The organism is Azoarcus sp. L1K30, from assembly GCF_018122735.1.
GTDB lineage: Bacteria > Pseudomonadota > Gammaproteobacteria > Burkholderiales > Rhodocyclaceae > Parazoarcus.
Map to the genome: position 1 here is coordinate 1,489,290 of NZ_JAGRRD010000001.1, position 56,539 is coordinate 1,545,828.

The following is a 56,539-nucleotide window of genomic DNA, read 5'->3' on the forward strand; positions in this document are numbered from 1 at the left end:
GTCGTCCCAGTCTTCGGCCCATCGCGCTGCCGCAGTATCATCGGCATCGCGCGCGTCGACCCAGCGGGCACCTTGCGGCGTCTCCTCCCGCTTCCAGAAAGGTGCGCGTGTCTTGAGGTAATCCATGATGAACTCGCACGCCGCAAACGCCTCGCCGCGGTGTGCGCCGGCAACGCCGACGAACACGATCTGATCGCCCGGCGCCAATGTGCCGAAGCGATGGATGATGCGCACCGCATCGAGCATCCAGCGTCCCCGCGCTTCGTCCTCGATCTCTTCGAGCGCCTGTTCGGTCATGCCCGGGTAATGTTCCAGCGCCATCGCCGATACGCTGAGCCCATCGTTCACATCGCGCACGAGCCCCACGAAGCTCGCCACTGCGCCGACGGTCGGGCGCCCCGCCGACAAGGCAGCAATCTCGGCGCCGGTATCGAAATCCGCTTCTTGCACGCTCACGCTCATGATTCAACCTCCGGTCACGGGCGGAAAGAACGCGACCTCGTCTCCAGCCGCCAATACCGCCTCCGGGTCGGCCATGCGCTGATTGAGCGCGGCACGAACGTTGCGCCCCGCACCAAGCGCCTGCCACGACTCGCCACGCGAAGCCAGAAAGGCGCGCAGGGCGCCCAGCGTGGTCACCTCGGCCGACAGCTCGAGCTCTTCACGGCTGCAACCGAGTGCTTCGCGCAGGCTGGCAAAATACAGGATCTTCACTTTCATCGCCTTCACCATAGCAAATCGCCGTAGGGCAGGAAACGCACCCGCTCACCGCGCGCAACCTTCGTGTCCGCGGGAATATCGACCAGACCGTTGGCCCACACCGTCGAATTGAGGGCTGCGGCCCCCTGATTGGCAAACAACTCGACCGTTCCCTCCGTGGTCATGCGTGCGCGCAGGAATTCGCGCCTGCGGTCCGGACGTGTCCAGTCGAAAGCGGCTGTCAGGGTGACGGCTTGCGGCTGCGCTTGATGTACTCCCTGGGTGGCGAGAATGAAAGGGCGCACCATCAGCAGGAAGGTGACGAAACTCGATACCGGATTGCCCGGCAGGCCAATAAAGGCCGCGCCGTGTACCCGGCCATAGGCAAGCGGCTTGCCCGGCTTCATCGCTATCTTCCACATGTCCAGGCTGCCTTCGGCCTCGACCGCCGGCTTGACATGATCTTCCTCACCCACCGACACCCCGCCGCTGGTCAGGATCAGATCGTTACCCTGCGCCGCCTCGCGCAGCACGCGTCGCGTCGCCTCGAGATTATCCGGCACGATCCCCAGGTCGGTGACTTCGCAGCCCAGCTGGCCGAGCAGCGCGCGCAACATGAAGCGATTGGAGTTGTAGATGCCACCCGGCGGCAAGGGCTGGCCCGGCATCACCAACTCACTGCCGGTCGAAAACACCGCCACCTTCATCCGCCGCACCACCGGCAGACGGGCCAGACCGACCGATGCGGCAAGGGCCAGCTCCTGCGGGCGCAAACGCGTGCCGGCGGCAAGCACGTCGGTGCCAGAAGCGATGTCCTCACCTGCGCGACGCACCGCTTCGCCTTCGCGCGGCACATGATTGATGATCACCGCGTCGCCATCATGTTCACAAAGCTCCTGCATGACCACTGCATCCGCCCCTGTCGGCAACGGTGCCCCGGTGAAGATGCGGGCTGCGGTGCCGTGCGTGAGCGCGTGACCGACCGAGCCGGCAGGCACGCGCTGGCTCACCGGCAGACGCGTGCCGGGCACCGGCACGTCCACCGTCCTGACGGCATAGCCGTCCATGGCCGAGTTGTCCATCGGCGGTTGATCGATCGGCGAATGCTGGGCCACGGCGAGCACCCGCCCGGCCGCCATCATGGTGTCGATTTCGTCGATCTCACGTAGCGGGCGTGCAAAGCTCAGCATGCGGCTGAGCGCTTCGTCAAAGGTAAGCATGTTCGTGTTCATCGGGCTTCCGGATAGTCGAGTATGAATTGAACCACTGCTGCCGGATCGTTGAGCGCCAGCAGCGGTACCGGGCAATCAATATCCACGTCGCTCGCGACCGCGACCACATGCGGATTCTCCGGCCACAGCGGTGGTTTGCCAATTGCAGGGCGGTGGATCTCGATCTTGGGCACCGCAGCCGCCTTGTAGCCTTCGATCAGCACGACGTCGCAAGGCGCCAGAATACGCAACTGCTCTTCGAGCGTGGGTTCGGCGCGTCCGCGCAACTCGTGCATCAACACCCAGCGCTCGTTCGACAACATCAGCACCTGAGTGGCTCCCGCTTCACGGTGACGAAAGGAGTCCTTTCCCGGACGATCGAGATCGAAACCATGGTGGGCATGTTTGATGACCGATACGCGCAATCCACGTCCGGTGAGTTCGGGGATCAATTTTTCGACCAGTGTGGTCTTTCCCGAGCCGGACCAGCCGGCGATACCGAATACTTTCATCGCTCTGCGTCAGCGCGACGCCACAGTTGGGGACAAAGAGCATACAACAAGGCGGACCATACCGGACTTGATCGCCGACAGCCTGCCGTTGAAGACGCGGATCATGCGTTGCCGCGGGGCGGCGGCAGGGTGTCGAGGAAGGCCACCGCCTCGGCCTCGACCCGGGTGCGGCGCATCGGTGGCAGGCTGCGCCACACCACCTTACCGTAGGACTTTTCGATCATCCGTGGATCGCAGATGCACAGCACACCGCGGTCACGCTCGGTCCGGATCAGACGTCCCGCACCCTGCTTCATGCTGATCACGGCGCGCGGCAGCTGATGGTGAATGAAGGGGCTCAGGCCCTGGCGCTGCATGTGTTCGACCCGTGCGGCGAGCACCGGATCGTCGGGCGGCGCAAACGGCAGCTTGTCGATCACGACCAGCGACAGCGCATCGCCAGGCACATCCACCCCCTCCCAGAAGCTCTGGCTGGCGACCAGGATGGCATTGCCGAGTTTGCGGAATCGGTCGAGCAGCTCGCTTCGCGACCCCTCGCCCTGCAGCAGCAGCGGCAAGGGATCATTGGCCCGTTGCAGGCCGTCCGCGATCAGCTCGTGAACACGCCGCATCGCCCGCAGCGAGGTACACAGCACGAAGGCGCGTCCCCGCGCCGCCCTGATCAAGGGCAACGCAGTGCGCGCGACGGCCTCGACATAATCGGGCGCATTGGGGTCGGGCATGCCTTGGGGCGCATACAGCAATGCCTGCGCGTCATAGTCGAAGGGACTGCCCCACACCGCCGTCATTGGCGCAGGCTCCATCCACGCCAACCCGAGTTCGCGATTGTAATGACCGAAGTCCTTGCCCACCGCCAGCGTGGCCGAGGTAAATACCCAGGCCCGTGGTTGCGCCTCTAGCTGACGCTTGAAGACGTCCGACACATGCAAGGGGGTCGCGTTGAGGGCCAGTGACTGCGCAAAGACCTCGACCCAGCGGATCAGATCCTTTTCGTCCGGACTGCGCCAGCGCGTCAGGCGCTCGCCCATCTCCTGCGCACGACGCAGACAGTTCGCAAGCCCCTCGCTGCGTTCGGCCTGGGTCTCGAGCACTGCCTCCATCTTGCCCAGCGCCGCGGCCAGCGCATCCGCCTGCTCCGCAAAACCCTGTTGTTCGGCTGCCTGCGCCGCCGACAGGCGCGCGCTCTCAGTGCCGAACACCAGCCGCAAGTCGCGCGCGGCCTTCTCCAGCGCACGTGTTTCATCAATCAGCGCGATGCAGTCACGCGCGCCGGAAACCGTTTCCGACCGCGTATCGCGCGCCAGCTCGAGCACCTGCGCAGTAGACACTGTCTCGCCGAAGAACAGGCTGGCGGTCTCGGGCAGCTGATGGGCCTCGTCGAAGATGACCGTATTGCAGGCCGGCAGCAGTTCGCCCATGCCCTCATCGCGCAACATCACGTCGGCGAAGAAGAGATGGTGGTTCACCACCACCACGTCCGCCTCCATCGCGGTGCGCCGCGCCTGCATGACGAAGCACTCCTTGACCTGCGGACAGTCCTGCCCGAGACAATTGTCGCGGGTCGAGGTCGCCGCGATCCAGGCGGCGGAATCCTCGCGCACGTCGGTGCACTCCGCTTTGTCGCCGCTTTGCGTCAGCCGCGCAAAGCGCGAGATCGCCCGCAGGTCCGCCGCATCCTGCGGGGTATGAAAACGCCCATCCCGTTCGTTGCGCTCGAGGTGGTAGTGGCAGACGTAATTCGCCCGCCCCTTGAGCAAAGCGATCGACACCGGCACCTTCAGCGCCGCCCTCACCGTCGGCAGGTCGCGGTTGAAGAGCTGATCCTGCAGGGTCTTGGTACCGGTTGAAACGATGACCTTGCCCCCGGACATCAACGCCGGCACTAGATACGCGAAAGTCTTGCCGGTTCCGGTGCCGGCCTCGGCCACCAGGATCCGGTTGCCGCGAATGGCCTGCCCGATCTGCTGCGCCATTTCGACCTGCTGCGGGCGCGGCACGTAGCCCGGAATCGCCTGCACCAGCGGCCCTTCGGCGGAAAAGAGGTGGGCGAAATCGGTCATGAAAAAATCGGGCAAAGCGGCATTCTAAGCCAATACGCCTGCCCGGCAGCGGAATCGCGCCGAGCGGGCGTCTGGGAACGCGGCCAATGCCTGTCTCTGCCACGCGCCATGTCACACGCCCTGGGCCGTATTCATCGTGCTGCAACATGAATTGGCAACAATTGAAATCTTTCGTCGCCCGCCCCGGCATTTCGCCCGGCCGGCCCCGTCAGCAGCCCTCTGGTCGTGCAGCACTATGATGATTTCGATCCCGGTTCGCCGCCTCAACGCCGGGCTTACCCTGCTCGCCTGGTCCGTCGCGATCGGCTTCGCCGCCTGGACCCTTGCATCGATCTTCTGGCAAGTCGCCACGCCGGCCAGTGTGGCGTCGCTTCCTCGCCATCAGACCGATCCTGGTCTCGCCGCCCGCGACATCCTGCGCATGCTTGGCGATGAGCGCCATGCCACGCCAGCCGACGTTGCCGTAGACAGCGCCGGCTATCGACTGGTCGGTCTCGCAACAGGGTTCGGCTCGCTGCCCGGGTTCGCGTTGCTGCAGAAGGACGGAGAGCGCGCCCGCGCAGTGGTCATGAATGAGACCCTCCCCGACGGCATGCGCCTGACCCGAATCCTGCCCGACCGCGTCGAACTCGCCGGCATGGGGCGCAGCATCGAGCTGCGCATGATCGCCTCCTCATCTGACGCGGCCTCCCGCGCAGCATCCACTACTGCCGACTGATCGGATACCGACACACACCATGCTGCTTGCTCCTCGCCTGCGTCGCCTCGCCTGCCTTGCCGCGCTCCTCCCGCTCCCGCTGATGGCAGCCAGCGACCCGGTGTCCCTCAACTTCCAGAATGCCGACATCGACACCGTGATCCAGGCAATTGGCAAGCTGTCGGGCAACAATTTTCTCGTCGACCCGCGGGTCAAGGGCAAACTCAACATCGTCACCAACACCCCGGTCGCCCCCGATCTCGCCTACCAGATCCTGCTCTCCGCGCTTCGCCTCCAAGGTTATACCGCGGTGGAAGACAAGGGCATCACCAAGATCCTGCCCGAAGCAGACGCCAAGTTGCATGCTGTACCGGTAAACAGCAATGCGGTCGCCGCCGGCGGCGGCGACCGGCTGGTGACCCAGGTTTTCGCCTTGCACCACGAATCGGCCACGCAGATGGTGCCCGTCGTGCGCCCCCTGGTCGCTCCCAATAACTCGGTCACGGCCTTTCCTTCGAACAATGTGCTGGTGGTAACCGACTACGCAAGCAACATTGCGCGCATCGCCTCCGTCATAGAATCCCTTGACGTTGCCCAGGGCGATCTCAGCGTCATCGCCTTGAATCACGCCGCCGCCGGCGACCTTGCCCCCTTGCTGTCACGCCTGCTCGCAGAACGTGCGGGGAGCAACTCAAGCGGCGGGGTGCAGATTCTGGCCGAACCGCACAGCAACAGCCTGCTGGTGCGCGCGGACACACCCAGCAGGATCATCGCCGTACGCCAGCTCGTCGCCAATCTCGACCGGCCGGGCGCTGGCGGCAACATTCATGTGGTGTACCTGAAGAACGCCGATGCGCGTCAGGTCGCGGAAACCCTCAACGCCACGCTGGGCACCAGCACGGGCAGCACCACGCCCGCTTCGAGCCAGTCCGCCAGCGGATTGAGCGGCTTGACCGACGGCAGTGGCGTTGGCGGCACGACGACGACCGCCACGGGCGTAGCCAACTCCCCGGCAGGCAGCGGCGCGAACGCAGCCGGTCGCAGCGGCACGATCCAGGCCGACCCGATGAACAACGCCCTCATCATCAATGCGCCTGAAGCCATCTATCGCAACCTGCGCGTGGTCATCGACCAACTCGATCGCCGCCGGGCCCAAGTCTATATCGAAGCCCTGATCGCGGAAATCTCGACCGAGCGCGCAGCCGAGTTCGGCATCCAGTGGGCGGCGGCAGGCAGCAATGGCAGTACCAGCGTCATCGGCACGAGCGCGTTCGCCAGCGGCAGCAATAACCTTCTGCAACTGGCCACCGGCGCGGCCTCGGGCACGGTGACCGTGCCTGGTAACGGACTGACACTTGCGGTCGGAGGCGGCAAGGTCAATATCCCCGGGGTTGGCGATGTACTCAGCCTGGGCCTGCTTGCGCGTTTCCTTGAAAACGAGGTCAGCGCCAACATCCTGTCGACGCCAAACATCGTCACCCTGGACAACGAGGAGGCCAAGATCGTCGTTGGCCGCAACGTGCCCTTCGTGACCGGTCAGTACACCAATACCGGTTCGGGCAGCACCGTCAGCAATCCCTTCCAGACCATCGAGCGCAAGGACGTCGGCCTGACGCTCAAGGTTCGTCCGCAGATCTCCGAAGGCGGCGCGATTCGTCTGGCGATCTATCAGGAGGCCTCTGCCGTGGTCGGCAGCACCGATACCGGCAACGGCCCCACCACCACGAAGCGTTCGATCGAATCGATGGTGATGGTCGACGACGGTGCCATCATCGCCCTCGGCGGCCTGGTCGAAGACAGCTACAGCGGCGGCGAGGAGAAGGTCCCCATGCTCGGCGACCTGCCGGTAGCCGGGGCGCTATTCCGCTACGACAATCGCAAGCGCAGCAAGACCAATCTGGTCGTGTTCCTGCGACCGGTGATCCTGCGCGAGCGCGAGGACTACGCTGGTATCACGCGCTCGCGCTATGACTATGTGATCGGCGAACAGCGCGCATCGGCACGCCCTCGCGATCTGCTTCGCGGTGAGTCCGGCCCGGCGGAATTGCCGGCCTTCGGCAGCGCAGCGCCCACGGTACCCTACGCGCCACCGGCGCCGGTCGAGGACGCAACGATCCGGCCCATCCACCAATGAGCACCCAGACGCTGCCTTATGCCTTTGCCCGCCGGCACGGCGTGCTCGTCACCGCGATCGGGAGCGAGCACGCCGACGTGCTGCTGCGCGAAGGTGCCAGCCTCGCCGCGATTGCCGAAGTCCGGCGCCATGTCGGCCTGCCCCTCACGCTCACGCAGGCGTCACCGGCCGCATTCGAGGCACAGCTTGCCGAGCGCTACAGTGCTGCCGACGGCAGTGCGGCCGACATCGTGGCCGACGTCGGTCAAGATGTCGATCTGCAGCAGTTGATGACCGATCTGCCGGCGGTCGAGGACCTGCTCGAATCGCAGGACGACGCGCCCATCATCCGCATGATCAACGCGCTGCTGACCCAAGCGGTGCGCGAAGGCGCTTCCGACGTGCATATCGAGCCCTACGAAAGCGGGTCGGTGGTGCGCCTGCGCCGCGACGGCATGCTGCGCGACATCGCCCGACCTCATCGTGGTCTGCATGCCGCCATGGCGTCGCGGATCAAGATCATGGCGAATCTGGATATTGCCGAGAAGCGCTTGCCGCAGGACGGACGCATCACCCTGAGACTGGCCGGGCGCCCGGTCGACGTGCGTGTTTCTACGCTGCCGACGACGCATGGCGAGCGCCTTGTCCTGCGCCTGCTCGACAAGGGTGGCGCGCGAATCGGGCTCGAAAGCCTGGGCATGGCAGACGACACCCGCGACGGTTTCCTGCGACTGCTTGCGCAGCCGCACGGCATCCTGCTGGTCACGGGCCCGACCGGTTCGGGCAAAAGCACCACACTCTATGCCGCACTGCAGACCATGGACAGCGGCAGGCAGAACATCGTCACGGTTGAGGATCCGGTCGAGTACGACCTGCCCGGCGTGGCCCAGATCCAGGTCAATCCGCGTATCGATCTCGACTTCGCCCGCGCCCTGCGCGCCATCCTGCGGCAGGACCCCGATGTCATCCTGATCGGTGAAATCCGCGACCTCGAAACCGCCCGCATCGCGGTGCAAGCCAGTCTGACCGGCCATCTCGTACTCGCCACCCTGCACACGAACGACGCCGCCTCGGCCATCACCCGGCTGGTCGACATGGGCATCGAACCCTTCCTGCTCGCGTCGACGGTTCGTGGCGTGGTGGCACAACGCCTGGTACGCCGCCTGTGCCCGTCGTGCAGCAGCAGCTATCAAGCGGGTGAGACGGAACTCGGCCTGCTCGGGCCCGACTGTCCGCGCACGCTGTGGCGGGCCGCGGGTTGTGACGCCTGCAGCCATACCGGCTATACCGGACGCAGTGGCATCTATGAACTGCTTGCAATCGATGCCGGCGCAGCGCGTCTGGTGCATGATGATGCCGGCGAAGCGGCGCTACGCGAACATGCACGCGCAGGTGGCGCCCGCGGCCTGCGCGACGACGGACTGCGCCTGCTGGCGCAAGGCGCTACCTCCGCCGAGGAACTGCTGCGTGCCACACGCGACTGAGCAACCTGCACCATGACTGCCTTCCACTACCGCGCGCTCGACGCCAGCGGGCAGTCCTGCCAGGGCGTGCTTGAAGCCGAGAGCATGCGCTCGGCCCGCGTTCTGTTGCGCGAACGTGGTCTTTTTCCGCTTGATGTCAGCCATGTCACCGGCGCCCGCCAGAGAGGACGCCGGTCGCGCCGGCTCAAGGCCGCGGCACTGGCACTCCTCACCCGGCAGTGGGCAACGCTCCTTGCTGCCGGCCTGACGCTCGAGCAGGCGCTCGCGGCATTGATCGAACAGGCCGAGGAGGATGGCATACGCCAGTTGCTGGCCGGCCTGCGGTCGGAAATCCTCGCCGGCTACAGCCTGCGCGCGGCCCTCGACCGCTATCCGGCCGCCTTTCCGGCGATCTACCGCGCCTCGATTGCCGCGGGAGAAAAGTCCGGGGAACTGGCCACGGTGATGAACCAGCTTGCCGACTACCTCGAACAGCATGGGCTGATGCAGCAAAAGACCACCCAGGCGCTGGTCTATCCGGTCATTGTCGCGGTGGTGGCGCTATTGGTCGTCATCGGCCTGATGACCCACGTCGTCCCGCAGGTGATCGGCGTATTCGCCCAGACCAAACAGGCGCTGCCGCCGCTGACCCGCGGATTGATCGCGGTATCGAACTTCCTGCGCGACTGGGGCTGGCTGTTGCTGCTCGTCGTCGCGGCCTGCGGTCTGACCGCGCATGCCGCGTTGCGCAACCAGGAGATTCGCCGCCGCTGGGAATCGCGCTTGCTTGCATTTCCGGTGATTGGCAGGCACCTGCGCACGATGGATGCCTCGCGCTTTGCCAGCACCCTGTCCATCCTGACCGGCAGCGGCGTCCCCCTGCTCGCTGCGCTCGAAGCCGGGGGCCGGGTCATCCACCGCCTGCCCCTGCGCGATGCGGTCGATGCGGCCACGGCCCGCGTGCGCGAAGGCCAGAGCCTCGCCCGCGCGCTCGGCGCCACCCGCGCATTTCCGCCACTGCTGGTGCACATGATCGCCAGTGGCGAAGCGACCGGCCGTCTCGACGAACTGTTGTCGCGCGCGGCCCGGCTGCAGCAGCAGGAACTGGAAACCCGTGGCGCGGTGCTGGCCAGTCTGCTCGAGCCCGCTTTGCTGGTTGCCATGGGCGGCATCGTGCTGGTGATCGTCATCGCGGTGATGCAACCCATCATCGAAATCAACACCCTGATGAAGTGAATGTCATGACCTTTTGCTCCCCCCCCCAGTACTTCGAAACGCCTGGAAACAGACTCGAACGCGGTTTTACGCTGATCGAAGTCATGATCGTGATCGTCATTCTCGGCGTCCTCGCCGCGCTCATCGTCCCGCGTGTCATGAGCCGTCCGGACGAAGCGCGGGTGGTCGCCGCACGCCAGGACATCGCCTCGATCATGCAGGCGCTCAAACTGTACCGACTCGACAACCGGCGCTACCCCACAACGGAACAGGGCTTGTCCGCCCTGGTCAGGAAGCCGGACACCGCACCGGTACCGGACAACTGGAAATCCTATCTGGAGCGTTTGCCTGCCGACCCGTGGGGCGGCGAATATCAGTACCTCAACCCGGGCATCAATGCCGACGTCGATGTCATGAGCTTCGGCGCCGACGGCACGCGCGGCGGTGAGGGGTTCGATGCCGACATCGGCTCCTGGCAACCTTGATCCGCGCCCGTCCGCCGCGCCATGCGCACGGCTTCTCGCTGATTGAACTGATGGTGGTGCTGGCCATCATCGGCATCGTCAGCGGCGGCGCGAGCCTTGCGATCGACGGATTTCGCGCCAACGATGTCGACATGGCCAGCGAACGCCTGCGACGCACCCTGGAGGCCTGCGCCGACCGCGCGGCGGTGCGTGGCCACCCCATCGCGATCGAATTTTCCGACGATGCTTACCGCTTCACCCGCCTGGATCCCGACGGACGCTGGCGCGCGCTGGAGGAGCCCCCGCTCTTCATGCCCCGTGTGCTGCCCGATCAAATGCAGATCGTCAACCTGCGGCGCCATCTCCGGGGATCGCAGCAGCATGCGCAGCGCGACCTGCGAATCGAGTTCGGCACCCGCGCCCCTTCCTTCGAACTGACGATGCGCACTCGCAAGGACACCATACGCTTGCGCGGCGACCCCAACGGCCGTGTCAGCCGCATCGATGGCGGAGCTACGCCGCCATGACATCGTACCGCGAACCCACCCGCTTCGATGGACGCAAGACGCGCGGCTTCACCTTGCTCGAAACTCTGGTGGCGCTGGCCATTGTCGCCATTGCCCTGATCTCGGCCCTGCGCGCGATGGGTGCGAGCACGCTGGCCGCTTCCGAACTGCGCGACCGCGTGCTGGCCGACTGGGTGGCGCGCAACCGGCTCGCCACCTATCGGGCCAGCGCAGAATTTCCCGCCACCGGCCGGTTTGAAGGCCGCGTCACCCAGGGACATTCCACATTCCGCTGGCGCGAACGCGTCGGTCCCACGCCCAATGCCCTGTTCCGCCGCATCGATGTGGATGTCCTCGATGGCGACGGCCATCATGTGCTCGCGCATGCCACCGGATACGTCACGAGAGCGCCGCGATGAGTGCCATTGACCACCAGCGCGCGCGCGGCCTGACCCTGATCGAACTCGTCATCGCACTGGCACTGTTCGCCATCCTTGGTACCCTCACCTGGCGCGCAACCGCGCAGGTGATCGACACCCGCGCCCGCGTCAGTCGCGAGATCGGCCGCTGGCAGGACATTGCCAGTGCCATGCAGCGCATCGAGATGGAACTGCAGCAGATCGCAGCCCCCGCGCTGCCACCTGCTGGTACGGCTGCGAGTCCTGCCCTGGAGCTGCTGCGCATCAGCGATGATGGTCACAGCGAACTTCGCCTGCTGGCACTGGGCGCCAGTGGCGAGGGTGCACGCCGGATCGGACTGCGCTTCACCGGCACCCGTCTCGACTGGCTGATCTGGCCGGATCGCAATGCCCGCACCGGTGCCGACACATACCTTCTGCTCGACGGGGTGCGCGCGATACGCTGGCACTTCATCGGCAAAGGCGAACGGCACGACCGGTGGCCCGTCGCCGGCCGTGCCGGCGACACCCTGCCCGCCGCCATCGAACTCGAACTGGAAACGACCGATGACGGTACGTTCACCCGCCTTGTCGCCCTGCGCTGAGCGCGCTCGGCAGCGCGGCGCGGCGGTCGTGCTTGCGCTGCTGACGGTGACCCTCGCGGCCGTGCTGGCCGCATCGGTGCTGGCCGACGTCGGCTACGCGATCGAAGCCGTGTCCGGGCGCCGTGACCAGGCCCAGTCGCAGCGGCTGGCACGCGCCGCGGTAGATTGGGCGCGTCAGGTGCTGGCCCAGGACGGACGCGAAAGCAATGTGGATCACGGCCAGGAGAACTGGACGGTCCGGATTCCTGCCACCCCCCTGGGCGACGATGCGCAGGATGGCACGGTGGCCGGCGAAATCGTCGAGCTTTCCGGCCGCTTCAATATCAACGAGCTCGCGCCTGAAGGCGTGGCGAATGTCGCCGCGGGCGAACGCCTGCAACGTCTGCTCACACGCATCGGCGAACCGCCCGAAACCGCCCGCGCGCTCACGCAGACGCTGACCCGGTGGATCGCAGCCGGGCCCGCGGCCGATGGCGACCCCGCCCCCCACGCGCCGCTGGTGGCAGTCGACGAGGTGGCTGCCGTCGTCGGCATCGACCCCTCCTTGTGGCATCGACTGCAACCATTCATCACAGCAGTACCGACGCCGAGCCCGATCAATGTCAATACGGCGCCGGCCGAGGTGCTCTCGGCACTGGTGCCCGGTCTCGACCTGAACGCGGCGCGGGTGCTGGTCGCCGAACGCGACCATGCCTGGTTCCGCGATCTCGCCGACTTTGGCGCGCGCCTGCCGGCAGGGGCCAGCCCCCCATCGGGGCAGTTGGCCAGCGTCAGCAGCCATCACTTCCTCGTCACCATCCACGCCAGTTACGGCGTCGCCGTCAGCCGCCTCGAAGCGCTGCTGGAACGGCGAAGGATCTGGCCCGAAATCCTCTGGTACCGCATCCCATGACCACACGACTACTGCTCCGGATCGACGAACACTGGCCGCGCGAACCCGCAGCGGACTGGGTCTTGCTCGACGCATCCAACCGCGTGCTGCAGCAAGGCTGCAGTGGTGCAGCGCACTGGCCTGCGGCCGACAGCTGCGAGGCAATCCTCGCCGGCGCTCAGTGCCTGTGGCTCGAGGTCATGCTGCCTCCGGCGCCAAAGCGCGAACGTGCGCGTCTGCTCGCCTACGCGCTCGAAGAACATCTGGTCGACGATCCTGATACACAACATCTGACCGTCACACACAGTGCGCTTGAAGACCATTCGCGCCGCACCGGCGTGATCGTGGTCGGCCGTGCCCGGATGGTGCAACTGGTCGCCCAGTTCGATGCCATCGGACGACCGCTGTCGCATCTGCGCAGCCTGCTCGAGACCGTTCCCCCTGCGCCGCCGCGATGGACGCTTGCGATCGATGCGCACATGGCGCTCCTGCGCCCGGGGTCGTCGCCGACCGTATGCCTCGAGGCATCATCAGCCCAGGCCCTTGCCGACGCGCTGTCGCTGTCCCTGGCCCAGGCGGCCCGTCGCGCCGGCGCCGAAACGCCGCGTGCCATAGAACTTCGCATCGCCGACGATGGTGCCCTCCCCCCACTTCCCCTGGCGCAGGACCAGACCCCGGCGTTCGAGCCCGGACCGCCCTGGCAGTGGTGGGCGTATGTCGACCATTGCACCGAACTCCTGCATGGAGAGTTCGCCCCCCGTCATATGCGCAGCAAACGCTGGCACGCGCTTCGAGCGCCGCTCTTGCTGATGGCGGCGACCGTGCTCGCGTTGATCACGGCAAATCTCGTCCAGATTCTCGACCAACGCCAGTCCCTCGCCGACCTCGACGCCCGCTCGCTGCGACTGTTCGCCCGCGCCCTGCCAGGGACGCCAGCAGTCGCGCCGGAGGCACAATTGGCGCGTGCGCTCGCCGACGAACGCAGACGTACCGGACGTCTCGCCGAGGGCGACTTCATCGCCTTGCTGCGCGCCCACCTCGAGGCAGCCGGCGCCACCCCGCTCGACATTGACTACGAGAAGGGCAAGCTCGACATCGGCCTGTCGCCCGGCACGGACATCGCCGCACTGAAGACCCGTCTCGCCCTGCAAGGCATCGACGTCCGCGGGCGCGATGGCGGGCTCGTCCTCAGCGCACGGCCGCGCCCCTGATCCATTCCGCTCAGCCCCTTCCCTGCCCAACCGTCAAGGACTTGTAACCGAGCATGCCAAGCGCCAACGACTCAAGAACTGACCTGGCCCTCGTGATCGCCCCCCTGCGCCGATGGCTCTCTGCGCGGGCGCCGCGCGAGCGCCAAATGATGTTGATTGCAGTGATGGCGGTGGCGCTTGCGGCCGCCCTGACCGCCACCGACTGGATCCTCGCGGAGCGTGAACGCCTGCAGAAGCGTCTGCCCCTGGCCCGGGCAGTGTTTGAGCGCATGCAGGCGGACACGGACGAACTGACCCGCCTGCGTGCCTTGCCAGCGTCGCCCGCACCTGAGCCAGCAACGCTCGTGGCCGCAGTGCGCAGCGCGGCACTGGCCCGCGGTCTGCAGTTGGAGATCCGCGCCACCCCCGACGGTCTGTCGGCAAGCGGACATGCCGCCCTGCCGGACTTGATAGACTGGCTCGCGGCGATGCAGGGCGATTTGCATCTATACCCGGTGCGCCTGCGCACCGGCAGCGCACCGGGCCGCCCCGTCGAAGTGCTGCTGGCGCGCGTCGGCGGCGCCCCGGCCGGCAACGGCCGATGAGACCCTTCCTGCTGCTATTGCTGGTCGCCGCGGGGCTGGTGGTCGCGCACGCGCCATCCAGCCTGCTCGACACCGTGCTTGCACAGGCCAGCGATGGCCACCTCCGCCTGGCGTCGCCACGGGGAAGCCTGTGGCGCGGCAGCGCCGAACTGGCCAGCGCCGGCGAAGCGCGCATGCTCGAACCGTGGGCCAAGGCCGCCTGGCGCCTCGACCTCCCTGCATTGTTGCATGGGCAGGCATCGTGGACGCTCGAAGTGGATGACCGGCCAGCTGGTCGGCTCAGCGTCGGCATCCACCGCTGGAAGGTGGAGCAAGCCGCCATCTCACTGCCATTGCCTCCACTGCTGCAGGCGCTGCCCCACCCGGCGTTCCATTTCGGCTGGCGTGGCCGTGCCGACGTCCATGGGCCGGGCATTGAATGCGACTGGCAGGCGCGCTGTAGTGGCCGCCTTGTGCTGGCGTGGCGCGATGCTGGTACCGACATCCTGCCGATGCAGACGCTGGGCGGCTTCGATTTCGAGTTCGACGCGGGACCGCACCCGAACCAAGGTCAGGCTGCGACCGCCCTCAGCCTGACCGTCAGCAGTCAGGCGAACAACCGCCTTGTGATCAACGGCCGGATCGGACTGGCGCCCGACGATCCGCCGCGCGTCGACCTGAGCCTGGGCGGCGAAGCGGGCCTCATCGACCGCATCGCGCCCTTGCTGGAGCAGATTGCACGCCGCGACGGTGATCGCCTGCTCATCCGTCAGCCCTGACCACGTGACCGACAACATGGTTGCGCAAGCCTGATCGGACGCTCGAAAACCGGGAGGTCGAATACCCGGGCCGTCCGCCCTGCGCCATTGGTGCGTACAAATAAATTAAAGTATTTAACTATATGCCGTTATAACATTCAGATAGCCAACCCACTCGGGGGCGGACATGGTTCGCACGCCCCGACCGACAGCGACCCATCATGAAAAACGCGCTCACCGTCAAGAAACAGCTGGCACTGCTCACGCTCGTCACCTGCAGCCTGTTCATTGCGGCCATTGCCTTCACCGTGTGGCAAATGCATGCCACGCAGGAACGCATGCTTGGTTTCATCGATGCCGAACTGACGATGGAACGCGATGTCACCGCTGCCTATGCCCAGGGTTTGCAGATGGGGCAGGCCCTGCGCAACATTCTCCTCGATCCGAAAAACCCCACCGCATACGACAACTTCAAGCGAGCAGAATCCGAATTCTCGACCCTGATCGACCGTGTCAGGCAAGGGCCGTCATTGCTAGAGGGCGGCACCCGGACAACCGACGACATCGCCAGGATTCACGACGCCTGGCAGCCCTTGCGCGCAGCGGTAATCGATTCCGTACGAGCCGGCGCGCAGGACGATGCGATGCGCGTGCTGGTCAAGGAAGAAACACCGATGTGGAGGAAGATGCGCGACATCCTGCTGACCCAGATCCGCTTCCTCGGCGGCGCCACCAGCGACACACGCGAGGCTCTGGTGCGCGACTTCGATCGCACCATCGGCACGACGATAGCGATTGCCACGCTTGCCCTGCTGCTGTGTGTCGTGCTCGCCGTGCTGATGGGACGGCACCTGCTGCGCCAGCTCGGTGGCGAGCCGGCCTATGCGGTGGAAGTAACCAGGGACATCGCCGCTGGCACGTTGAACAGGCCGCTGCAAGCCCGCCACGCAGCGCCCGACAGTCTGCTCGGCGCCATGGGTACGATGCAATCCGAACTCGCAAGCACGGTCAGGCAGATTCGCGAGCACGCCGACGATGTCACTGTTGCCGCGGTGTTGATGCGTGAAAACGGGAGCCAGATCGAACGCGACTCGATGAAGCAGAGCGAGGCCGCGAACGCGATTGCGGCCGCTGTGGAGGAACTGAGCGTCAGCATCACCCAGCTCGCCGACTATGCGCACGACGCCGACCGTCTATCGGCCGACTCAACCCAGCAGGTCGAGGGAAGCATCGCCGTCATCCGCAGCACGAGCCAGGCGATGGAGCAGATCTCGACACGCATGAGCGCCTCGGCCGAGGTCATGGCCGAACTCGGCAGCAGTGCAGAGAGCATCTCTTCGATCGTGCGTGTCATCGAGGACATTGCCGGGCAGACCAATCTGCTCGCCCTGAATGCCGCGATCGAAGCAGCACGCGCAGGCGAACAGGGTCGCGGCTTTGCGGTGGTGGCCGACGAGGTACGCAAGCTTGCAGAGCGCACCGCGCAGTCGACGCACGAGATCTCGGCGATGATCAAACGCGTCCAGGGGCACGCGTCGGACGCCGTCGACAGCATGAGTGCGGGCCGCAAGCTCGCGGCGCAGGGTAGCGAACAAGCGGAACAGGCCAGCACCGCCGTCGGCGCGTTGGTGCAGAGCGTCACCAGCGTACGCACTGTCATTGCCTCGATCAACGCCGCGCTTCACGAGCAACGCTCGGCAAGCACGGAGATTGCCCAAAGCGTGGAGCAGATCGCCCACATGAGCGAGCAGAATCACGGGGCCACGACATCCCTGCTGACGCGTGCCACCGAACTGGAAAGCCTGTCGGCCTCGCTCGAAGAATCCGTCGGCCATTTCGAGGTCTAGCGCACCCGCCGCATCCGCTGCGTCGAGAGACCTTCGGCCTCCGCGACTAATCGACCCGGTGCGGTTCGGCCAGATAGTCGCGCGTACGCATCTCCATCAGCCGACTGACGGTACGGACGAACTCGTGCGCATTATGGCCCTCGGTATAGAGGTCGTGGGCCTCAGCGCCAGCGCTCATGATCAGCTTGACCCGATGGTCGTAGAGCACATCGATGAGCCAGGTCAGCCGGCGTGCCTCTGAGGCTTCGCCCGAACCCATGCGCGGCACGCCGGAGAGCAGCAGCGTATGGTGTTCGCGCGCGATTTCCAGGTAGTCATTCTGCGAGCGGTTGCCACGGCACAGCGTCGCAAAATCGAACCAGATCACCCCGCCGGCACATCCCAGCACGGGAAGGCTGCGGCCAAGGACCTCGATCTCCCCGGGTGTGACGTCGCTGGCGGCAAGACGGCGGAAATCGTCGCGCATCTTGAGCTCGGCCGCCTCGTCGGCGGGGACCAGATAGATCTCGATCTTCTCCAGGGTACGCAGGCGATAGTCTGTACCGTGATCCACCTCGAAAACATCGAAACGACGCTTCATCATGTCGATGGTCGGGAGGAAGTTCACCCGCATCAGCCCATTCGGATAAAGTCCTTCGGGCGGATAGTTCGAGGTCATGACGAAGATCACGCCGCGAGCGAACAGGGCATCGAGCAGGCGCCCGAGGATCATCGCATCGGCGATGTCGGACACGTGGAACTCGTCGAAACACAGCAGTCGGGTCTGTCGCGCGATGCGATCGGCCACCTTCTGCAGCGGATCTGCCTCCTGATTGTGGTCCTTGAGGTCATTCTGCACTTCCTGCATGAAGGCATGAAAGTGCACCCGGCGCTTGCGCTGGTAGGGCACCGAATCGAAGAAGCAATCCATCAGGAAGCTCTTTCCGCGCCCTACCCCACCCCAGAAGTACACGCTGCGCGGCATGCGAGGGCGGGCAAAGACCTTACGCAGGGCGGTGCGGCGGGCAGCCTTGAAGGTGACGAGCTCGGTGTACAGCTGCTGCAAACGTTGAACGGCTGCGCGTTGCGCCGGGTCGGACTTGTAGCCGCGCAGCTTGAGTTGCGCCTCATAGGCGTCGAGCATGCCCCGTTCGGGAACATTGAGTGTACGGTGAGGCATCACGATGACCGGAAAAGATGGTTCTACAAAAGCATGCGGCACTCAGGGCTCAGGGCGCACGCATGCCGACAAACGCAGAGAGGGTGAAAAACAGGGAACGACCCCTGCTTCCCACCCCCTCAATGCTTCACGCGCGGCTTAGAAGTGCAGCGGACGCTTGTCGCATGCCAGCGCCGCCTCGTGCACCACTTCCGACATGGTCGGGTGAGCATGACAGATCCGCGCCAGATCTTCCGAACAAGCAGCGAACTCCATCGCCACCACGGCTTCAGAGACCAGCTCGGAGGCACTGGCACCGATGATATGCACGCCGAGGATGCGGTCGGTCTTGGCGTCGGCCAGCATCTTGACGAAACCGCTCGGTTCGCCCATTCCGAGCGCACGGCCGTTGGCGAGGAAGGGAATCTTGCCGACCTTGTAAGCCACGCCATCCGCCTTCAACTGTTGCTCGGTCTTACCGACCCAGGCGATTTCCGGGCTGGTGTAGATCACCCAGGGCACGGTGTCGAAATTGCAGTGGCCGGCCTGGCCCGCCATCAATTCGGCCACCATCACCGCTTCTTCCATCGCCTTGTGCGCCAGCATCGGGCCGCGGACCACGTCGCCCACCGCCCACACGCCGGGCAGGTTGGTGCGGCAATGGTCGTCGACCTCGATCATGCCACGCTCGGTGATCTTCAGTTCGACCGCTTCCGCATTCAGGCCATCGGTGTTCGGGACGCGCCCGACGGACACGATCAGGCGATCGGCCTCGAGCTTGTGATCGGCGCCATCCTTGTCCTTGTACGCTACGACCACACCCTTCTTGCTGGTCTTGACCTCGCCGATCTGCACGCCGAGATTGATCTTCAGCCCCTGCTTGGTAAACAGCTTGAGCGCTTCCTTCGCCACGTCCTGATCGGCGGCCGCAAGGAAGTCAGGCATGGCCTCGAGAATGGTCACGTCCGCACCCACCCGACGCCACACCGACCCCATCTCCAGCCCGATCACACCGGCGCCGATGACGGCGAGCTTCTTCGGCACCGCGTCAATGTCGAGCGCACCAACGTTGTCGCACACGATCTTGTTGTCGACGGGGATACCGGGAAGATGGCGCGGCGACGAGCCGGTCGCGATGATGACCTGCTTGGCCACGACCATCTCCTCACCGACCTTGACCTGCCAGCCGGCGTCCGACTTGCCGACAAAAGCGCCATGACCGTTGATCATCGTGACCTTGTTCTTCTTGAACAGGCCCTTGATGCCACCAGTGAGCTGATCGACGATGGTGCTCTTGCGCGCGATCATCTTCGAAACGTCAATCTTGGGGGTACCCACGTTGATACCCTGTGCGGCGAAGCTGTGTCCCGCCTCCTCGAAGAGGTGCGAGGTGTGCAGCAGTGCCTTCGACGGAATGCAACCGACGTTCAGGCAGGTACCGCCAAGACGCGGCTCGCCCTTCGGGTCGGCATAGGGGTTGGACTCGCAGCAGGCGGTCTTGAAGCCCAGCTGAGCAGCACGGATGGCCGCAACGTAACCACCGGGCCCACCGCCGATGACGAGTACATCGTATTCATGCGCCATGAAAATCTCCCTTGCAGAATCTGAGCGGGGCACACCCGCGCACGGCAAATGCGACCGGTTCGAACATGCCCCTGCAGCGTGTTGTCGTTATACGTCGAGGATCAGGCGGGCCGGATCTTCCATCGCTTCCTTCATCGCCACCAGGCCGAGCACCGCCTCGCGACCGTCGATGATACGGTGGTCGTAGGACATGGCGAGGTAGTTGATCGGACGCACGACAACCTGGCCGTTTTCGACCACGGCACGATCCTTGGTGGCATGGATGCCGAGGATTGCCGACTGCGGCGGGTTGATGATCGGCGTCGACATCATCGAGCCGAACACACCGCCGTTGGAGATCGAGAACGTGCCGCCGGTCAGCTCTTCGAGCGAAAGCTTGCCGTCCTTGGCCTTCTGACCGAACTCGGCAATCTTCTTCTCGATGTCGGCGATCGACATCGATTCGGCGTTGCGCAGGATGGGTACGACCAGGCCGCGCGGCGAACCGACGGCAATGCCGATGTCGATGTAGCCGTGGTAGACGATGTCGTTGCCATCGACCGATGCGTTCAGGATCGGGTACTTCTTCAGCGCAGCCACGGCGGCCTTGACGAAGAAACCCATGAAGCCCAGACGCACGCCATGAGCCTTCTCGAACTTGTCGCCGTACTGCTTGCGCAAGGCCATGACCGGCGCCATGTTCACTTCGTTGAACGTGGTCAGGATGGCGTTTTCGTTCTTCGACTGGATCAGGCGCTCGGCGATGCGGGCACGCAGACGGGTCATCGGCACGCGCTCTTCGGCACGGTCGCCGGCAGTGACCACTGCAGGCGCCGCCGCTGCCGCAGCGGACGCAGCCTTGGGCTGGGCAGCAACGGCATCTTCCTTGGTGATACGACCGCCACGGCCGGTACCGGAAACGTCGCTGGCGGCGACGCCCTTTTCGTCAAGAATCTTGCGTGCGGCCGGGCTCGCAGCGCCTGCAGCGCTCGAAGTACTCGCGGCAGCGGGCTGTGACGCCGCCTGCGCCGGCGCTGCCGGGGCAGCACTGGCACCGGCAGCCGCCTTGGCCTCGGTATCGATCTGGGCGATCAGCTCGCCCGAAGCAACGGTGTCGCCGTCGCCCTTGATGATCTTGACCAGCACGCCTTCGGCCGGTGCCGGCGTTTCGAGAACGACCTTGTCGGTCTCGATATCGATCAGGTTCTCATCACGCGAAACCGCATCGCCTTCCTTCTTGTGCCAGGTCACCAGAGTGGCCTCGGAAACGGACTCGGACAGTTGCGGTACTTTGACTTCGATCAGCATGTGGTTTTCTCCCCTTTGTGCTTATACGTTGGGTGATTGAGGCGTGGCGTCCTGGATCGGACCAAAGGCGTTCTCGATCACTTCCTTCTGTTGCTGGTTGTGCTTGGCGTAGTAACCCACGGCCGGCGACGCGGCGGCCGGACGGCTGACCAGCAGCAGCTTGCGCTTGGTGCCGAGTACGTTGACCAGATGCTGACGCGATGCAAGCCAGTACCAGGCGCCCTGGTTGCGCGGCTCTTCCTGCGCCCACACCACTTCCTTGGCATTCGGGAACTGGCTGATCGCCTTGCCGAACTCGTCGGCCGGGAAGGGATACAGCTGCTCCAGACGCACCAGCGCAGTATCTGTGATCTTGTTGTCGCGACGGTAGGCCAGCAGCTCGTAGTAGATCTTGCCCTGGCAGATCACCACCCGCTTGACCTTCTTCGGATCGAGGGCGTCGACTTCGGGGATCACGGTCTGGAAACGGCCGCTGGCCAGATCATCCATCGACGAAATGGCTTCCTTGTGACGCAGCAGCGACTTCGGCGTGATGATGATCAGCGGCTTGCGCAGCTTGCGGATCATCTGACGGCGCAGCAGGTGGAAGATCTGCGCCGGCGTGGTCGGCACGCACACCTGCCAGTTGTTCTCGGCGGCCATGTTCATGAAACGCTCCGGACGCGCCGACGAGTGCTCCGGCCCTTGGCCTTCATAGCCGTGCGGCAGCATCATCACCAGACCGCTCAGACGACCCCATTTGGCCTCACCCGAGCTGATGAACTGGTCGATGACGACTTGCGCACCGTTGACGAAGTCGCCGAACTGGGCCTCCCACACCACCAGTTCGTTGGGCTCGGCGGTCGAATAACCGTATTCGAAGGCCAGCACGGCCTCTTCCGACAGCACGGAATCGAAACACTGGAAACCGGCCTGACCGTCCTGGATATGGGCGAGCGGCACGTAGGTGCCCTCATCCCAGCGCTCGCGCTGCTGGTCATGCAGCACCGCGTGACGATGGAAGAAGGTGCTTCGGCCGACGTCCTCACCGGAAATACGGACCGCGAAGCCCTGCGCGAGCAGGCTGGCGTAGGCGAGGTTCTCGCCCATGCCCCAGTCGAGCGGGAGTTCGCCACGACCCATTGCCGCACGATCCTGGATGATCTTCTTGACCCGCGGTTGCAGGGTGAAGGTATCCGGAATCGCCGTCAGGCGCTCGGACAGACGCTTGATCTCCTGCAGCGGAATGGCAGTACCGGCCTCATCGGTATAGGCCTGCTTCAGGTAGGGGCTCCAATCAACCGAGAACTGCCGGTTGTGGCCGGACAGCACCGGGTTGTAGAGCAGCTCGCCCTTGTCCAGATGTTCGCGGTACTCGGCGATCATCTTCTCCGGCTCTTCGGCGCTGAGCGTGCCTTCGGCCACCAGGCGGTCGGCGTAGAGCTTGCGGGTGCCCGGATGCTGCTGGATCTTGCGATACATCAGCGGCTGGGTCACCATCGGCTCGTCCTGCTCGTTGTGGCCGAGTTTGCGGTAGCAGACGATGTCGATGACGACATCCTTTTTGAACTCCTGACGGAATTCCAGCGCGAGCGCGGTCACGAAGGACACTGCTTCCGGATCGTCGCCATTGACGTGGAAGATCGGTGCCTCGACCATCTTGAAGATGTCGGTGCAGTACAGCGAGGAACGATAATCGCGCGGATCGGAGGTGGTGAAGCCGATCTGGTTGTTGACCACGAGATGAACCGTGCCGCCCGTGCCGTAGCCACGGGTCTGGGAGAAGTTCAGCATCTCCTGGTTGACGCCCTGTCCCGCCACTGCCGCGTCACCATGGACCAGCACCGCCAGCACCTGGCTCTTGGACTTGTCCTTGCGACGGACTTGGCGCGCATAGACCGAGCCGGCGACCACCGGGTTGATGATCTCGAGGTGCGACGGGTTGAAGGCCAGCGTCAGGTGCATCGGGCCGCCCGGCGTCATCACGTCGCTGGAGAAGCCCATGTGGTATTTCACGTCGCCCGCGGTCAGGTCGGAGGCGGCCTTGCCCTCGAACTCCGAGAACAGCATCGACGGCGACTTGCCCAGGGTGTTGACCAGCACGTTCAGACGGCCACGGTGGGCCATGCCGATCACGGTTTCGGCAACACCGAGGCTGCCGGCAACGCGGATCAGTTCGTCCATCGCGACGATGGTCGACTCGCCACCTTCGAGCGAGAAGCGCTTCTGCCCGACATACTTGGTGTGCAGGTAGCGCTCGAGGGTCTCAGCTGCGGTGGTGCGCTCAAGGATGCGGCGCTTGATGTCGGCGGAGAACTTCGGCGTGCCGCGCACGCTCTCGAGCCGGCTCTGGATCCAGCGCTTCTGCGCGATGTCGGAGATGTACATGTACTCCGAGCCGATCGAGCCGCAGTAGGTCTGACGCACGGCCTCGAGAATCTCGCGCAAGGTCGCGCGCTCGGTCGAGAAACCGTGGAAGGAACCGACGTTGAAGGTGCGCGACAGATCCGCTTCGGTAAAGCCGTAGTAGGACGGCTCGAGCTCGGCGATCTGGGGGCGCTCGGTACGCTTGAGCGGATCGAGGTTCGCCCAGCGGTTGCCGAGGAAGCGATAGGCGTTGATCAGCTGCAGAACTGCAACCTGGAGCTTGTCCTCGCCGCCTTCCGACACCACGGTGCGCACCGGACCACGCTTGGCCATCTGCTCGAAGGCGGCAATGATCGGCCCGTGCGCCACGTCGCGCACCGCCGCGCCGGCCTGCGCCTGCAGCTTGTCGAAGTAGTCGCGCCACGTGTCCGACACCGACGCCGGGTCGGACAGATAATTCTCGTACAGTTCTTCAATGAACGGCGCATTCGAGCCGAACAAGTGAGATGTGTTTTGAAGCTGCTTCATGATGAAAGCCACCTGTTATGTTCTGAGACCCTGCTTTCTGAAAAATGAGCGAACCAGACCGAATGTGCCGCACGATGAAAAAACGGGACGGCCGCATCCAAAGCGACCATCCCGTTGCGACTAGCGCCGATCCCGTCTCCCTCCCCTCTCCATCGTCTCTTTACGGACGCTGATCCATCGCCGGAACGTCACGTCGAGCGGCACCAACGTAGAGCTGGCGCGGACGACCGATCTTGTACTCCGGGTCGGTGATCATTTCTTCCCACTGCGTGATCCAGCCCACCGTGCGCGCGAGCGCGAAGATGCAGGTGAACATGGAGGTCGGGATACCGAGAGCCTTCTGCACAATGCCGGAATAGAAGTCGACGTTGGGATAGAGCTTCTTCTCGACGAAGTACGGATCTTCCAGCGCGATCTTTTCGAGCTGCATGGCGAGCTTGAACAGACGGTCGTTCTCGAGACCCAGTTCGCCCAGCACTTCATTGCACACCTTGCGCATCAGCGTGGCACGCGGATCGAAGTTCTTGTACACACGGTGACCGAAGCCCATCAGCTTGAAGCTGTCGTTCTTGTCCTTGGCGCGCGCGATGTATTCGTCGACGCGGGAGACATCGCCGATTTCTTCGAGCATGTTCAGGCAGGCCTCGTTCGCACCGCCGTGCGCCGGGCCCCACAGGCAGGCGATACCGGCCGAGATGCAGGCAAACGGGTTGGCGCCCGACGAACCGGCCAGACGCACGGTCGACGTGGACGCGTTCTGCTCGTGATCGGCGTGCAGCGTGAAGATCACGTCGAGTGCGCGCACCAGCACCGGATTGGGCTTGTACTCCTCGCACGGCGTACCGAACATCATGTGCATGAAGTTCGCCGTGTAGCCGAGGTCGTTGCGCGGGTACATGAACGGCTGCCCGGTGTTGTACTTGTAGGCCATGGCGACGATGGTCGGCAGCTTGGCGATCAGGCGGTTGATCGACACGTTGCGGTGCTCGACGTCGGAGAAGTCCATCGCGTCGTGGTAGAAGGCCGACAGCGCGCCGACCACACCCACCATGATCGCCATCGGATGCGCATCGCGGCGGAAGCCATTGAAGAAACGGGTCAGCTGATCATGAACCATCGTGTGGTTCTTGATCGTGGTTTCGAACTCGGTCTTCTGCGCGGCATTCGGCAGTTCGCCGTTCTTGAGCAGATACGCCACTTCCAGGAAGTTGCACTGATCTGCAAGCTGCTCGATCGGATAGCCGCGATACAGCAATTCGCCCTTGTCACCATCGATGAAGGTGATCTTGGACTTGCAGCTCGCCGTAGACAGGAAGCCGGAGTCATAAGTGAACAGTCCGGTCTTTGCACCCAGCGTGCGGATATCGATGACATCCTGACCATGGGTTCCGGTCATCACCGGAAAGTCGACGGTCTGGCCATCGACGGTTAGGGTTGCAGTGCGATCAGTGCTCATAGTTTTCCCTTTTGCTTACCCGTTTAACTACCAACTCGCTCAATCATTCCCCACCGGCCAGCCTAGCGCTGGCTCAGCAGGCCGATCATCTCCTTCCACCGCTCCACCTCGCATGCCTTGCTGCCATTGACCATACCCCAGATATCATAGTCGTCGGCACGCAGCAGATCTTCAAGATCTGCAAGCTGATCGTCGGTGAGACGATCGAAGTCGCGCTCCAAGAAGCGCTGAAACACGAGGTCCAGCTCCAGCAGTGCCCTGCGGCACTGCCAGCGCACGCGACCCCGGTTGATGGTCAGCGCATCAGACCGCACGGCGAACCATCATGTCCTTGATCTTGCCAATGGCCTTGGTCGGATTCAGGCTCTTCGGACATACATCGACACAGTTCATGATGCTGTGGCAACGGAACAGGCGATACGGATCCTCGAGGTTGTCCAGACGCGCGTTCGTATCCTGGTCGCGCGTATCGGCGAGGAATCGATAGGCGGCCAGCAGACCGGCCGGCCCGACGAACTTGTCCGGATTCCACCAGAACGATGGGCACGAGGTCGAACAGCATGCGCACAGGATGCACTCGTACAGCCCGTTGAGCTCTTCGCGCTCCTCCGGCGACTGCAGGCGCTCGCGTTCGGGCGCCGGGTCGTTGTTGACCAGGTAGGGCTTGATCGAGTGGTACTGCTTGAAGAACTGGGTCATATCCACGATCAGATCGCGGATGACCGGCAGCCCGGGCAGCGGACGCAGCGTGATCGGCTGCGCCAGGCTGTCGATGTCGGTCAGACACGCCAGGCCGTTCTTTCCGTTGATGTTCATCGCGTCCGAACCGCACACGCCTTCGCGGCACGAACGACGGAAGGACATCGAATCGTCCTTTGCGCGCAGGCGCACCAGCGCATCGAGCAGCTTCTTGTCGGAAGCCTCGAGCTCTACGGTGATGTCCTGCATGTAGGGCTTCTCGTCACGATCGGGATCATAACGATAGATCTTGAATGAAACGCTGCGCTTGCTCATGTCGAATATTCTCCCGCGCCGTTAGTAGGTACGCTTGGCCAGCGCAATCGGCTTCACATCGTCGGACAGCGGCTTGAGATTGACCGGCTTGTAGTCGAGCCGGTTGCCTTCGCTGTACCACAGGGTGTGCTTGAGCCAGTTGGCGTCGTCGCGACCGTTGGGATTTTCTGCGGTATCCGGTGCGTCATCGCGCACGTGGGCACCGCGCGATTCCTTGCGCGCTTCGGCCGACACGATCGTGGCCCGTGCAACCTCGATGAGGTTGTCGAGTTCGAGCGCTTCCATACGCGCAACGTTCCACACCTTCGACTTGTCGGCGATCTCGGTGCGCTTGGCACGCTCGGCCACTTCGGCCATCTTCGTGACACCCTGCTTGAGCAGGTCATCGAAGCGGAACACACCCGCGTGCTTCTGCATCGTGCGACGCATCTCGAGACCCACATCGAACACGCTCTCGCCGCCGGTCTGGCTTTCCAGCCGCGCAAGACGGGCCAGCGAGACGTCGGCAGCATCGGCAGGCAGCGGCTTGAGGCTGAGATTGCCGGACTGGAAGTCCTCGACCACGGTCTCGCCCGCGGACTTGCCGAACACCAGCAGGTCGAGCAGCGAGTTGGTACCCAGACGGTTCGCGCCATGCACTGAAGCGCAGGCACATTCGCCAGCGGCGTAGAAACCCACGACCGGGGTATTGTGGTTGCCATCCTTCGGCACCACGACCTGACCCTTGTAGTTGGTCGGAATACCGCCCATCTGATAGTGGCAAGTCGGCACGACCGGGATCGGTGCCTTGATCGGATCGACACCGGCGAACTGGATCGCGATCTCACGAATGCCCGGCAGGCGCTTCATGATGTTCTCGGGGGCCAGGTGGGTGATGTCGAGCAGCACGTGATCCTTGTCGGGACCACAGCCACGACCTTCGTTGATCTCGGTCGTCATTGCACGCGAGACGACGTCACGCGAGGCCAGATCCTTCAGGTTGGGTGCGTAGCGTTCCATGAAACGCTCGCCCGACGCGTTGCGCAGAATGCCGCCTTCGCCGCGCACACCTTCGGTAATCAGCACACCCGCGCCGGCCACGCCGGTGGGGTGGAACTGCCAGAACTCCATGTCTTCCAGCGGAATGCCGGCACGTGCCGCCATACCGACACCGTCACCGGTGTTGATGAAGGCATTGGTCGAGGAATGATAGATCCGGCCGGCACCGCCGGTGGCGAACACCGTGGCCTTGGCATGGAAGATCGACACTTCGCCGGTTTCCATTTCCATCGCGGTCACGCCGAGCACGTCACCGTTCTCGTTGCGAATCAGATCCAGCGCCATCCATTCGACGAAGAACTGAGTGTTGGCGCGCACGTTGCGCTGATACAGCGCATGCAGCATGGCATGGCCGGTACGGTCGGCTGCGGCACAGGAGCGCATCACCGGCGCCTGACCATAGTTCATCGAGTGACCGCCGAACGGGCGCTGGTAGATCTTGCCGTTGTCGGTGCGATCGAAAGGCATGCCGTAGTGCTCGAGCTCGACCACGACTTCGTTGGCCTTCTTGCACATGAACTCGATGGCATCCTGGTCACCCAGCCAGTCCGACCCCTTGACGGTGTCGTACATGTGCCAGTGCCAGTTGTCTTCGGTCGAGTTGCCGAGGGACGCGGCCACCCCGCCCTGCGCTGCCACGGTGTGGGAGCGGGTCGGGAAAACCTTGGTCAGGACTGCCGTCTTCATGCCGGCTTCGGAGAGTTGCAGGGCAGCCCGCAGACCGGCACCACCGGCGCCGACGATGACCGCATCAAAGGTACGCTTCGCGACGTTCACGCTTACAGCCTCCACAGAATCTGGGCCGCCCAGCCGGCATAGCCGACGAGCAGAAAGAGAGTAACCAGGTGTAGCGCGAGGCGCACACCGGTAGGCTTGACGTAGTCCATCCAGATGTCACGCACGCCGATCCAGGCGTGGTAGAACACCGACAGGAAGAACAGGAAGCTCAGAAACTTGAACAGACCGTTGGAAAACAGTCCCGACCATGCGCTGTAGCTGAACTCGGGCAAAGCCAGCGTACAGACGGCGAAGATGAGTGTGTACAGCGCCATGTAGACAGCGGTACCGCGCTGGGCAATCCAGTCCTTGAGACCGTAATGCGCGCCGACGATGGGACGGTTCACCATAGTTTCACCCCGATGATCACGGTGAGCACCAGACTCACGATCAGAACGATGCGTGCGGAATTACGTGCAGCCTGAAGCTCGACGCCTTTGTGCATGTCGAGCAGCAGGAAGCGGATACCGGCGCAGAAATGATGCATGTAGGCCCACAACAGGCCGAGGAGCAACAGCTTGGCAAGCGGATGCGAGACCACCGCCGAGAACACTTCAAACGATTCTGGCGACCCCAGACTGCGGTCGAGCAGATAAAGCAGGAAGGGCAGCATCAGAAACAACCCCGCCCCACTGACCCGATGAAGGATCGACACGAAACCCGGCAACGGCAACCGGATCTCATTGATGGCCAGATGTTTCGGCCTTTGTTTGCGCACTGTCACTTCTGACATGAAGACTCCCCTCAACATGCGCGGCGAAGATACGCCGCAGACCCCTAAAAGCTACTGATTATAGCGATGTACTACTGTTACTCCGGGCTCCCACCCTTAATTGAGTTCGTTCAGGTAGAAATGCTCCGCGGTCGAATACAAACCACGGCGCCACTCTACGGGCTTGTCTCCATAGGTGTAGGTCACCCGCTCCACCGACAGAAGAGGCGTACCCTCCGCCACTTTCAATGCTTCGCTGGTGGACCGGTCTGCCGCGACGGCACGGATCCGCTCCTGCGCCCTGATCATGCGCGATCCGAAACGGGTCTCGAGCAGGCTGTAGAGCGAACCATGCCAATCCTGCAATGTCTCGAAATTCAAACCCTGGAAGAGTTCTCCAGGAAGATAGATTTCATCCACCACCACCGGCTTCTGTGCAAACTTCAGCAATCGGCGCAAAATGATGATAGGCGCGCCCGGCTCGATCGCAAGCATCCGTGACGCTTCCTGACCCGCCTTGGCACGCCAGCAGTCGAGCGGTACGCTTTGCGGTGGCGTAAGATCACCATCAACCGGAACCAGACGAAGAAAACGGAACAGCGCTCGCGGATCGTTGTGCGAGGCAACGTAGGTACCCTTGCCCTGCTTGCGCACCAGAAGATTGTCGCCGGCGATCTCGTCGATCGCCTTGCGCACGGTGCCTTGGGAAACGCCAAAACGGGCGGCAAGTTCCTGCTCGCTGGGTATGGCCTGCCCCGGACGCCATTCGCCCGCCTCAAGCGCCTGGAGTATCAGGGTCTTGATCTGGCGGTACAAAGGGCTGAAAGTGGGGGTTTCCTGAGCCATTCCCGTATTTCATCACAAAATTTTTCGAGCGTCTATGGGTCATCTTTTGTCTTATATAAGACAAAAGACACGATTTGACAGCACTAGCAGATATCCCTAAGATTCCTGCGCCTTGAGATTGCCGCCTGAGCGTCGCCGTTTCATACGTTCCCCGTCCCCGGGGGCCGCATCAAGAGCACGAACAATTCACCCAGACCGTCTTGTTTTGAGGGAGTATCCAAATGAGCAAAGCCCCCGTCCGCGTTGCAGTCACCGGCGCCGCCGGCCAGATCGGTTACAGCCTGCTGTTCCGTATCGCCAGTGGCGAAATGCTGGGCAAGGACCAGCCCGTCATTCTGCAATTGCTCGATCTGCCCCAGGCCCAGAAGGCGGTCAAGGGTGTGATGATGGAACTGGAAGACTGCGCTTTCCCGCTGCTGGCCGGCATGATCGCCACCGACGACCCGAACGTCGCCTTCAAGGATGCCAAGGTCGCCCTGCTCGTCGGCGCCCGCCCCCGTGGCCCCGGCATGGAGCGCAAGGACCTGCTGACCGAAAACGCCAAGATCTTCACCGTGCAGGGCGCGGCCATCGGCCAGTACGCCGATCCTGACTGCAAGGTGCTGGTAGTCGGCAACCCCTGCAACACCAACGCCTACATCGCCAAGGAAGTTGCCCAGAAGTTCGGTCGCGTCCCGGCCAAGAACTTCACCGGCATGCTCCGCCTGGACCACAACCGCGCGCTGTCGCAACTGGCCTCGAAGTCGGGCCGCGATGTGTCCAGCCTCAAGAGCCTGGTCGTGTGGGGCAATCACTCGCCCACGATGTACGCCGACTACCGCTTCGTCACCTCCAGCGGCGACAATGTCAAGGGCCTGATCAACGATGAAGCATGGAACCGCGACGTGTTCCTGCCCACCGTCGGCAAGCGCGGCGCTGCCATCATCGAAGCGCGCGGCCTGTCCTCCGCCGCGTCGGCCGCAAACGCTGCCATCGACCACATCCGCGACTGGGTGCTGGGCTCGAAGGGCGAGTGGGTCACCATGGGTATCCCGTCCGATGGCTCCTACGACATCCCGGAAGGCATCATCTACGGCTTCCCCGTCACCACCGAGAACGGCGAGTACAAGATCGTCCAGGGTCTTGAAATCGACGCCTTCTCGCGCGAGCGCATGACCCACACCCTCAACGAACTGCTCGAAGAGCGCGAAGGCGTGAAGGATCTGCTCGGCTGATCACGGCACGCTCGCGGACGGGGCCGGCCCCGTCCGATGATTGAAAGGCGCGCAACCATGTTGTGCGCCTTTTTCGTTTACCCGCGCCTGCTGCTATGCTTGCGCCCGGTTTTCACGGGATCAAGCATATGAACGCAAGCTGTACGACGCATCCGGCCGACATTCTCTTCAGCGGCGAAAAGCCGTTTCCGATCCTGCCCGCCGTCGATCATTATGCAGGCTCCGAGAAGCTGATCCGCAAGGCGCTGGCGCTGCAGCAGACGCTCGGACCCATCTTCGACATCACCGGAGACTGCGAAGATGGTGCGCGCGCGGGAGCCGAGGCCGAACACGCGGAAATGGTCGCGACGCTCGCACTCAGCGATGAGAACCGCCATGGTCGCATGGGCGCACGCATACACGACATCACCCATGCCCACTGGCAACGCGATCTCGAGATCCTGGTCGGAACGGCAGGACACCGGCTCGCGTTCATCACCCTTCCCAAGGTGCGCTCGGCTGCGGACACAGCGGCGCAGATTGCCGCCCTCAGGCGCGTCGAAAACACACACGGCATTACCCGCCCGCTGCCGGTCCATGTGCTGATCGAAACCCATGGCGCCCTGCGCGAGGTTTGGAACATCGCCGCGCTCGAGGGGGTCGAGTCGATCGATTTCGGGCTGATGGATTTCGTTTCCGGGCACCACGGGGCGATCCCGGGCAGCGCAATGAAAAGCCCGGACCAGTTCGAGCATCCGCTCGTCGTTCGCGCAAAAACCGAGATTTCCGCCGCAGCCTTGGCCAACGGCGTCGTGCCATCGCACAACGTCACCACCGAACTCAAGGATCTCGACATCATTCGCAGCGACGCCACGCGGGCGCGGCGGGAGTTCGGCTATCTGCGCATGTGGAGCATCCACCCCAACCAGATCCAGCCCATCGTCGAAGCGATGCGGCCTGACTTCTCCGAAGTCCAGGAGGCTGCCGAGATCCTGATCGCGGCGCAGGACGCCTCTTGGGGGCCAATTCAACACAATGGCCGCCTGCACGACCGCGCGTCCTATCGCTACTACTGGGAACTGCTGCTGCGCGCACGCAGCACCGGCATGCAACTATCCGACGACGCTGCAGGCCGCTTCTTCGAAAACTGATCAAGCAAGGCGGCCTCGCTTGCCGGCCAGAACCGGGCGAGGCCCGCCTCTGGCCGAGTGCTCAGGCCTTGGTCTCAGGCGCCGCCTTCACGGTGGCGGCAACCGGCGTCTTGCGTGTCCGACGCGGCGCAGCCTTTGCCGGAGTCGCCTTTGCCGGAGTCGCCTTCGCCGGGGTCGCCTTCGCCCCGACAACTTGCGCCGGCATGATGTCGACCGCCGTCGTTGCCGCTGCGTCCGCTACCACCGCCTTCACAGCCCTTGCTCCGCCGGACTTCGCGCTATCCGCAGCAACGCTTGCAGGTTTCGTGCGCGGCTTGCGAACCGGCGCCACCTTCGGCGGCGCGAGCGCGGCCGGCTCGGTACCGGCTCTCGCCGCCGCAGCTGACAATTCGCCCTCCGTGCGCACACCCGCACGCTGAACGACACTGAGCTGAGGCCAGGCGGCACGCATCATCAGCCGGACCGCACGATCGGCGCCGAGCGGGTCCACCGCCGACATGATTGAATCGGCACGCGGAAACCACGGCAGAAACAACTCGATCGACGCGGTCTGTCCCCTGCGTCCCGCAGCCAATGCGGGCAGCCAGGGATTGGGAAGGGTTGCGATCGAGTCGAACCATTGCTGCCATTGATCACCCACGAATTGGGTCCAACCTTGCCAGGCCGCCCAAGGTTGCGTGTATGCCTTCAGCCACGCGGATGAAATTGCGGCAATCGGCGTCGACGCCGAAGTGGAATCGGTCTTCATGACGAAGCTCCTGGAGACGATGAGGAGAATGCTCCCGAAGGATACTCCTGCGACGCGCTCGCGGCTGTGACAGCCACCTCATCGAGCACACTCAGGAACCCTCTCAGCAAGGGGCCCTGCTCGTCTGCAAGATATGCAACCGCCAGCGGAAAACACGCTGCCGGATCCGCGATCGGCAGGTAGCGCACCCGTGGCATCCGCACGCACGCCAAAGGCGCCGGCAACAAGGCGACACCCAGACCGGCGGCAACGAGGCCGATTTGCGTGGTCGCCTCCCGCGCGAGCTGAACCACCCTTGGCTCGAATCCGGCAGCCCTGCATAGCGAACGCAACAGCAGCGGCAACCCTGTGCCCGAATCGAGCGGAAAGGTGATGAATTCCTCGTGCCTGAGATCTGAGAAGTTAATTTCTCCTGCCTCAGCCAAGGGATGCAAGGCATTGACCGCAAGCAGCAAGGGGTCGCGTCCAATCTCGCGCACCACGATGCCGGAGGCGGCATCGGGCAATCCGGAGCGCACGAAACCCACGTCGAGCCTGCCACGCGCAAGGGCCTCGAACTGCTCGGTGGAGAACATCTCGCGCAACTGCAGGTGAACATCCGGATGACGGCGGCGATAGGCATGAAGCACATCGGGAAGCGTATTCGCGAAAGGCAAGGACGAGGTGAATCCGATGCGCAACTCACCCGCTTCGCCGCTCGCCATCCGGCGCGCCTCGTCCGATGCCGCAGTTGCCGCGGCCAAGACCTCCCGGGCGCGAATCAGGAACCGTCCCCCGGCCGGGGTCAGCTTCACCTTGCGCCTGGCGCGATCGAAGAGTTGCACCCCAATCTCTGCCTCCAGGTCCCTGATCTGCATCGACAGCGGCGGCTGGCCAATGTGCAAACGCTCGGCGGCACGCGTAAAGCTCAATTCCTCCGCCACCATGACGAAATAGCGAAGATGCCGGAGCTCCATTCATATCTCCCATATATGGAAACGAGCTTCACAATATATTGGACTGTGAAATCGACTGCCAACTAAGATCAGACAACAATAATCCGCCTCACATGACCGATCCACCGTGCCCCCATCTCCCCCACCCGAAAGACACCAGACCGGCCCTGCCGGGTTCAGGCGCGCCAATCTGGCCATGTTCGTCGGCGGCTTCGCCACCTTCGCCATGCTCTACGCCACCCAGCCCCTGCTCCCGCTTCTCGCCACGGAGTTCGAGGTTGGCCCGGCCACCGCCAGCCTGAGCGTTTCGGCCGGAACCGGTGCGCTTGCATTGATGCTGATTCCGGCCAGCGTATTGTCCGATCGGGTCGGGCGCGAAACGGTCATGAAAGCGTCCCTCGCGCTCGCTGCCCTGATTGCGCTTGCCTGTGCGGCGGTCGGCGACTTCAGCCAGCTACTGGTCTTGCGTGCCCTGCTCGGCGCGGCACTGGCGGGGCTGCCAGCGGCCGCGATGGCTTATCTCGGTGAAGAAATCGCCCCGAGTTCGCAAGGCAAGGCCATGGGCCTGTACATTGCAGGCAACGCCCTGGGCGGCATGAGCGGGCGCTTCGTTTCCGCATTGCTGACGGACTGGGGCAACTGGCGCATCGCGCTCCTGGCTCTCGGCGTGCTCGGCCTCCTGGCGGCGGTGATCTTCTGGCGCAGCCTGCCGCATTCCTCACGGTTTCGCCCCCGGGCCGCTTCGTTGTCGCGTATCGCGGCCGACGCCAGGATCATTGCCGCCGACGCCGGCCTGCCATGGTTGTTCGCCACCTCGCTGCTGGGCATGGGCGCCTTCATGGGCGCATACAATTATCTTGGCTTCCGTCTGCTCGAAGCGCCTTTCTCACTCGGTCAGACCGCCATCGGTGCCATTTTCCTGCTCTATCTGATCGGGTCCTGGGCCTCTGCATTGGCCGGTCAGCTCAGCGACCGCCACGGTCGGCGCAGGATTCTGTGGCTCATGGTCGTCATCAGCCTGAGCGGGCTTGCGCTCACGCTCAGCCAACGGCTTCCGCTCCTGATCGTCGGCGTCGGCGTGTTCACCTTCGGCTTCTTTGCAACGCACTCCGTCGCCAGCGCCTGGGTTGCACATCGGGCCCGGGAACGACGGGGACTCGCCGCCGCGATCTATCTGACGAGCTACTATCTCGGCGCAAGCCTGATCGGCAGCCTCGCCGGCCTGGCCTGGAGCCTCGGCCACTGGAACGGCGTGGTTGCAGGCCTCGGTGCCTGCCTGCTGATGCTGCTCGCAATCGCATGGCGCCTGCGCAATCTGGCCCCCGCCCCCGCCCCCGACTGACAGACCGCCGGTCGGCCAGGCGTTGCCCGGGCCGGGTCTGCTTCGCCGCCCGCCAGACCGGCGCCGCGGCAAGCCGGTTCAGGCCAGCGCCAGTGTCACGTTGACGCTCACGCCGTCGCCGCCGGGCAGGTTGTGCGCGCCAAGACTGCCGCCGTGAAAGGCCGCAATCATGCGTGCCACATAGAGGCCCAGCCCCAGATGAGGCTCGGCGCCGGCGTCCTGCCCACGCACCGAAACCATGGCTTCGAACAGCCGCCCTTCGAGCGCCGCCGGCAACAAGGGACCGCGATTGATCACGGCCAGCGTCGCCGTGGTGGTCTGGAACTGCAACACGATGCGAATCGGGGTATCCGGCGCGGCAAAATCCACCGCGTTGTCGACCAGTTTGTCGAGCATCTGCGCGGCCAGATCGGGGGCACCCCGCACCCACACCGGATAGCGCGGCAATTCGGCCGTGAAAACGCGCTGCGGATGGACCACGCGATACCCGTCCACGCATTCGCCGACCACCGCACGCAGGTCGAAACGCTCACTTGCGGTGCTCGCAAGCGCCTGCTCCAGACGGGTGGCTTCGCTCATGCGCGAGAGAATCCTCGACAGCCGCGCCAGGCCCGTCTCGGCACGATCGATATAGGGGTGCGCGGCCGCCGGCAGCGCTTCCGCATGCAGGTTTTCCAGCGACGACCGCACCACTGCAACCGGCGTGCGCAATTCATGTGACAAGCGGCTGGCCATGTTCTCCAGGTAGGCATGATGCCCGGCCAGGCGTTCCAGCAGCGCGGAAAAGCTGCGCGACAGGTCGCCCACCTCGTCCCCCGCTGCCGACGCGGTGGTCAACGCGCCGATGCGTCCGTGCGCGTCGATGGCGCTCTCGGCCTCATCGCGCAGGCGGCGAATGCGTGCCGACAGGCGGGATGCGAATCCCAGCAAGGGCAACGCGACCACGACGAGCCCCCCCAGCGTGAGCAGCAACAGACGCTCCAGCGCCCGCTGGCGCAACGACAGGATGGAGCGCGCATTCGCCTCGACCACCACTGCGCCGAGGACGCGATCACGCGCCCACACCGGGTGCGCTGCGGAAACGATCAGTGTCGCGCCGTCCGCTGTGGCGCGCGATCGCGCGCCCGCGATGCCAATCAAGGCGTCGTGCACTTCTCTTCCGTAGGTCGGCTCCCAATCCGCGCCCAGCACTTCGCCGGAGGGCGGCAGGAATCGCGCCATCCATGCCCGCCACCCGCGCAGCCAGCGTCCAGCCCAATCGTCATCGGCCACACCGCCGTCTGCCGCGCCGCCTGCGATTTCCAGACTGCCGGCCTGTGCCAGCACGCGCAAGTCACGGCTCACCACGCTGACACGCGCAGCACTGCGTTGCGCGCCGCGCAGGATCGAGGCCATTTCGGCCAACGCGCGCGCATCGAAGATCTCCTGCGTTGCAGGTGAGCTGATCACCTCCACGATCTCTTCGCCCGGCAGCAGTGCATCCTCCGCCCTCACCTGCGAGGACGACGCCCATTGACCCATGCCCAGCAGATCCGGGCGCTCGTGCAGTGCGGTGGCGAGCGTGCGCGCCGTGGCAATCATGGCCTGCTGCTGGCCCTCGACGACGAAGGCCTCCATCTCGACAATGTAGCGGTAACCGACCCAGGGCAGGCTCAGCAGCGGCAGCGACAGCAGCGCCAGTTTCATGCGCAGGCTCATTCGCACGCCCGAGCCACGCCGACGCCCCCCCGTGGCGGCACTCGCAGGCGGGTGCGGCACACCGTCCATCATCCGGCCTTCCACCGGTAACCCATGCCATACACACTCTCGATCGCATCGAAACCATCGTCGAGCGCGGCAAACTTGCGCCGGATGCGCTTGATGTGCGAGGTAATGGTGCCGTCATCGACCAGCCGTGCATCGTGCATCAACTGGTCGCGGCTCTTTACATGGCCGGGCGTCCTCGCCAGCGTATGCACCATCCAGAACTCGGTCAGCGTGAGTTCCACCGTTTGCCCCCGCCACTGCGCGGCCAGGCGCATCGCGTCCAGCCTGAGCCCGCCGCGCTCGATACAGTCTTCCTGCGGCTGCGCCTCCGCCAGCACGTCGATGCGGCGGAACAGTGCCGCGATGCGCGCCAGCAGGTGCGGCATCGAAATATCCTTGGTGAGGTAATCGTCTGCACCCAGGCGCAGGCCGGACACCACGTCAAAATCGCTATCGCGGGCGGTGAGGAAGATGATCGGCAGACGCTTCGACACGGCACGCAGTTCGCCGCACAAGGTGAACCCGCCTTCCGGCTCATCGCCCAGGCCGATGTCGATGATGGCCAGATCGGGCAGGCGGTGGCGGCAGGCGGCCAGGGCCTGCGGCCGATCGGCATGGGCGTCCACTTCGTAACCCTGGCGCGCCAGCGCCTCGGCATAGTTGGCACGGATGGCGGCGTCGTCCTCGACAATGGCAATGCGGCGTCCCATATGCAGCTTCCATACAGCCTCGTGATTGATCCGGGGCCGACTATAGCATCGCCCTTCGCGGCATGACGACCCGAGGGCCGATCGGACGCAATAGCCAGTTTTTCGCCACTTTTCGTCAGCGCTTTTCCCCTATTGGTACCGCTTGCAGGCTGCTTTGCACCGCCTAATGCGTCCACGGGCAGCCGGCCCGTCACACAAGGGACAAGCACAAGATGAATACCACCAGTGATCACGGCCATACCCGGCATCAGCGCGTCGGGATCGTCGCCCTGGCCGCACGTATTTTCGCCGAAGGCCTCGTCATCGCACTGATGCTGGGCGGGCTGGTACTGCTGCTGGCGATGCCGGCCCATGCCGTTGAAATGCAGGCGATGCCGATGCGGGCGGATGAAGCGGGCCAGGGCGTACTGCTGCTGCGCCATGCGGACGGCAGCACCTACGTGGTGCCCACACTCGCCACCGATGTCCATATCCGCATCAGTGGTCCGCTGGCCCGGGTCAGCGTGGTTCAGACCTTCCGCAACCCGGGCAATGCCTGGCAGGAAGGCATCTACGTCTTTCCGCTGCCCGACAACGCTGCCGTCGATCGCCTGCACATGAAGGTGGGCGAGCGCGTCATCGAGGGTGAAGTGCGCGAGCGCAACGCGGCCCGCGCCGCTTTCGAACAGGCGCGCAGCTCGGGCCAGCGCGCCGCGCTGGTGGAGCAGGAACGCCCCAACATCTTCACCACCAGTGTCACCAATATCGCGCCGGGCGCAGAAGTGGTGGTGGAAATCGAGTACCAGCACCTGCTCGACTACCAGTTGGAGGGTGATTCCGGGCGCTACAGCCTGCGCTTTCCCATGGTGGTGGGGCCGCGCTACATCGCCGGCCAACCGCGGGGAGACGCAAGCGGCGGCACCGACCAAGTGCACGACGCGGCACGCATCACGCCGCCGGTCCTGCACCCGGACGCGGGGCCCATCAACCCGGTCACGCTGCACGTCGAACTCGACGCCGGCGCGCCACTCGCCACGCTGCGCAGCCCCTATCATCCGGTACGCATCGATGCACCCGACGCACACCGGCGCGTGATCGAACTGGCCAGCGCCAGCACGCCGGCCAACCGCGATTTCGAACTGGAGTGGACGCTCGCCCCCAGCCATGCCCCGCGTCTGGCGCTGTTTGCCGAACCCGGCACCACGCGCGACTACGCCTTGCTGATGCTGATGCCCCCGCAACTCCCGGCCGCAAAGGCAAGGCTGCCGCGCGAAGTGGTATTCGTGATCGACACCTCCGGCTCCATGCATGGCACCTCCATCGTCCAGGCGCGCGAAGCGCTCGCACTGGCGCTACGTCGCCTGCACCCGGCCGACCGCTTCAATGTGATCGAATTCAACTCGGTCACGAACGCCGCCTTCAACCGCGCGCTGCCCGCCACTCGCGACAACATCGACACCGCGACCCGCTGGGTAAGCCGGCTGCAGGCAAACGGCGGCACCGAGATGGCCCCCGCACTGGCGATGGCGCTGGACGGCACCGACGATCCTGCGCGCGTGCGCCAGGTCATCTTCCTGACCGACGGCGCGGTGGGCAACGAGGACGCCCTGTTCCGCCTCATCGACCAGCGCCTGGGCGACTCCCGCCTGTTCACCATCGGCATCGGCTCCGCGCCCAACAGCCACTTCATGCGCCAGGCCGCAGCCGCCGGACGCGGCAGTTTCACCTACATCGGCGACGTGCGCGAAGTGGGAGAGCGCATGTCCGCACTCTTCGCCAAGCTCGAATCGCCGGTGTTGAAAGGCATTGAACTCGCCTGGCCCGACGGCAGCGATGCCGAAGCATGGCCGCGCCGGGTGCCCGACCTCTATGCCGGCGAACCCATCGTCGTTGCCGTCGCGTTGAAAAAGACCGTTGGCACCCTGCGAGTCAGCGGCTGGGGCCAGAACGAGCGCTGGCAAGCCGAGGTTGCGCTCGAGGACGCGATGCCCGGCACCGGCCTGGGCACCTTGTGGGCGCGTCACAAGATCGATGCGCTGACGGACAGCCTGCGCGCGGGCGCGGCGGAAGACGATGTTCGCCCTGCGATCCTCGAGCTTGCCCTGCAGCACCACCTGGTCAGCCGCTATACCAGCATGGTGGCAATAGACAAGACACCGGCCCGTGCGCAGGGTGAAGCCCTGCACGGCGGCGCCATGCCCACCAACCTGCCCGAGGGCTGGAGCCACGAGGCCGTTTTCGGCAGCCTCCCGAAGGGCGCGAGCGGCGTGCGCTGGAACCTGTTCCTCGGCAGCCTTGCGTTGATCTCCAGCATCTTGCTGTACGGCCTGCAACGCCGCCGCCTTCATCCCGCCATCCGCCCTGTCTGACCCCGAGCCAAGAAGGAGACCCGCCATGAAATCCACCGGCCACTGCCATCATTGCAACAGCCAGACCTTCCTCGGCGTCGAATGCGCCTGGCCCGCCCCGAGTTGCCTCGGCCCCGACCACTCAGGCGCACGCAAGAGCCGACGCACCACCTTCATGCTCCGCGCCGCGCTGACCGCCGCACTGCTCACCTGCCTGTGGCAGTTCGGTCAGGCTGGCTACATTCACGCCAAAGCCTGGCTTGCCCAGATCCTGATCGGTCACGCCTGGGAGCAGACACAGGCTGGCGCCGCTCAGGTGCGCCCATGGCCATGGGCCGACACCTGGCCAGTGGCTCGCCTGCGCGCCCCGGCACAAGGCGTGGACCTGTACGTGCTCGCTGGCGCAGACGGCCGCAGCATCGCTTTCGGCCCCGGCCACGTCTACGGCACGGCCCTGCCCGGCGAACCCGGCAACAGCGTACTCGGCGCCCATCGCGACACCCATTTCGCCTTCCTCCAATGGCTGAAGGACGGCAGCGTGCTGGAAGTGGAAACGCCGAATCGCCGCGTTCTGCGCTACATCGTTGCACACCGCGAAGTGGTCGACCAGCATGATCTGCGCCCACTCGCCCAGCACACCGCCGGACGCGAACTGACCCTGGTGACCTGCTGGCCGTTCGACGCCCTGCGCGCCGGTGGCCCCTTGCGCTACGTCGTGACGGCGATGGAAGGATAGCGACAGCGCCCAACTGCGAAACCAGAGGGCCTGCGCGATTTGGCAGACGAAGGCGGCGCCTGGAAGTCAACACGCCAAACTGCCGGCCTGGCGCACGCATCACGTCTCATGCTGGGGGGATACGATCGAGGCGAGGGCGGAAAAAAGTCGCGCAAGAAGTCACGCAGAATGCACAAGGGGTTAGACGCCGAAACGTCTAACCCCTTGATTTGTCTGGCGCGCCCGGAAGGATTCGAACCTCCTACCCCTTGGTTCGTAGCCAAGTACTCTATCCAGATGAGCTACGGGCGCTTTGTACTGCTGTGCTGCAAAGAAGCGACATTTTAGATCATTATTCAAAACTGTCAAGCTTCTTAACGTTGTTTGTGAAATTTTCTGTTTTCACCGGCTGACTTCGATGCCACCCTTCCAACGCAGGGCGCGAATTATGCATGCGCCGCGGAGGGAGTGCAAGCGCCGGATCAGGTTTTTTTTCGATATTCCAGGTCCGACCCTCTGCTCACGCCGTTCAAAGCCCCCACAGTCCGTTCACCACTTGCTATGATCACTGCCCCCAACGCGGTATGCCGCAGCAACCGAACAGCGAGAATCTGAATGAGCATCTATACCTTGGGCAATCGCACGCCCCGCCTTGGCGAGGGTACCTGGGTAGCACACAACGCCACGGTGATCGGCTCAGTGGAAACCGGACTGAATGTAAACATCTGGTACAACGTGGTGATTCGCGGCGATAACGATCCGATCGTGATCGGCGACAACACCAATATTCAGGACGGCTCGGTACTGCACAACGACGATGGTGTGCCGCTCACGATCGGATCGAACGTGACCGTGGGGCACATGGTGATGCTGCATGGCTGCACGATCGGCGATGGCAGCCTGATCGGCATTAACGCCGTGGTGCTCAACAACGCGGTGGTCGGTAAGGACTGCATCATCGGCGCCAATGCACTGATCCCCGAAGGCAAGATCATTCCGGACCGCTCCCTTGTGGTCGGATCGCCTGGCCGCGTGATCCGCGAACTGAGTGACGCCGACATTGCCGGGCTGAGGGCGAACGCCAAGCACTATGTCGAGAATGCACGCCTTTATGAGGCAGAACTGCGCCCACTGCCCCCGCCAGCTGCCGGCTGAGGCACCTGCGACGCGACCGGGGCGTCCGGGGCTGCGCCACTGCGCGTCAGCCAGATCACGGCCGCGAGGATGATCGCCCCGCCCAACAGCTGATGCCCACGCAACGGCTCGCCAAGAAAGACCGCGGCAAGGGCGAAGGTCACCACCGGTTCCAGCGTCGACAAGGTCGCGGCATCGGCCGCGCCCACCCGCCTCAGGCCGGCGAACAGGCTGACCATTGCCACCACTGTCGAAACAATGGCGATGGCGACGATCGCACTCCAGCCCACGACCGTCGCCGGAAATGCCGGACGCTCGATTGCGACGATGCCACCGAACACGACTGCAGCGGCAATCATGACCACGGTCGCCGCGCCCAGCGGGTCTTCGCGGGTGAGCACGATGCCGCCCACCAGGATATAGACCGAATAGATCAGCGCCGCCGTAAGCCCCAACCCGATCCCGAGCGGCGCGCCCGACAGTCCGCCGCCCAGTGTGAGTGCGGTACCGAGCAATGCGATCAACACCGCACTCATGCGGGCCATGGTGAGGCGGCGACGCAGCAGCACGGCCCCGAGGACGGTCACGAGGAAGGGGTAGAGGTAGAGCAACAGTGCGACGAGTCCGGCAGCGGCGTGTTCGAGCGCGACAAAGAAACTCAGCGACTGCCCCACGTAGCAGATACCCCCCATGGCGGCGAGCACCCACAGATTGCGCCCCCGCGGCCAGGCGCGCCGGCCTGAGATCATCACCACCCCGAGCACGATGCCGGCCAGCAGAAAGCGCAGGAACAGCACAGCCACCGGCTCGGCGCCGTCCGCGTAGGCAAAACGGGCAAATATCGCCATGGCGCCAAAGCACGCTGCCGACAAGGCCACCAGAAAAGCACCAACGAGGCGATCTCGACTCATCAGGATGATCCACAGGAACAACGTGGCAGCATGCCGGTACGCCCGATCCCGGTCAAGAATGCCGATCGGCTCGACACCATTCACTGCGATGCGGCAGCATCCATTTACACCTGAACGCCCACCCGGCGTCGCCAATGCGTTATATATCGCCTTCCATCCCATCTTCCGGAGCTTCCATGCACGCCTTCAAGCCCCTCCTGGCCAGCCTGCTCGCGGCCATGGCCATGTCGGCTCATGCGCATGACGACAACGTCGCGGCGCCTCGCACCATTGAACTCTCGGTCGAAGCCAGCCAGCCGGCCGACAATGACCTCGGGATTGCGGAGCTGTACGCCGAGCAATCCGGTCAGAACGCCGCGGCGGTGGCACGCCAGATCAATCTCAGCATCGCGGCCGCCCTCGATACGGCGCGCAACTACCCCGACATCAAGGCGCAGTCTGCCGGCACCAGCACTTGGCCGGTATACGCAAAGAACGGCGGCAGGATCGAAGCGTGGCGCATGCGCTCCGGGATCCGTCTCGAAAGCCGGAACAGCGCGGCCCTCTCGGAACTGGTCGGTAAGTTGCAGGAGGGTCTGGCCGTGGCACGCATCGAGATGCGACCTGCAGCGGAAACCCGACACAAGGCGGCCGACGCAGCGATCGTGGACGCCTTGCGCCAGTTCGAACAACGCGCCACGCTGATCGCCTCGACGCTTGGAAAACGTTACCGCATTCACCGTCTGAACGTCGCCGAAACGGGCGCGCGGCCCCTGGAGTTTGCCAAGGCCCGGGGCGCAGTGATGATGGCCGACAGCGCCCCCGCCCCGGTCGAGGCCGGCGACACGAACATCGATGTCACCGTGAGCGGCAGCATCGAACTGCTGGACTGAACTGGCAGCACGCGGGAGTGGACGGCTTGGCCTTGATCGCCTATCTTTCGTCGCATGCCGGATAACCGTCACCCCGCGCCTCAGGACCTCGCCCACGGGCTTGCCGTCATCACCCAAACGCCCCTCCGGCGAACACCCCTCGTACGGCGGCCGTCTCTCCCGCTGGCCTTGCTGCTTGCCCTACTGGCAGGCTGCAGCACCACACCGCCACCGCACCCGACACAGTCTTCAAGGCCCGAGGTGCCGCACGCCCCGGACCGCGAGTATTTTTCCCTGGACGCACCCGCGCAGAAGCTCGAGCTGGTGCTCTACGCGATGGGTCTGCTCGATACCGGATACCGCTTCGGCGGACGCAATCCGGAGGCCGGACTCGATTGCAGCGGCATGGTGAGCTATATCGTCGAGCAGATCAGTGGCCGCAAACTGCCACACAATGCGGCGAGCATCGCCGATCAGACGCGGCCGATCGATCAGGTGGAAATGCAGCCCGGCGATCTGGTTTTCTTCAACACCCAGCGACGACGACATTCGCACATGGGCATCTATATCGGCGACGGAAAATTCATCCATGCGCCGTCCTCGCGCGGAGCCGTCAGGGTCGAGCGACTCGACAGCCGGTACTTCGCCCCCCGCATCGACGGCATCCGGACCCTGGCAGCCAGCGGCTGAGCGCCCGCGCAACGGGGCTTTCGTCTTGCATGTCGCGACGCTGAAATCTAATGTAAGTAGGCTGATTCAACCATAACAGAGGAGACCGCATGATGCCGACGCGAAAGCTAGAAGATGTGATTCAGGGGCAGACGATCGTTACCGCACCGAGCACGCTAAGCGTCTTGGAAGCCTCGAAGAAGATGGCCGCCGCGCGGGTCGGAGCCATCATGATTCTGGAGGGGGAGCGCCTGATTGGCCTGTTCACCGAACGCGACGCACTGAACCGCGTGCTGGCAGCCGGTCGGGACCCTGCGCACACGACGCTGAAGGACGTCATGACCACCAATCTGCAGACGATCGATGCCGGCAAGCCGCTGGGTCATGCAATGCACATCATGTACGAAGGCGGTTTTCGGCATGTGCCGGTGCTGGACAACGGCCGACCGGTCGGCATGGTTTCGGCACGCGATGCATTGGGCCTGGAGATGGTTGCATTCGAACACGAACTCGAGCAGCGCAACTCGATTACCGAACTGCTCTAGCCCACGTTGGGGCGGCTTGCCGCCGCCACGACGCCCCATGTTGGCACAGACATCCAGAACCGGCCGCGGCCGGTCAGTTCTTCTGCGGGATCTGCACGAATATTTCGCCCGCACGCGTCAGCCCGAGTTCAAAGCGCGCGCGCTCCTCGATCGCATCATTGCCGGACTTGAGGTCGCGCACCTCCTCTTCCAGACTGGCATTGCGCTGTTCAAGGCGCAGATTCTCCTCGCGCTGCGCCTGCAACTGCCGGTCGACCTCCCACACGCGCAACCACCCTCCTTTACCAAGCCAAAGCGGGTATTGCAGCACAACGACCAGCACGGCAAGAATCATTACGGGCCAACGCATGTCGACACCAAGCGCAAAAAAGACAATGAAAGAATAGACGAAAGGCCGACGGGATTGTCCGTCGGCCTTTCTACTAAATCAACGCAAACCGAATTGCGCCAACTGGATCAGCGCAAGTTGTAGAACGCGCGCTTGCCCGGATAGAAGGCGGTATCGCCGAGGTCCTCTTCGATCCGCAGCAACTGGTTGTACTTGGAGATACGGTCAGAGCGCGACAGCGAACCGGTCTTGATCTGCATTGCGCGCAGGCCGACCGCGATGTCGGCGATGGTGGAATCGTCGGTTTCGCCCGAACGGTGCGAAATCACCGCGGTATAGCCGGCGAGCTTGGCCATCTCGACCGCGGCGAAGGTCTCGGTCAGGGTGCCGATCTGGTTGATCTTGATCAGGATCGAATTGGCCACGCCCTGCTCGATGCCTTGCTCGAGAATCCGGGTGTTGGTCACGAACAGATCATCGCCCACGAGCTGGACCTTGTTGCCCAGACGCTCGGTCAGGTGCTTCCAGCCTGCCCAATCGCCTTCGGCCATGGCGTCCTCGATCGACACGATGGGGAACTTGTCGCACAACGTCGCCAGGTAGTCGGTGAAGCCTTCGGCCGTCAGCGACAGGCCCTCGCCCTTGAGTTCGTACTTGCCGTCCTTGTAGAACTCCGAGGCGGCGCAGTCGAGCGCCAGCAGTACGTCTTGGCCCGGCACGTAGCCGGCGGCGATGATGGCCTCCTGGATCAGGTTGAGCGCTTCTTCGGTACCGGACACATTGGGCGCAAAGCCACCTTCGTCGCCAACGGTGGTGGGATAGCCCTTCTTGTCGGTAATCTTCTTCAGGTGGTGGAAGATCTCGGCGCCGCAGCGCAGCGCCTCGCGGAAGCTGGTCATGCTCACCGGCATGATCATGCATTCCTGGATGTCGAGGCTGTTGTTGGCGTGCTCGCCGCCGTTGATGACGTTCATCATCGGCACCGGCATCACCATCGGGCTGGCGCCGCCAAAGTAGCGATACAGGGGCAGGCCGGCCTCTTCGGCCGCGGCCTTGGCCACCGCCATCGACACGGCCAGCATCGCGTTGGCGCCGAGACGGCCCTTGTTTTCGGTGCCATCGAGCTCAATCAGGGTGCGATCGATGAAGGCCTGCTCTTCCGCATCCAGGCCGATGATGGCTTCGGCGATTTCGGTGTTAACGTTCTCGACCGCGCGCAGCACGCCCTTGCCGAGGTAGCGCGCCTTGTCGCCATCACGCAGCTCGATGGCTTCACGCGAGCCCGTCGATGCACCGGATGGCACTGCGGCCCGGCCCATGACGCCGGACTCGAGCAGCACGTCGGCTTCGACGGTGGGATTGCCGCGGGAATCCAGAATTTCGCGGGCGATCACATCAACGATTGCACTCATTTTATTTCCTGTTTCGGTTATGAATCTTGAATCTGACGATTGAACCTGCCGGTACTGATCCGATACATGCGCCGCGCATTAGACACTGCATTCAATAGTCATGTCGACAGCAGGTGTAACAGCATCCCGCACGCAGCACCTTCAGGCGGACTGCTCCAGCAGGGGGCTGGACTTCACCAGCGCGTCGAGTTGCTTGAGCGTGGCAAGCAGCGCCTTCATCTTGGGCAATGGCCAGGCATTCGGGCCGTCGGACAGTGCCTTTGCCGGATCGGGATGACTTTCCATGAACAGGCCTGCCACACCGACCGCCACCGCTGCGCGCGCCAGCACCGGCACGAACTCGCGCTGACCGCCCGACACCGAGCCCTGCCCGCCCGGCAACTGCACCGAGTGAGTGGCGTCGAACACGACCGGACATCCGGTATTGCGCATGATGGCCAGCGAGCGCATGTCGGACACCAGATTGTTGTAACCGAAGGAGACGCCGCGTTCGCACACCATGATGGTGTCCGCACCGCCATTGGCCTCCCTGGCCTTGTCGACGACATTCTTCATGTCGCCCGGCGCCAGAAACTGCCCCTTCTTGATGTTGACCGGCTTTCCGGACGCCGCCACCGTATGAATGAAATCGGTCTGGCGGCACAGGAATGCCGGCGTCTGCAGCACGTCGACGGCGGCCGCCACGGCAGCAACCTCCTCGATCGCATGCACATCGGTCAATACCGGCACGCCGAGCTGCTTCTTCACATCGGCCAGAATCTCGAGCCCCTTGTCCATGCCCATGCCGCGGTAGGAGGTCCCCGAGCTGCGGTTGGCCTTGTCGTAGGAAGACTTGTAGATGAAGGGAATGCCGAGTTCGGCACAGATCTCCTTGAGCGCGCCGGCGGTCTCGAACGCCATGTCGCGCGACTCGATCACGCACGGCCCGGCAATCAGGAAAAACGGCTGGTCCAGTCCGACTTCAAATCCGCAAAGCTGCATGGCCGTACTCCTTCAGTTCTTGGACTGCCTGCGCTCGATTGCCGCCTTGACGTAGGCGGTAAACAGCGGGTGTCCCTTGCGCGGGTTGGAGGTGAACTCGGGGTGGAACTGGCAGCCGACGAACCACGGGTGCACATCCGCCGGCAGTTCGACCATTTCGCACAGGTCGGTCACCGGTGCGCGTCCCGATACGATGAGCCCCTTGCCTTCTAGATCGGCGAGCAGGGTATTGTTGACCTCGTAGCGATGGCGATGGCGCTCCATGATCTCCGGTGCGCCATAGACCTGGCGCGCCAGCGAACCGTCGTTGAGGTGGCACACCTGCCCGCCAAGCCGCATGGTGCCGCCGAGGTCGGAATCTGCGCTGCGCTTCTCGAGCTTGCCGGTGCGATCCTTCCACTCGGTGATCAGGCCGATGACCGGGTAAGCGGTTTCGCGCTCGAACTCGGTGGAGTGCGCGCCGCTCATCCCGGCCACGTTGCGCGCGAATTCCACCACCGCCAACTGCATGCCGAGACAGATGCCGAGGTAAGGCACCTTGTTCTCACGCGCAAACCGGATGGCCGCAATCTTGCCTTCCGTTCCACGCTTGCCGAAGCCCCCGGGCACGAGGATCGCATCCATCTTTTCGAGCACGGCACAGCCGTCCTGCTCGATATCCTCGGAATCGATGTAGTGAATGTTCACGCGCGACTCGGTATGCATGCCGGCGTGGTTCAATGCCTCGATCAACGATTTGTAGGATTCGGTCAGATCGACGTACTTGCCGACGAAGGCCACGTCGATACTCTGCTTCGGATTCTCCAGCGCACGGATCAGATTGCTCCAGACGCTCAGGTCGGCCGCACGCGCGAGAATGCCGAGCTTGTGGCAGACGATCTCGTCGAGCATCTGGTCATGCAGCATGCCCGGGATCTTGTAGATCGAATCGGCGTCCAAACACTCGATCACCGCTTCCGGCATCACGTTGCAGAACAGGGCGATCTTGCGGCGCTCGTCGGCCGGCACGGGACGGTCCGCACGGCACAGCAGGATGTCAGGCTGAATGCCGATCTCGCGCAGCTCCTTGACCGAGTGCTGGGTCGGCTTGGTCTTGAGTTCGCCCGCCGTCGGGATATAGGGCAGCAGCGTCAGATGGATGAAGCAGGCCGCATTGCGCCCCTCTTCGATCCCCATCTGCCGGATGCTCTCGAGAAAGGGCAGCGACTCGATATCGCCCACGGTACCGCCGACTTCGACGATGGCGACATCCGCACCCTCGGCGCCACGCTTGAGGTAGGTCTTGATCTCGTCGGTGATGTGGGGAATGACCTGGACCGTCTTGCCCAGGTATTCGCCGCGACGTTCCTTCTTGATCACCGACTCGTAGATCTGACCGGTGGTGAAGTTGTTGCGCCGGCTCATCTTGGCGCTGGTGAAACGCTCGTAGTGGCCGAGATCGAGGTCGGTCTCGGCGCCATCTTCGGTGACGAAGACTTCGCCGTGCTGGAACGGGCTCATCGTGCCCGGATCGACGTTGATATAGGGATCGAGCTTGAGGTGGGTAACCTTGATGCCGCGGGATTCGAGAATGGCACCAAGCGAGGCCGCCGCGATGCCTTTGCCCAAGGAGGACACGACACCGCCTGTAACGAAGACGTATTTAGTCATGGGAACTGTGCTGCGGGAAAGCGCGATGATAACCGATCCCCCCTCCCCGAGTCAGCACCCGGCACCGTGAAAAAGTCATCGCCCGTGTCGATCACCCCCACCGTACACCTGCGCCAGACGACCTGCTACTGCAAATCGGCATCCCCCTGCACCGCACCGGGTCGCGCGTGTGCTAGTTTGTCGAGCGTAATCCACCTTCAGCCCGCAAGGGCACAGAACATGCTGCTCAATATCGATCTTGTTTCCGACTTTGTCTGCCCCTGGTGCTATATCGGCAAGGTGCGCCTGTACAAGGCCATCGCGAGCCTGCACAACGAACACCCCGACCTCGATTTCCGCATCAACTGGCTCCCCTACTTTCTGAACCCGAACACACCGGTCGCAGGCGAACCCTATCGAGCCTTCCTTGAAGCCAAGTTTGGCAACGCGGCAGCGGTCGATGCCCTGCACGCACGCATTACCGAGGCGGGCGCGCCAGACGGTGTACATTTTGCGTTCGACAGCATGCATGTGCGCCCGAACACGCTGGCCGCTCACCGGTTGACTTACCATCTGCAGGCCATCGGCGCGCGTCAATCCCGCATCCAAGCCATTACAGATGCGATATTCGACGCCCATTTCGTTCACGGCAAGAATATTGGTGACAACGAGGTGCTGGCAGACATCGCGCTCGCCTGCGGCGAAAACCGCGACAACACGCAGGCCTATCTCGAGTCGGGCGAAGATCTCGGCAACGTGCGCAGGATGGCGGAGCAAGTGAAGAAACAGGGCATCACCGGTGTTCCGTTTTTCATCATCGACCGCAAGCTTGCGGTGTCGGGCGCGCAGTCATCCACAGCCATCGGTGCCGCAATACTGCAGGCCCTGAGCTGACTCAGTCGGACGAACCGGTGCGCGTGCCGTATGCATGTGCTTTCAGCGTGCCGAGATCGACCAGCTCCAGCACCGCCTCGTTGGTCGCCTCCAGCACCACAGGCGGCGCAGCGCCTGCATCGAGCGCCTCGAGCCAGCGCAGCGCACACAGACACCAGCGATCCCCCGGCTTCAGTCCGGCAAAGCGGTATTCGGGACGTGGCGTCGTCAGGTCGTTCCCGACACGTGCCGAAAACGCCAGAAATTCTGCCGATACCCGTGTGCAAACGAGATGCAGGCCGCTGTCGTCGGGGCCGGTCTCGCAGCAGCCCGTGCGGTAGAAGCCAGTCAAAGGCGAGTAACTGCAGGCCAGCAGGGAACCGCCCAGAACATTACGTGAAGAAGACATGATCGAAGGCCCTGCATTGGTTTAAAGACGCTGGGACAGCTAATTTCCAATAATCCGTGTCCGCGGGCAAGCCCCTGGACACATCCCTCAGGTTACAGGAACGCCGGGCCGCCGCCACTGCGAAGCGGGCCATTTTGCTCAGCGTCATAATTGCTTGTCGCAAATGCACGATCCCTGCTATTTTCTTCGGTATCTCATTATCGATGACCAGATCAAGCATGCCCTCCGCAGAGCGCCCCTCCGAATTCATCAGTACCGCCCAGGCTGCGCGCCAGCTTGGCCTGTCTCTGGGCGCAGTGCAGCAAATGGTGGAGCACGGCAAGCTGGTGGCATGGAAGACAGCAGGCGGCCATCGACGTATCCGCCAGGACTCCGTTGACGCACTGCTCTCGCAAGCCGGCTCGCAAACCGCAGCACAAACACACGCGACCTCGGAGAGCACCGGCACGCTGCGGATTGTCATTCTCGAAGACGATCTGTTGCTGCAGACGGTCTATCGCGAGACCCTCGCGAAATGGGACCTGCCCATTGACGTGCTTACCTTTGGCAGCGGGCTCGACGCCTTGATCGAAGTCGGGCGCCAGGCACCCGACCTGCTGATTGCCGATCTGCGCATGAGCGGGCTAGACGGCTTCGAGATGATACGCAGGTTGCGCGAAAACCCGGCCACTGCGGACATCGCAATCGTCGTCGTTTCCGCCCTCAAGACGGATGAGATTGGCGCGGAGGGTGGCCTGCCCGATGACGTGACGGTGTATGGAAAACCCGTCCCCTTCCGCGAACTCAAGGGTTACGTTCAGGCACTTATCGCCACCATGCGCCGCCACAGCGCCACGCGCACTGCCGGAACCCGTCACCCAGAATAGGCGTGCGGGCACACGCTCCATCGCCGCGCGCAACCGCCCCATGATTCGACACCGCTCCGTCGCCTACGCACACTTCGCACCGGACGCAATGCTCGACGACCTCATGGACGATGCTGAGGTGGTACGGTCGATATTGACGCATTTCAGCGATTGGCAGCATGCAGCCATCCGGGAGCTGGACGGAGCATCGCGCCCCCGTGACAACAAGCATCTGCAGCGCGTCGCACACTCCCTTCGCGGAACCCTGGCTCAGATCCATGCCGATGTGGGCGCTGAGCTTGCCGGCACGCTCGAATTGCAGTGCAAGGCAGGGCAACCCATCGCCCAGGACATCATCGACCGACTAAAGGCCGAACTTCACGAGATCGACCAAGATGTGCTGCGTTACCTGACGCCCGCCTCTCCATGAACGGCATCGGAGAACCCGGTCAGGCCACGACCCCAGGGCGTCAGCCCGTCGCCAAGCGAACGCAGGTATCGAGCTCACGGACCAATACGCTGAAAACCGCCGGATCGAGACGGCCGTCGCTAACCATCGCCGACATGCAAAGAATCACCTCGTCACCGGTCAACCGCGTGCGATAGGGGCGATCCTGCAGCAAAGCCTGAAAAATGTCGGCTACCGAGACAATGCGTGACTCCTGCTCGATCGCTCTCGCCTCATGGCGGAACGGATAGCCTTGCCCAAGCAGGTTTTCGTGGTGCGCGCCCGCCCAGCGCGGAATCGGGCTGTCGCGAAAGATCCGCAACAATATCCGGAACGTATCGTAACTGTGGCGGACCATCTGCGAATACTCGTCGCGCGTCAAAACCCCCGGCTTGTCGATGATTTCGGACGGCACCCTGAGTTTGCCCATGTCGTGCAACAGACCGGCAATTTCAATCATGAACAGATGGTCGCCGCGGTACCCCATCGAATAGGCAAGATGCCGACTGACCGCGGCCACGCGCCGGGAATGCTCTTCCGTATGCACGCTCTTTGCACCGATCACGCGCAGCAGCAAACCCGCAAGACTGCGAAGATCTGTCTTGTCGAGCACGACGGGCGCCCCGAGTCGACCAAGTTGTATCAGTTCCTCGTCGAGATAGCTCGGCTCCATTGAAAGCCAGAACGCGTCAGACGCAGCAGTCTTCGAAAAGGCATCCACCAGGACCGGGGCAAATCGCCCTGCGCCGAGTGCCTGAATCCTGCTCACGAGGCCATCTCGCTGCCCGATGATATCCGTGCGGAGGCCACCCGCTTGCAGGAAGGGCGAGAACAGGACGTCGACCCGATCCACCAGATAGATCAGATTGGCCTCGAGTCGCCCCTCATCCGACAGTTCGGCCACGCCCGTCAGCTCATGCCATTTCCGGTGGTGGTAGCGCGCTACGCCCTCGAAACCGGACAGCACGGAACATGAGGAAAGAAATTCTCCCCCGCGCGCGCAGTGCCCTTCAGTACCCTCCCAGTCCAGCTCGTCGTCCAACCCCCGCGGCTCACTAAATCCCGACACCCCGCAGTCATGGAGCATTCCGCCATGGAGCACATGCAAGCAGCGCGCTCGATCCCAACCCAGCGCCTGCCCCACCAGACATGCCATATGTCCGACACGCTTGCCGTGCTGCAATTCGTCCACGCCGACGAAATCGAGCGAGGTCGTCAGACCGACAATCACATCATGAAGGTTCACCTCGATCATTCAGAACGCTCCGCGCCAGAATCGGCGCCAATCCGGCTCACCGAGCAGGCAAACTCAAGTCTGACAGGGCTACCACAATCAATTATCCGACGAGCGGCCGGAAAGCCCACCCACGACCTCAACATCGTACTACTGGCAGAAATTCGAAGTCCGCCCGAAAAAAAGCCACGGCAGGCTTCCCCTTGGCAAGCTAACCCGTTAGAATGCGCGGCTTCCACGGAGAGGTGGATGAGTGGTTTAAGTCGCACGCCTGGAAAGCGTGTTTGGGATAATATCCCAACGCGGGTTCGAATCCCGCCCTCTCCGCCAGTTTTCACTTCACCCCAGGCATGCGGCGCGGGCAGCACAATGCCCGAGGACGCGTACCCCCAATCCCCGCTGGTCTTTAACCAGGCGGGGATTTTTGTTTTCGGGGTGAATGCCTTGCGCGCAACGCGCGCGCTCGGAAGCCTGTCCGTGACATCGGGAGAGATCAGCCTGAGCGCCTGAAATGCAAAAACCCTGCACATGTGCAGGGTTAATCGCAATTGAACCGTTCTTTGGTGGGTGCTGACGGGGTCGAACCGCCGACATTCGCCTTGTAAGGGCGACGCTCTACCAACTGAGCTAAGCACCCCCGACCAAGCAGACTATTCGACCTCTGCTCAGCGAAGTCCGCTAGTTTACCGAATCCTTCAAACCTTTGCCAGCCCTAAATTTGGGGACTTTTGCAGCTTTAATTTTGATGTTCTTGCCGGTACGGGGGTTGCGCCCGGTTCTGGCCGCACGGTCACCGACATAGAAAGTACCGAAACCTACCAGCGTTACGGTGTCATCCTGCTTGAGTGCCTGTTTGACGGATTCGATGGTCGCATCCAGGGCCTTTCCTGCTGCAGCCTTGGAAATGTCAGCTTGCTTGGCAATCGCGTCGATCAGTTCGGATTTGTTCACTTCTAGCCCCCTTCTGGAGTGGATCGCATTAGAAATAACCCGGCCAAAAACCAGAAACGACGCGACTTTGCGCGACCTTCCTGTCGTCCTGCATAAGCCATGCTCGTTATAGCTTGGGCGATTCTCAAGTGTCAAGGCGCACCGCAACGAGCTTTCGCCCGCCTGGTGCGCCTTTCAGGGGATCCGAGACCGAAACCGGCCTCAATGCGCGCGCAAGTTCTTGCCTGTCGGGGCAACCTCTTCGGACGCCGCCACCGCCGGCGCAACGACATCAGGCAGGGGAGCCGGCTTACGTTCGAGCGCCAACTCAAGTACCTGGTCGATCCACTTCACCGGAATGATCTCGATGGCGTTCTTGATGTTGTCGGGGATCTCGGCGAGATCCTTGACGTTCTCTTCCGGAATGAGCGCACGACCAATACCGCCGCGTACCGCTGCCAGCAGCTTTTCCTTCAGTCCGCCGATCGGCAACACCTCGCCACGCAAAGTGATCTCGCCCGTCATGGCGACATCGCAACACACCGGAATTCCCGTCAGCACGGATACCAGGGCGGTCGTGATGGCGCTGCCAGCCGACGGCCCATCCTTGGGAATCGCGCCTTCGGGCAGGTGGATGTGAATATCGCTCTTCTGATAGAAATCATCTTCGATGCCGAGCGAGCGCGCACGCTTGCGCACGACCGACAACGCCGCCTGGATCGACTCCTGCATGACCTCGCCGAGTTTGCCGGTGGTCATGACCTTGCCCTTGCCCGGCAGAACGACCGCCTCGACCGTGAGCAGCTCGCCGCCGACCTCGGTCCATGCCAGCCCCGTCACCTGCCCGACCTGGTTCTGCTTCTCTGCGATGCCAAAACTGTACTTGCGCACACCCAGATACTTGTCGAGGTTCTTCGCGTTCACCACGATCTTGCTCGAACGCGCACGCAGCACCAGGGCCTTCACCACCTTGCGGCAGATCTTGGAGATCTCGCGCTCCATGCTTCGCACACCGGCCTCACGCGTGTAGTAGCGACACACGTCGCGCAGGGCCTCTTCCGTCACCGACAGCTCTTCGGCCTTCAGGCCATTGTTCTTCATCTGCTTCGGCAGCAGATAGCGCAGCGCGATATTCACCTTTTCGTCCTCGGTGTAACCGGACAGGCGAATGACTTCCATGCGGTCCAGCAAGGGCGCGGGGATATTGAGCGTATTGGCCGTAGCCACGAACATTACGTCCGACAGGTCGAAGTCGACCTCGACGTAGTGGTCCTGGAAGGTGTGATTCTGTTCCGGATCCAGTACCTCGAGCAACGCCGACGACGGATCACCCCGGAAGTCCATTCCGAGCTTGTCCACTTCGTCAAGCAGGAAGAGCGGATTCTTGACACCGACCTTGCTCATGTTCTGCAGGATCTTGCCCGGCATGGAGCCGATGTAGGTGCGCCGGTGGCCGCGAATCTCAGCTTCGTCACGCACACCGCCGAGCGCCATCCGCACGAACTTGCGATTGGTGGCCTTGGCAATCGACTGCCCGAGCGAGGTCTTGCCCACGCCCGGAGGGCCGACCAGACACAGGATCGGAGCCTTTACCTTGTCGACACGCTGCTGAACGGCAAGATATTCGAGAATGCGTTCCTTGACCCGCTCCAGACCGTAATGATCCTTGTCCAGGACCTTCTCGGCCTCGCCCAGATCCTTGCTGACACGGGATTTCTTCTTCCACGGCAGGCCGATCATGATGTCGATGTAGTTGCGCACTACGGTAGCTTCTGCCGACATCGGCGACATCAGGCGCAGCTTCTTGAACTCAGCCTGCGCCTTGACCAAGGCTTCCTTGGGCATGCCCGCGGACTTGATCTTTTTGTCCATCTCCTCGAGATCGGCACCTTCTTCGCCTTCCCCGAGTTCTTTCTGGATCGCCTTGACCTGCTCGTTGAGGTAGTACTCGCGCTGACTCTTCTCCATCTGGCGCTTGACGCGGCCACGGATGCGCTTCTCGACCTGCAGGATGTCGAGTTCGGTCTCGAGTTGCGACAACAACTTGTCGAGGCGTTCATTGACGTCGAACATCTCCAGCACTTCCTGCTTCTGTTCGAGCTTGAGCGGCAGATGCGCGGCGATGGTATCGGCCAGGCGACCGGATTCGTCGATGCCTGCGAGCGAAGTCAGAATCTCCGGCGGGATCTTCTTGTTCAGCTTCACGTACTGTTCGAACTGAGCGATGATCGCACGGCGCATCGCTTCGACTTCGGTGTTATCCACCTCAGGCAGCGGTACCGGCGTCGCCTTGGCGACAAACAGATGGCGCAGGTCGTCGACGGAGTCGATGCGCGCGCGCTGCAAGCCTTCGACGAGCACCTTGATCGTGCCATCTGGCAGCTTGAGCATCTGCAGGATATTGGCAAGGCAGCCGATATCGTAGAGATCTTCGATCGACGGCTCATCCTTCGCAGCGGACTTCTGCGCCACGAGCAGGATGCTCTTGCCCGCTTCCATCGCGTTCTCGAGCGCCTTGATCGACTTGGGTCGCCCCACGAACAGCGGAATGACC

General features: G+C 63.6%; 54 protein-coding genes and 3 tRNA genes (2 of these 57 only partly in view). 26 read left to right on the top strand and 31 right to left on the bottom strand.

The annotated features are described in order from the left end of the window. The 5 genes from moaE to J5J83_RS06745 all read right to left on the bottom strand — a co-directional run. A protein-coding gene (gene moaE / locus J5J83_RS06725) for a molybdopterin synthase catalytic subunit MoaE (RefSeq protein WP_212346912.1) crosses the window boundary here: on the bottom strand, positions 1–462 show its 5' portion. Its footprint begins 18 nt before the window's first position; the window shows 462 of its 480 coding nt (coding positions 1–462); its start codon is at positions 460–462; the stop codon falls past the left edge of the window. A 3-nt stretch (positions 463–465) separates the two neighbouring features. Continuing rightward, a complete protein-coding gene (gene moaD, locus J5J83_RS06730; protein ID WP_212346914.1) occupies positions 466–720 on the bottom strand; it encodes a molybdopterin converting factor subunit 1 in 255 nt (84 codons plus the stop codon). 5 nt (positions 721–725) lie between these two features. Beyond that, positions 726–1,931 (bottom strand): gephyrin-like molybdotransferase Glp, encoded by a 1,206-nt coding sequence (glp, locus tag J5J83_RS06735; protein ID WP_212346917.1) that lies wholly within the window; start codon positions 1,929–1,931, stop codon positions 726–728. Beyond that, entirely contained in the window at positions 1,928–2,422 is a 495-nt protein-coding gene (gene mobB, locus J5J83_RS06740) for a molybdopterin-guanine dinucleotide biosynthesis protein B (RefSeq protein WP_212346919.1), read from the bottom strand. The genes glp and mobB overlap by 4 nt, the downstream gene beginning before the upstream one ends. Positions 2,423–2,523: 101 nt before the next feature. After that, entirely contained in the window at positions 2,524–4,482 is a 1,959-nt protein-coding gene (locus tag J5J83_RS06745) for an ATP-dependent DNA helicase (protein ID WP_212346921.1), read from the bottom strand. Between the two features lie 235 nt (positions 4,483–4,717). Between J5J83_RS06745 and J5J83_RS06750 the strand changes: the two genes are divergently transcribed. The 13 genes from J5J83_RS06750 to J5J83_RS06810 all read left to right on the top strand — a co-directional run bounded on the left by J5J83_RS06750 (position 4,718) and on the right by J5J83_RS06810 (position 17,193). Then, positions 4,718–5,200: a type II secretion system protein N gene (locus J5J83_RS06750; protein ID WP_212346923.1), complete on the top strand. Its 483-nt coding sequence runs from the start codon at positions 4,718–4,720 to the stop codon at positions 5,198–5,200. An 82-nt stretch (positions 5,201–5,282) separates the two neighbouring features. Then, positions 5,283–7,313 carry a type II secretion system secretin GspD gene (gene gspD / locus J5J83_RS06755; RefSeq protein WP_249115917.1) on the top strand — a complete coding sequence of 677 codons (2,031 nt, stop codon included), beginning with the start codon at positions 5,283–5,285 and terminating at the stop codon, positions 7,311–7,313. Further along, entirely contained in the window at positions 7,310–8,776 is a 1,467-nt protein-coding gene (gspE, locus tag J5J83_RS06760; protein ID WP_212346928.1) for a type II secretion system ATPase GspE, read from the top strand. The genes gspD and gspE overlap by 4 nt, the downstream gene beginning before the upstream one ends. Before the next feature lie 12 nt (positions 8,777–8,788). Then, entirely contained in the window at positions 8,789–9,991 is a 1,203-nt protein-coding gene (gene gspF / locus J5J83_RS06765; RefSeq protein WP_212346932.1) for a type II secretion system inner membrane protein GspF, read from the top strand. Between the two features lie 5 nt (positions 9,992–9,996). Further along, positions 9,997–10,455 carry a type II secretion system major pseudopilin GspG gene (gene gspG / locus J5J83_RS06770; RefSeq protein ID WP_212346935.1) on the top strand — a complete coding sequence of 153 codons (459 nt, stop codon included), beginning with the start codon at positions 9,997–9,999 and terminating at the stop codon, positions 10,453–10,455. Beyond that, positions 10,452–10,961: a prepilin-type N-terminal cleavage/methylation domain-containing protein gene (locus tag J5J83_RS06775; RefSeq protein ID WP_212346938.1), complete on the top strand. Its 510-nt coding sequence runs from the start codon at positions 10,452–10,454 to the stop codon at positions 10,959–10,961. Before gspG ends, J5J83_RS06775 begins: the two co-directional genes overlap by 4 nt. Then, the gene (gene gspI, locus J5J83_RS06780; RefSeq protein ID WP_212346941.1) at positions 10,958–11,359 is read left to right on the top strand and encodes a type II secretion system minor pseudopilin GspI; all 402 of its coding nucleotides are present in this window, start codon (positions 10,958–10,960) and stop codon (positions 11,357–11,359) included. The genes J5J83_RS06775 and gspI overlap by 4 nt, the downstream gene beginning before the upstream one ends. Continuing rightward, on the top strand, positions 11,356–11,943 hold the full coding sequence (locus J5J83_RS06785) for a type II secretion system protein GspJ (RefSeq protein WP_212346944.1): 588 nt from the start codon (positions 11,356–11,358) through the stop codon (positions 11,941–11,943). Before gspI ends, J5J83_RS06785 begins: the two co-directional genes overlap by 4 nt. Beyond that, positions 11,906–12,835 carry a type II secretion system minor pseudopilin GspK gene (gene gspK / locus J5J83_RS06790; RefSeq protein WP_212346947.1) on the top strand — a complete coding sequence of 310 codons (930 nt, stop codon included), beginning with the start codon at positions 11,906–11,908 and terminating at the stop codon, positions 12,833–12,835. The genes J5J83_RS06785 and gspK overlap by 38 nt, the downstream gene beginning before the upstream one ends. Further along, complete coding sequence (gspL, locus tag J5J83_RS06795; RefSeq protein ID WP_212346949.1) at positions 12,832–14,025, top strand: type II secretion system protein GspL; 1,194 nt, start codon at positions 12,832–12,834, stop codon at positions 14,023–14,025. Before gspK ends, gspL begins: the two co-directional genes overlap by 4 nt. 53 nt (positions 14,026–14,078) lie before the next feature. Continuing rightward, positions 14,079–14,609 (top strand): type II secretion system protein GspM, encoded by a 531-nt coding sequence (gene gspM, locus J5J83_RS06800; protein WP_212346952.1) that lies wholly within the window; start codon positions 14,079–14,081, stop codon positions 14,607–14,609. Continuing rightward, a complete protein-coding gene (gspN, locus tag J5J83_RS06805; RefSeq protein WP_212346954.1) occupies positions 14,606–15,367 on the top strand; it encodes a type II secretion system protein N in 762 nt (253 codons plus the stop codon). Before gspM ends, gspN begins: the two co-directional genes overlap by 4 nt. Positions 15,368–15,567: 200 nt before the next feature. Next, entirely contained in the window at positions 15,568–17,193 is a 1,626-nt protein-coding gene (locus tag J5J83_RS06810) for a methyl-accepting chemotaxis protein (protein WP_212346956.1), read from the top strand. A gap of 46 nt (positions 17,194–17,239) precedes the next feature. On the opposite strand, the gene zapE is transcribed toward J5J83_RS06810, so the two are convergent. From zapE to J5J83_RS06865, 11 genes are all read right to left on the bottom strand, one after another. Next, on the bottom strand, positions 17,240–18,352 hold the full coding sequence (gene zapE / locus J5J83_RS06815; protein WP_212346958.1) for a cell division protein ZapE: 1,113 nt from the start codon (positions 18,350–18,352) through the stop codon (positions 17,240–17,242). Between the two features lie 138 nt (positions 18,353–18,490). Then, entirely contained in the window at positions 18,491–19,915 is a 1,425-nt protein-coding gene (gene lpdA / locus J5J83_RS06820; RefSeq protein ID WP_212346960.1) for a dihydrolipoyl dehydrogenase, read from the bottom strand. Positions 19,916–20,002: 87 nt separating this feature from the next. Then, the gene (gene odhB, locus J5J83_RS06825; RefSeq protein WP_212346962.1) at positions 20,003–21,202 is read right to left on the bottom strand and encodes a 2-oxoglutarate dehydrogenase complex dihydrolipoyllysine-residue succinyltransferase; all 1,200 of its coding nucleotides are present in this window, start codon (positions 21,200–21,202) and stop codon (positions 20,003–20,005) included. Between the two features lie 21 nt (positions 21,203–21,223). Beyond that, positions 21,224–24,079, bottom strand: a complete 2,856-nt coding sequence (locus J5J83_RS06830) for a 2-oxoglutarate dehydrogenase E1 component (protein WP_212352862.1) — start codon at positions 24,077–24,079, stop codon at positions 21,224–21,226. A 157-nt stretch (positions 24,080–24,236) separates the two neighbouring features. Next, positions 24,237–25,532 carry a citrate synthase gene (gltA, locus tag J5J83_RS06835; RefSeq protein ID WP_212346964.1) on the bottom strand — a complete coding sequence of 432 codons (1,296 nt, stop codon included), beginning with the start codon at positions 25,530–25,532 and terminating at the stop codon, positions 24,237–24,239. A gap of 62 nt (positions 25,533–25,594) precedes the next feature. Next, complete coding sequence (locus tag J5J83_RS06840) at positions 25,595–25,831, bottom strand: succinate dehydrogenase assembly factor 2 (protein WP_212352864.1); 237 nt, start codon at positions 25,829–25,831, stop codon at positions 25,595–25,597. A 4-nt stretch (positions 25,832–25,835) separates the two neighbouring features. Then, on the bottom strand, positions 25,836–26,546 hold the full coding sequence (locus J5J83_RS06845) for a succinate dehydrogenase iron-sulfur subunit (protein ID WP_212346966.1): 711 nt from the start codon (positions 26,544–26,546) through the stop codon (positions 25,836–25,838). A 21-nt stretch (positions 26,547–26,567) separates the two neighbouring features. Further along, positions 26,568–28,361: a succinate dehydrogenase flavoprotein subunit gene (gene sdhA, locus J5J83_RS06850; RefSeq protein ID WP_212346968.1), complete on the bottom strand. Its 1,794-nt coding sequence runs from the start codon at positions 28,359–28,361 to the stop codon at positions 26,568–26,570. 2 nt (positions 28,362–28,363) lie between these two features. Next, positions 28,364–28,711: a succinate dehydrogenase, hydrophobic membrane anchor protein gene (gene sdhD / locus J5J83_RS06855; RefSeq protein WP_212346969.1), complete on the bottom strand. Its 348-nt coding sequence runs from the start codon at positions 28,709–28,711 to the stop codon at positions 28,364–28,366. After that, positions 28,705–29,094, bottom strand: coding sequence for a succinate dehydrogenase, cytochrome b556 subunit (sdhC, locus tag J5J83_RS06860; RefSeq protein ID WP_212346971.1), 390 nt, complete (start codon positions 29,092–29,094; stop codon positions 28,705–28,707). Before sdhC ends, sdhD begins: the two co-directional genes overlap by 7 nt. A gap of 96 nt (positions 29,095–29,190) precedes the next feature. Beyond that, positions 29,191–29,919: a GntR family transcriptional regulator gene (locus J5J83_RS06865; protein WP_212346973.1), complete on the bottom strand. Its 729-nt coding sequence runs from the start codon at positions 29,917–29,919 to the stop codon at positions 29,191–29,193. 221 nt (positions 29,920–30,140) lie between these two features. Between J5J83_RS06865 and J5J83_RS06870 the strand changes: the two genes are divergently transcribed. Both J5J83_RS06870 and J5J83_RS06875 read left to right on the top strand, forming a co-directional pair. Beyond that, the gene (locus J5J83_RS06870) at positions 30,141–31,133 is read left to right on the top strand and encodes a malate dehydrogenase (RefSeq protein ID WP_212346975.1); all 993 of its coding nucleotides are present in this window, start codon (positions 30,141–30,143) and stop codon (positions 31,131–31,133) included. 128 nt (positions 31,134–31,261) lie between these two features. Then, positions 31,262–32,263 carry an aldolase/citrate lyase family protein gene (locus J5J83_RS06875; RefSeq protein WP_212346977.1) on the top strand — a complete coding sequence of 334 codons (1,002 nt, stop codon included), beginning with the start codon at positions 31,262–31,264 and terminating at the stop codon, positions 32,261–32,263. A 61-nt stretch (positions 32,264–32,324) separates the two neighbouring features. On the opposite strand, the gene J5J83_RS06880 is transcribed toward J5J83_RS06875, so the two are convergent. After that, on the bottom strand, positions 32,325–33,011 hold the full coding sequence (locus J5J83_RS06880) for a hypothetical protein (RefSeq protein WP_212346979.1): 687 nt from the start codon (positions 33,009–33,011) through the stop codon (positions 32,325–32,327). After that, positions 33,008–33,967 carry a LysR family transcriptional regulator gene (locus J5J83_RS06885; RefSeq protein ID WP_212346981.1) on the bottom strand — a complete coding sequence of 320 codons (960 nt, stop codon included), beginning with the start codon at positions 33,965–33,967 and terminating at the stop codon, positions 33,008–33,010. The genes J5J83_RS06880 and J5J83_RS06885 overlap by 4 nt, the downstream gene beginning before the upstream one ends. Positions 33,968–34,142: 175 nt before the next feature. Here J5J83_RS06885 and J5J83_RS06890 point away from each other — a divergent pair, with 175 nt between their 5' ends. Further along, a complete protein-coding gene (locus J5J83_RS06890) occupies positions 34,143–35,288 on the top strand; it encodes an MFS transporter (RefSeq protein WP_212352866.1) in 1,146 nt (381 codons plus the stop codon). A gap of 78 nt (positions 35,289–35,366) precedes the next feature. On the opposite strand, the gene J5J83_RS06895 is transcribed toward J5J83_RS06890, so the two are convergent. After that, positions 35,367–36,974 (bottom strand): ATP-binding protein, encoded by a 1,608-nt coding sequence (locus tag J5J83_RS06895; RefSeq protein WP_212346983.1) that lies wholly within the window; start codon positions 36,972–36,974, stop codon positions 35,367–35,369. A gap of 80 nt (positions 36,975–37,054) precedes the next feature. Next, the gene (gene pdsR / locus J5J83_RS06900) at positions 37,055–37,744 is read right to left on the bottom strand and encodes a proteobacterial dedicated sortase system response regulator (protein ID WP_212346985.1); all 690 of its coding nucleotides are present in this window, start codon (positions 37,742–37,744) and stop codon (positions 37,055–37,057) included. A 212-nt stretch (positions 37,745–37,956) separates the two neighbouring features. On the opposite strand from pdsR, the gene J5J83_RS06905 reads away from it, so the two are divergent. After that, positions 37,957–40,092: a marine proteobacterial sortase target protein gene (locus J5J83_RS06905; protein WP_212346987.1), complete on the top strand. Its 2,136-nt coding sequence runs from the start codon at positions 37,957–37,959 to the stop codon at positions 40,090–40,092. A gap of 25 nt (positions 40,093–40,117) precedes the next feature. Next, the gene (locus J5J83_RS06910) at positions 40,118–40,807 is read left to right on the top strand and encodes a class GN sortase (RefSeq protein ID WP_212346990.1); all 690 of its coding nucleotides are present in this window, start codon (positions 40,118–40,120) and stop codon (positions 40,805–40,807) included. 214 nt (positions 40,808–41,021) lie between these two features. Here the strand turns inward: J5J83_RS06910 and J5J83_RS06915 are convergent. Beyond that, a tRNA-Arg gene (locus J5J83_RS06915) sits at positions 41,022–41,098 on the bottom strand. 303 nt (positions 41,099–41,401) lie between these two features. Here J5J83_RS06915 and J5J83_RS06920 point away from each other — a divergent pair. After that, positions 41,402–41,941: a gamma carbonic anhydrase family protein gene (locus J5J83_RS06920; RefSeq protein ID WP_212346993.1), complete on the top strand. Its 540-nt coding sequence runs from the start codon at positions 41,402–41,404 to the stop codon at positions 41,939–41,941. On the opposite strand, the gene J5J83_RS06925 is transcribed toward J5J83_RS06920, so the two are convergent. Continuing rightward, the gene (locus J5J83_RS06925; protein WP_212346997.1) at positions 41,896–42,831 is read right to left on the bottom strand and encodes a DMT family transporter; all 936 of its coding nucleotides are present in this window, start codon (positions 42,829–42,831) and stop codon (positions 41,896–41,898) included. The genes J5J83_RS06920 and J5J83_RS06925 overlap by 46 nt on opposite strands. A gap of 176 nt (positions 42,832–43,007) precedes the next feature. On the opposite strand from J5J83_RS06925, the gene J5J83_RS06930 reads away from it, so the two are divergent. From J5J83_RS06930 to J5J83_RS06940, 3 genes are all read left to right on the top strand, one after another. Continuing rightward, positions 43,008–43,703, top strand: a complete 696-nt coding sequence (locus J5J83_RS06930) for an SIMPL domain-containing protein (protein ID WP_212347000.1) — start codon at positions 43,008–43,010, stop codon at positions 43,701–43,703. A 108-nt stretch (positions 43,704–43,811) separates the two neighbouring features. After that, a complete protein-coding gene (locus J5J83_RS06935; protein WP_349251942.1) occupies positions 43,812–44,372 on the top strand; it encodes a C40 family peptidase in 561 nt (186 codons plus the stop codon). An 89-nt stretch (positions 44,373–44,461) separates the two neighbouring features. Beyond that, on the top strand, positions 44,462–44,896 hold the full coding sequence (locus J5J83_RS06940) for a CBS domain-containing protein (RefSeq protein ID WP_249115643.1): 435 nt from the start codon (positions 44,462–44,464) through the stop codon (positions 44,894–44,896). A 73-nt stretch (positions 44,897–44,969) separates the two neighbouring features. Here the strand turns inward: J5J83_RS06940 and ftsB are convergent, their stop codons facing one another. The 4 genes from ftsB to J5J83_RS06960 all read right to left on the bottom strand — a co-directional run bounded on the left by ftsB (position 44,970) and on the right by J5J83_RS06960 (position 49,267). Next, positions 44,970–45,245 (bottom strand): cell division protein FtsB, encoded by a 276-nt coding sequence (gene ftsB, locus J5J83_RS06945; RefSeq protein WP_212347006.1) that lies wholly within the window; start codon positions 45,243–45,245, stop codon positions 44,970–44,972. A 107-nt stretch (positions 45,246–45,352) separates the two neighbouring features. Then, positions 45,353–46,636: a phosphopyruvate hydratase gene (gene eno, locus J5J83_RS06950; protein WP_212347009.1), complete on the bottom strand. Its 1,284-nt coding sequence runs from the start codon at positions 46,634–46,636 to the stop codon at positions 45,353–45,355. A 141-nt stretch (positions 46,637–46,777) separates the two neighbouring features. Further along, complete coding sequence (gene kdsA, locus J5J83_RS06955) at positions 46,778–47,617, bottom strand: 3-deoxy-8-phosphooctulonate synthase (protein ID WP_212347012.1); 840 nt, start codon at positions 47,615–47,617, stop codon at positions 46,778–46,780. 12 nt (positions 47,618–47,629) lie between these two features. Next, the gene (locus J5J83_RS06960; protein ID WP_212347015.1) at positions 47,630–49,267 is read right to left on the bottom strand and encodes a CTP synthase; all 1,638 of its coding nucleotides are present in this window, start codon (positions 49,265–49,267) and stop codon (positions 47,630–47,632) included. A gap of 219 nt (positions 49,268–49,486) precedes the next feature. Here J5J83_RS06960 and J5J83_RS06965 point away from each other — a divergent pair, with 219 nt between their 5' ends. After that, positions 49,487–50,140 (top strand): DsbA family oxidoreductase, encoded by a 654-nt coding sequence (locus J5J83_RS06965; protein ID WP_212347017.1) that lies wholly within the window; start codon positions 49,487–49,489, stop codon positions 50,138–50,140. A 1-nt stretch (position 50,141) separates the two neighbouring features. Here the strand turns inward: J5J83_RS06965 and J5J83_RS06970 are convergent, their stop codons facing one another. Next, positions 50,142–50,528: a DUF2237 domain-containing protein gene (locus J5J83_RS06970; protein WP_212347020.1), complete on the bottom strand. Its 387-nt coding sequence runs from the start codon at positions 50,526–50,528 to the stop codon at positions 50,142–50,144. Between the two features lie 218 nt (positions 50,529–50,746). On the opposite strand from J5J83_RS06970, the gene J5J83_RS06975 reads away from it, so the two are divergent. Continuing rightward, entirely contained in the window at positions 50,747–51,394 is a 648-nt protein-coding gene (locus J5J83_RS06975) for a response regulator (RefSeq protein ID WP_212347023.1), read from the top strand. Positions 51,395–51,482: 88 nt separating this feature from the next. After that, positions 51,483–51,803: an Hpt domain-containing protein gene (locus tag J5J83_RS06980; protein ID WP_212347026.1), complete on the top strand. Its 321-nt coding sequence runs from the start codon at positions 51,483–51,485 to the stop codon at positions 51,801–51,803. Between the two features lie 40 nt (positions 51,804–51,843). Here the strand turns inward: J5J83_RS06980 and J5J83_RS06985 are convergent, their stop codons facing one another. After that, entirely contained in the window at positions 51,844–53,076 is a 1,233-nt protein-coding gene (locus J5J83_RS06985; RefSeq protein WP_212347029.1) for an HD domain-containing phosphohydrolase, read from the bottom strand. A gap of 218 nt (positions 53,077–53,294) precedes the next feature. Between J5J83_RS06985 and J5J83_RS06990 the strand changes: the two genes are divergently transcribed. Then, positions 53,295–53,385 (top strand) — tRNA-Ser (locus J5J83_RS06990). Positions 53,386–53,616: 231 nt separating this feature from the next. Here J5J83_RS06990 and J5J83_RS06995 read toward each other — a convergent pair. The 3 genes from J5J83_RS06995 to lon form a co-directional block, all read right to left on the bottom strand. Further along, positions 53,617–53,692 (bottom strand) — tRNA-Val (locus J5J83_RS06995). A 41-nt stretch (positions 53,693–53,733) separates the two neighbouring features. Then, a complete protein-coding gene (locus J5J83_RS07000; RefSeq protein WP_212347032.1) occupies positions 53,734–54,006 on the bottom strand; it encodes an HU family DNA-binding protein in 273 nt (90 codons plus the stop codon). 201 nt (positions 54,007–54,207) lie between these two features. Then, positions 54,208–56,539 carry the 3' portion of an endopeptidase La gene (gene lon / locus J5J83_RS07005; RefSeq protein WP_212347035.1) on the bottom strand. 83 nt of this gene lie beyond the right edge of the window, so only the last 2,332 of its 2,415 coding nucleotides appear in the window; its start codon lies beyond the right edge, outside the window; the stop codon is at positions 54,208–54,210.

Excerpts from the sequence above, each read along its gene's own strand:
- moaD (WP_212346914.1), bottom strand. The coding sequence starts at position 720 with ATGAAAGTGAAGATCCTGTATTTTGCCAGCCTGCGCGAAGCACTCGGT.
- glp (WP_212346917.1), bottom strand. The coding sequence starts at position 1,931 with ATGAACACGAACATGCTTACCTTTGACGAAGCGCTCAGCCGCATGCTG.
- mobB (WP_212346919.1), bottom strand. The coding sequence starts at position 2,422 with ATGAAAGTATTCGGTATCGCCGGCTGGTCCGGCTCGGGAAAGACCACA.
- J5J83_RS06745 (WP_212346921.1), bottom strand. The coding sequence starts at position 4,482 with ATGACCGATTTCGCCCACCTCTTTTCCGCCGAAGGGCCGCTGGTGCAG.
- J5J83_RS06750 (WP_212346923.1), top strand. The coding sequence starts at position 4,718 with ATGATGATTTCGATCCCGGTTCGCCGCCTCAACGCCGGGCTTACCCTG.
- gspD (WP_249115917.1), top strand. The coding sequence starts at position 5,283 with ATGGCAGCCAGCGACCCGGTGTCCCTCAACTTCCAGAATGCCGACATC.
- gspE (WP_212346928.1), top strand. The coding sequence starts at position 7,310 with ATGAGCACCCAGACGCTGCCTTATGCCTTTGCCCGCCGGCACGGCGTG.
- gspF (WP_212346932.1), top strand. The coding sequence starts at position 8,789 with ATGACTGCCTTCCACTACCGCGCGCTCGACGCCAGCGGGCAGTCCTGC.
- gspG (WP_212346935.1), top strand. The coding sequence starts at position 9,997 with ATGACCTTTTGCTCCCCCCCCCAGTACTTCGAAACGCCTGGAAACAGA.
- gspI (WP_212346941.1), top strand. The coding sequence starts at position 10,958 with ATGACATCGTACCGCGAACCCACCCGCTTCGATGGACGCAAGACGCGC.
- J5J83_RS06785 (WP_212346944.1), top strand. The coding sequence starts at position 11,356 with ATGAGTGCCATTGACCACCAGCGCGCGCGCGGCCTGACCCTGATCGAA.
- gspK (WP_212346947.1), top strand. The coding sequence starts at position 11,906 with ATGACGGTACGTTCACCCGCCTTGTCGCCCTGCGCTGAGCGCGCTCGG.
- gspL (WP_212346949.1), top strand. The coding sequence starts at position 12,832 with ATGACCACACGACTACTGCTCCGGATCGACGAACACTGGCCGCGCGAA.
- gspM (WP_212346952.1), top strand. The coding sequence starts at position 14,079 with ATGCCAAGCGCCAACGACTCAAGAACTGACCTGGCCCTCGTGATCGCC.
- gspN (WP_212346954.1), top strand. The coding sequence starts at position 14,606 with ATGAGACCCTTCCTGCTGCTATTGCTGGTCGCCGCGGGGCTGGTGGTC.
- J5J83_RS06810 (WP_212346956.1), top strand. The coding sequence starts at position 15,568 with ATGAAAAACGCGCTCACCGTCAAGAAACAGCTGGCACTGCTCACGCTC.
- zapE (WP_212346958.1), bottom strand. The coding sequence starts at position 18,352 with ATGCCTCACCGTACACTCAATGTTCCCGAACGGGGCATGCTCGACGCC.
- lpdA (WP_212346960.1), bottom strand. The coding sequence starts at position 19,915 with ATGGCGCATGAATACGATGTACTCGTCATCGGCGGTGGGCCCGGTGGT.
- odhB (WP_212346962.1), bottom strand. The coding sequence starts at position 21,202 with ATGCTGATCGAAGTCAAAGTACCGCAACTGTCCGAGTCCGTTTCCGAG.
- gltA (WP_212346964.1), bottom strand. The coding sequence starts at position 25,532 with ATGAGCACTGATCGCACTGCAACCCTAACCGTCGATGGCCAGACCGTC.
- J5J83_RS06845 (WP_212346966.1), bottom strand. The coding sequence starts at position 26,546 with ATGAGCAAGCGCAGCGTTTCATTCAAGATCTATCGTTATGATCCCGAT.
- sdhD (WP_212346969.1), bottom strand. The coding sequence starts at position 28,711 with ATGGTGAACCGTCCCATCGTCGGCGCGCATTACGGTCTCAAGGACTGG.
- sdhC (WP_212346971.1), bottom strand. The coding sequence starts at position 29,094 with ATGTCAGAAGTGACAGTGCGCAAACAAAGGCCGAAACATCTGGCCATC.
- J5J83_RS06865 (WP_212346973.1), bottom strand. The coding sequence starts at position 29,919 with ATGGCTCAGGAAACCCCCACTTTCAGCCCTTTGTACCGCCAGATCAAG.
- J5J83_RS06870 (WP_212346975.1), top strand. The coding sequence starts at position 30,141 with ATGAGCAAAGCCCCCGTCCGCGTTGCAGTCACCGGCGCCGCCGGCCAG.
- J5J83_RS06875 (WP_212346977.1), top strand. The coding sequence starts at position 31,262 with ATGAACGCAAGCTGTACGACGCATCCGGCCGACATTCTCTTCAGCGGC.
- J5J83_RS06880 (WP_212346979.1), bottom strand. The coding sequence starts at position 33,011 with ATGAAGACCGATTCCACTTCGGCGTCGACGCCGATTGCCGCAATTTCA.
- J5J83_RS06885 (WP_212346981.1), bottom strand. The coding sequence starts at position 33,967 with ATGGAGCTCCGGCATCTTCGCTATTTCGTCATGGTGGCGGAGGAATTG.
- J5J83_RS06890 (WP_212352866.1), top strand. The coding sequence starts at position 34,143 with ATGTTCGTCGGCGGCTTCGCCACCTTCGCCATGCTCTACGCCACCCAG.
- J5J83_RS06895 (WP_212346983.1), bottom strand. The coding sequence starts at position 36,974 with ATGAAACTGGCGCTGCTGTCGCTGCCGCTGCTGAGCCTGCCCTGGGTC.
- pdsR (WP_212346985.1), bottom strand. The coding sequence starts at position 37,744 with ATGGGACGCCGCATTGCCATTGTCGAGGACGACGCCGCCATCCGTGCC.
- J5J83_RS06905 (WP_212346987.1), top strand. The coding sequence starts at position 37,957 with ATGAATACCACCAGTGATCACGGCCATACCCGGCATCAGCGCGTCGGG.
- J5J83_RS06910 (WP_212346990.1), top strand. The coding sequence starts at position 40,118 with ATGAAATCCACCGGCCACTGCCATCATTGCAACAGCCAGACCTTCCTC.
- J5J83_RS06920 (WP_212346993.1), top strand. The coding sequence starts at position 41,402 with ATGAGCATCTATACCTTGGGCAATCGCACGCCCCGCCTTGGCGAGGGT.
- J5J83_RS06925 (WP_212346997.1), bottom strand. The coding sequence starts at position 42,831 with ATGAGTCGAGATCGCCTCGTTGGTGCTTTTCTGGTGGCCTTGTCGGCA.
- J5J83_RS06930 (WP_212347000.1), top strand. The coding sequence starts at position 43,008 with ATGCACGCCTTCAAGCCCCTCCTGGCCAGCCTGCTCGCGGCCATGGCC.
- J5J83_RS06940 (WP_249115643.1), top strand. The coding sequence starts at position 44,462 with ATGATGCCGACGCGAAAGCTAGAAGATGTGATTCAGGGGCAGACGATC.
- ftsB (WP_212347006.1), bottom strand. The coding sequence starts at position 45,245 with ATGCGTTGGCCCGTAATGATTCTTGCCGTGCTGGTCGTTGTGCTGCAA.
- eno (WP_212347009.1), bottom strand. The coding sequence starts at position 46,636 with ATGAGTGCAATCGTTGATGTGATCGCCCGCGAAATTCTGGATTCCCGC.
- kdsA (WP_212347012.1), bottom strand. The coding sequence starts at position 47,617 with ATGCAGCTTTGCGGATTTGAAGTCGGACTGGACCAGCCGTTTTTCCTG.
- J5J83_RS06960 (WP_212347015.1), bottom strand. The coding sequence starts at position 49,267 with ATGACTAAATACGTCTTCGTTACAGGCGGTGTCGTGTCCTCCTTGGGC.
- J5J83_RS06965 (WP_212347017.1), top strand. The coding sequence starts at position 49,487 with ATGCTGCTCAATATCGATCTTGTTTCCGACTTTGTCTGCCCCTGGTGC.
- J5J83_RS06970 (WP_212347020.1), bottom strand. The coding sequence starts at position 50,528 with ATGTCTTCTTCACGTAATGTTCTGGGCGGTTCCCTGCTGGCCTGCAGT.
- J5J83_RS06975 (WP_212347023.1), top strand. The coding sequence starts at position 50,747 with ATGCCCTCCGCAGAGCGCCCCTCCGAATTCATCAGTACCGCCCAGGCT.
- J5J83_RS06980 (WP_212347026.1), top strand. The coding sequence starts at position 51,483 with ATGCTCGACGACCTCATGGACGATGCTGAGGTGGTACGGTCGATATTG.
- J5J83_RS06985 (WP_212347029.1), bottom strand. The coding sequence starts at position 53,076 with ATGATCGAGGTGAACCTTCATGATGTGATTGTCGGTCTGACGACCTCG.